This window comes from Nocardiopsis eucommiae (genome assembly GCF_965344335.1).
In the GTDB taxonomy this organism is placed as follows: domain Bacteria; phylum Actinomycetota; class Actinomycetes; order Streptosporangiales; family Streptosporangiaceae; genus Nocardiopsis; species Nocardiopsis eucommiae.
In genome coordinates, this window is the sequence record NZ_CBDRIY010000015.1 from 56,870 (window position 1) to 112,735 (window position 55,866).

At 68.7% G+C, this 55,866-nt stretch carries 62 protein-coding genes and 3 tRNA genes (2 of these 65 only partly in view); 4 read left to right on the forward strand and 61 right to left on the reverse strand.

The window, feature by feature from the left end; all coding sequences use genetic code 11:
- From rplQ to rplJ, 40 genes are all read right to left on the reverse strand, one after another.
- Positions 1-41, reverse strand: the start of a protein-coding gene (gene rplQ, locus ACRWK8_RS11895) for a 50S ribosomal protein L17 (protein WP_378738521.1). The gene continues 424 nt to the left of window position 1, outside the view; 41 of the gene's 465 nt are visible here — the first part of the coding sequence; it begins with the start codon at positions 39-41; its stop codon lies off the left edge, out of view.
- Between the two features lie 65 nt (positions 42-106).
- The gene (locus tag ACRWK8_RS11900) at positions 107-1,129 is read right to left on the reverse strand and encodes a DNA-directed RNA polymerase subunit alpha (protein WP_017542981.1); all 1,023 of its coding nucleotides are present in this window, start codon (positions 1,127-1,129) and stop codon (positions 107-109) included.
- A 181-nt stretch (positions 1,130-1,310) separates the two neighbouring features.
- On the reverse strand, positions 1,311-1,715 hold the full coding sequence (gene rpsK / locus ACRWK8_RS11905) for a 30S ribosomal protein S11 (RefSeq protein ID WP_017542982.1): 405 nt from the start codon (positions 1,713-1,715) through the stop codon (positions 1,311-1,313).
- A 69-nt stretch (positions 1,716-1,784) separates the two neighbouring features.
- Entirely contained in the window at positions 1,785-2,165 is a 381-nt protein-coding gene (gene rpsM / locus ACRWK8_RS11910; RefSeq protein WP_017542983.1) for a 30S ribosomal protein S13, read from the reverse strand.
- Positions 2,166-2,384: 219 nt separating this feature from the next.
- Entirely contained in the window at positions 2,385-2,498 is a 114-nt protein-coding gene (gene rpmJ / locus ACRWK8_RS11915) for a 50S ribosomal protein L36 (RefSeq protein ID WP_082206327.1), read from the reverse strand.
- 53 nt (positions 2,499-2,551) lie between these two features.
- The gene (infA, locus tag ACRWK8_RS11920) at positions 2,552-2,773 is read right to left on the reverse strand and encodes a translation initiation factor IF-1 (protein WP_017578623.1); all 222 of its coding nucleotides are present in this window, start codon (positions 2,771-2,773) and stop codon (positions 2,552-2,554) included.
- A 361-nt stretch (positions 2,774-3,134) separates the two neighbouring features.
- Positions 3,135-3,578: a DUF1707 SHOCT-like domain-containing protein gene (locus ACRWK8_RS11925; protein ID WP_378738525.1), complete on the reverse strand. Its 444-nt coding sequence runs from the start codon at positions 3,576-3,578 to the stop codon at positions 3,135-3,137.
- Between the two features lie 90 nt (positions 3,579-3,668).
- Positions 3,669-4,493 carry a type I methionyl aminopeptidase gene (gene map, locus ACRWK8_RS11930; RefSeq protein ID WP_378738527.1) on the reverse strand — a complete coding sequence of 275 codons (825 nt, stop codon included), beginning with the start codon at positions 4,491-4,493 and terminating at the stop codon, positions 3,669-3,671.
- Positions 4,493-5,152, reverse strand: coding sequence for an adenylate kinase (locus ACRWK8_RS11935; protein ID WP_378738529.1), 660 nt, complete (start codon positions 5,150-5,152; stop codon positions 4,493-4,495). Before ACRWK8_RS11935 ends, map begins: the two co-directional genes overlap by 1 nt.
- Positions 5,153-6,466 carry a preprotein translocase subunit SecY gene (gene secY, locus ACRWK8_RS11940; protein ID WP_378738531.1) on the reverse strand — a complete coding sequence of 438 codons (1,314 nt, stop codon included), beginning with the start codon at positions 6,464-6,466 and terminating at the stop codon, positions 5,153-5,155.
- Positions 6,467-6,746: 280 nt separating this feature from the next.
- Complete coding sequence (gene rplO / locus ACRWK8_RS11945) at positions 6,747-7,211, reverse strand: 50S ribosomal protein L15 (RefSeq protein WP_017542990.1); 465 nt, start codon at positions 7,209-7,211, stop codon at positions 6,747-6,749.
- Complete coding sequence (rpmD, locus tag ACRWK8_RS11950; protein ID WP_014912857.1) at positions 7,208-7,393, reverse strand: 50S ribosomal protein L30; 186 nt, start codon at positions 7,391-7,393, stop codon at positions 7,208-7,210. Before rpmD ends, rplO begins: the two co-directional genes overlap by 4 nt.
- Positions 7,394-7,395: 2 nt before the next feature.
- Positions 7,396-7,998, reverse strand: coding sequence for a 30S ribosomal protein S5 (rpsE, locus tag ACRWK8_RS11955; RefSeq protein ID WP_017542992.1), 603 nt, complete (start codon positions 7,996-7,998; stop codon positions 7,396-7,398).
- Between the two features lie 51 nt (positions 7,999-8,049).
- A complete protein-coding gene (rplR, locus tag ACRWK8_RS11960; RefSeq protein WP_017542993.1) occupies positions 8,050-8,430 on the reverse strand; it encodes a 50S ribosomal protein L18 in 381 nt (126 codons plus the stop codon).
- A 2-nt stretch (positions 8,431-8,432) separates the two neighbouring features.
- Positions 8,433-8,969: a 50S ribosomal protein L6 gene (gene rplF / locus ACRWK8_RS11965; RefSeq protein ID WP_378738534.1), complete on the reverse strand. Its 537-nt coding sequence runs from the start codon at positions 8,967-8,969 to the stop codon at positions 8,433-8,435.
- Between the two features lie 17 nt (positions 8,970-8,986).
- A complete protein-coding gene (gene rpsH, locus ACRWK8_RS11970; protein ID WP_026119486.1) occupies positions 8,987-9,385 on the reverse strand; it encodes a 30S ribosomal protein S8 in 399 nt (132 codons plus the stop codon).
- A 269-nt stretch (positions 9,386-9,654) separates the two neighbouring features.
- Positions 9,655-9,840 (reverse strand): type Z 30S ribosomal protein S14, encoded by a 186-nt coding sequence (locus ACRWK8_RS11975; RefSeq protein ID WP_378738537.1) that lies wholly within the window; start codon positions 9,838-9,840, stop codon positions 9,655-9,657.
- A 13-nt stretch (positions 9,841-9,853) separates the two neighbouring features.
- On the reverse strand, positions 9,854-10,429 hold the full coding sequence (rplE, locus tag ACRWK8_RS11980) for a 50S ribosomal protein L5 (protein WP_378738540.1): 576 nt from the start codon (positions 10,427-10,429) through the stop codon (positions 9,854-9,856).
- A complete protein-coding gene (gene rplX, locus ACRWK8_RS11985; RefSeq protein WP_378738542.1) occupies positions 10,429-10,734 on the reverse strand; it encodes a 50S ribosomal protein L24 in 306 nt (101 codons plus the stop codon). Before rplX ends, rplE begins: the two co-directional genes overlap by 1 nt.
- A 3-nt stretch (positions 10,735-10,737) precedes the next feature.
- Complete coding sequence (gene rplN / locus ACRWK8_RS11990) at positions 10,738-11,106, reverse strand: 50S ribosomal protein L14 (RefSeq protein ID WP_013156121.1); 369 nt, start codon at positions 11,104-11,106, stop codon at positions 10,738-10,740.
- A 104-nt stretch (positions 11,107-11,210) separates the two neighbouring features.
- A complete protein-coding gene (gene rpsQ / locus ACRWK8_RS11995) occupies positions 11,211-11,483 on the reverse strand; it encodes a 30S ribosomal protein S17 (RefSeq protein WP_017542998.1) in 273 nt (90 codons plus the stop codon).
- Entirely contained in the window at positions 11,480-11,734 is a 255-nt protein-coding gene (gene rpmC / locus ACRWK8_RS12000) for a 50S ribosomal protein L29 (protein WP_017542999.1), read from the reverse strand. The genes rpsQ and rpmC overlap by 4 nt, the downstream gene beginning before the upstream one ends.
- Entirely contained in the window at positions 11,734-12,150 is a 417-nt protein-coding gene (gene rplP / locus ACRWK8_RS12005; protein WP_378738545.1) for a 50S ribosomal protein L16, read from the reverse strand. Before rplP ends, rpmC begins: the two co-directional genes overlap by 1 nt.
- Positions 12,151-12,153: 3 nt before the next feature.
- Positions 12,154-12,942, reverse strand: coding sequence for a 30S ribosomal protein S3 (gene rpsC, locus ACRWK8_RS12010; protein WP_049569156.1), 789 nt, complete (start codon positions 12,940-12,942; stop codon positions 12,154-12,156).
- Positions 12,942-13,310, reverse strand: coding sequence for a 50S ribosomal protein L22 (gene rplV, locus ACRWK8_RS12015; protein WP_017543002.1), 369 nt, complete (start codon positions 13,308-13,310; stop codon positions 12,942-12,944). The genes rpsC and rplV overlap by 1 nt, the downstream gene beginning before the upstream one ends.
- A gap of 74 nt (positions 13,311-13,384) precedes the next feature.
- The gene (rpsS, locus tag ACRWK8_RS12020) at positions 13,385-13,663 is read right to left on the reverse strand and encodes a 30S ribosomal protein S19 (protein WP_017543003.1); all 279 of its coding nucleotides are present in this window, start codon (positions 13,661-13,663) and stop codon (positions 13,385-13,387) included.
- 12 nt (positions 13,664-13,675) lie between these two features.
- Complete coding sequence (gene rplB, locus ACRWK8_RS12025; RefSeq protein WP_017543004.1) at positions 13,676-14,515, reverse strand: 50S ribosomal protein L2; 840 nt, start codon at positions 14,513-14,515, stop codon at positions 13,676-13,678.
- 58 nt (positions 14,516-14,573) lie between these two features.
- Complete coding sequence (gene rplW / locus ACRWK8_RS12030; RefSeq protein ID WP_017588427.1) at positions 14,574-14,864, reverse strand: 50S ribosomal protein L23; 291 nt, start codon at positions 14,862-14,864, stop codon at positions 14,574-14,576.
- Positions 14,861-15,532 carry a 50S ribosomal protein L4 gene (gene rplD, locus ACRWK8_RS12035; protein WP_378738548.1) on the reverse strand — a complete coding sequence of 224 codons (672 nt, stop codon included), beginning with the start codon at positions 15,530-15,532 and terminating at the stop codon, positions 14,861-14,863. Before rplD ends, rplW begins: the two co-directional genes overlap by 4 nt.
- A gap of 3 nt (positions 15,533-15,535) precedes the next feature.
- On the reverse strand, positions 15,536-16,186 hold the full coding sequence (rplC, locus tag ACRWK8_RS12040) for a 50S ribosomal protein L3 (protein ID WP_357760506.1): 651 nt from the start codon (positions 16,184-16,186) through the stop codon (positions 15,536-15,538).
- 12 nt (positions 16,187-16,198) lie between these two features.
- Positions 16,199-16,507 carry a 30S ribosomal protein S10 gene (gene rpsJ, locus ACRWK8_RS12045; protein WP_013156110.1) on the reverse strand — a complete coding sequence of 103 codons (309 nt, stop codon included), beginning with the start codon at positions 16,505-16,507 and terminating at the stop codon, positions 16,199-16,201.
- 257 nt (positions 16,508-16,764) lie between these two features.
- A complete protein-coding gene (tuf, locus tag ACRWK8_RS12050; RefSeq protein WP_017543008.1) occupies positions 16,765-17,958 on the reverse strand; it encodes an elongation factor Tu in 1,194 nt (397 codons plus the stop codon).
- An 83-nt stretch (positions 17,959-18,041) separates the two neighbouring features.
- Positions 18,042-20,153, reverse strand: coding sequence for an elongation factor G (gene fusA / locus ACRWK8_RS12055; RefSeq protein WP_026128980.1), 2,112 nt, complete (start codon positions 20,151-20,153; stop codon positions 18,042-18,044).
- Between the two features lie 45 nt (positions 20,154-20,198).
- The gene (gene rpsG, locus ACRWK8_RS12060; protein WP_017543010.1) at positions 20,199-20,669 is read right to left on the reverse strand and encodes a 30S ribosomal protein S7; all 471 of its coding nucleotides are present in this window, start codon (positions 20,667-20,669) and stop codon (positions 20,199-20,201) included.
- A gap of 2 nt (positions 20,670-20,671) precedes the next feature.
- A complete protein-coding gene (gene rpsL, locus ACRWK8_RS12065) occupies positions 20,672-21,043 on the reverse strand; it encodes a 30S ribosomal protein S12 (protein ID WP_014912437.1) in 372 nt (123 codons plus the stop codon).
- Between the two features lie 459 nt (positions 21,044-21,502).
- Positions 21,503-24,484 carry a hypothetical protein gene (locus ACRWK8_RS12070; RefSeq protein WP_431870273.1) on the reverse strand — a complete coding sequence of 994 codons (2,982 nt, stop codon included), beginning with the start codon at positions 24,482-24,484 and terminating at the stop codon, positions 21,503-21,505.
- A gap of 148 nt (positions 24,485-24,632) precedes the next feature.
- Positions 24,633-28,511, reverse strand: coding sequence for a DNA-directed RNA polymerase subunit beta' (locus ACRWK8_RS12075; protein ID WP_378738555.1), 3,879 nt, complete (start codon positions 28,509-28,511; stop codon positions 24,633-24,635).
- Between the two features lie 34 nt (positions 28,512-28,545).
- Positions 28,546-32,013, reverse strand: coding sequence for a DNA-directed RNA polymerase subunit beta (gene rpoB, locus ACRWK8_RS12080; RefSeq protein ID WP_378738558.1), 3,468 nt, complete (start codon positions 32,011-32,013; stop codon positions 28,546-28,548).
- 825 nt (positions 32,014-32,838) lie between these two features.
- Positions 32,839-33,222 carry a 50S ribosomal protein L7/L12 gene (gene rplL, locus ACRWK8_RS12085; protein ID WP_017543016.1) on the reverse strand — a complete coding sequence of 128 codons (384 nt, stop codon included), beginning with the start codon at positions 33,220-33,222 and terminating at the stop codon, positions 32,839-32,841.
- Between the two features lie 97 nt (positions 33,223-33,319).
- Positions 33,320-33,847, reverse strand: coding sequence for a 50S ribosomal protein L10 (gene rplJ, locus ACRWK8_RS12090; RefSeq protein ID WP_017543017.1), 528 nt, complete (start codon positions 33,845-33,847; stop codon positions 33,320-33,322).
- A 374-nt stretch (positions 33,848-34,221) separates the two neighbouring features.
- On the opposite strand from rplJ, the gene ACRWK8_RS12095 reads away from it, so the two are divergent.
- Positions 34,222-34,977, forward strand: coding sequence for a hypothetical protein (locus tag ACRWK8_RS12095; protein WP_431870276.1), 756 nt, complete (start codon positions 34,222-34,224; stop codon positions 34,975-34,977).
- Between the two features lie 114 nt (positions 34,978-35,091).
- Positions 35,092-35,931 carry an SCO4651 family lipoprotein gene (locus tag ACRWK8_RS12100; RefSeq protein WP_378738563.1) on the forward strand — a complete coding sequence of 280 codons (840 nt, stop codon included), beginning with the start codon at positions 35,092-35,094 and terminating at the stop codon, positions 35,929-35,931.
- Positions 35,932-36,037: 106 nt separating this feature from the next.
- On the opposite strand, the gene rplA is transcribed toward ACRWK8_RS12100, so the two are convergent.
- From rplA to ACRWK8_RS12125, 5 genes are all read right to left on the reverse strand, one after another.
- Entirely contained in the window at positions 36,038-36,715 is a 678-nt protein-coding gene (gene rplA, locus ACRWK8_RS12105; RefSeq protein ID WP_017543020.1) for a 50S ribosomal protein L1, read from the reverse strand.
- 86 nt (positions 36,716-36,801) lie between these two features.
- Positions 36,802-37,230: a 50S ribosomal protein L11 gene (gene rplK / locus ACRWK8_RS12110; protein ID WP_357760475.1), complete on the reverse strand. Its 429-nt coding sequence runs from the start codon at positions 37,228-37,230 to the stop codon at positions 36,802-36,804.
- Positions 37,231-37,511: 281 nt separating this feature from the next.
- Complete coding sequence (gene nusG / locus ACRWK8_RS12115) at positions 37,512-38,321, reverse strand: transcription termination/antitermination protein NusG (protein WP_378738565.1); 810 nt, start codon at positions 38,319-38,321, stop codon at positions 37,512-37,514.
- Between the two features lie 215 nt (positions 38,322-38,536).
- Positions 38,537-38,791: a preprotein translocase subunit SecE gene (gene secE, locus ACRWK8_RS12120; protein WP_378738568.1), complete on the reverse strand. Its 255-nt coding sequence runs from the start codon at positions 38,789-38,791 to the stop codon at positions 38,537-38,539.
- A gap of 102 nt (positions 38,792-38,893) precedes the next feature.
- A tRNA-Trp gene (locus ACRWK8_RS12125) sits at positions 38,894-38,966 on the reverse strand.
- Between the two features lie 432 nt (positions 38,967-39,398).
- On the opposite strand from ACRWK8_RS12125, the gene ACRWK8_RS12130 reads away from it, so the two are divergent.
- Complete coding sequence (locus ACRWK8_RS12130; RefSeq protein ID WP_431870280.1) at positions 39,399-40,448, forward strand: adenosine deaminase; 1,050 nt, start codon at positions 39,399-39,401, stop codon at positions 40,446-40,448.
- A 31-nt stretch (positions 40,449-40,479) separates the two neighbouring features.
- Here ACRWK8_RS12130 and ACRWK8_RS12135 read toward each other — a convergent pair whose 3' ends face one another.
- Positions 40,480-41,073 (reverse strand): TMEM165/GDT1 family protein, encoded by a 594-nt coding sequence (locus ACRWK8_RS12135; protein ID WP_378738572.1) that lies wholly within the window; start codon positions 41,071-41,073, stop codon positions 40,480-40,482.
- Between the two features lie 384 nt (positions 41,074-41,457).
- Between ACRWK8_RS12135 and ACRWK8_RS12140 the strand changes: the two genes are divergently transcribed.
- On the forward strand, positions 41,458-41,766 hold the full coding sequence (locus ACRWK8_RS12140) for a hypothetical protein (protein WP_378738574.1): 309 nt from the start codon (positions 41,458-41,460) through the stop codon (positions 41,764-41,766).
- Positions 41,767-41,775: 9 nt separating this feature from the next.
- On the opposite strand, the gene ACRWK8_RS12145 is transcribed toward ACRWK8_RS12140, so the two are convergent.
- From ACRWK8_RS12145 to ACRWK8_RS12215, 15 genes are all read right to left on the reverse strand, one after another.
- Positions 41,776-42,837, reverse strand: coding sequence for a UDP-N-acetylmuramate dehydrogenase (locus ACRWK8_RS12145; RefSeq protein ID WP_378739058.1), 1,062 nt, complete (start codon positions 42,835-42,837; stop codon positions 41,776-41,778).
- A 69-nt stretch (positions 42,838-42,906) separates the two neighbouring features.
- Complete coding sequence (locus ACRWK8_RS12150) at positions 42,907-43,335, reverse strand: MaoC family dehydratase (RefSeq protein WP_378738576.1); 429 nt, start codon at positions 43,333-43,335, stop codon at positions 42,907-42,909.
- Between the two features lie 15 nt (positions 43,336-43,350).
- Complete coding sequence (locus ACRWK8_RS12155) at positions 43,351-43,794, reverse strand: MaoC family dehydratase N-terminal domain-containing protein (protein ID WP_378738578.1); 444 nt, start codon at positions 43,792-43,794, stop codon at positions 43,351-43,353.
- Between the two features lie 158 nt (positions 43,795-43,952).
- A complete protein-coding gene (gene rpmG, locus ACRWK8_RS12160) occupies positions 43,953-44,117 on the reverse strand; it encodes a 50S ribosomal protein L33 (protein ID WP_026117477.1) in 165 nt (54 codons plus the stop codon).
- 101 nt (positions 44,118-44,218) lie between these two features.
- A tRNA-Met gene (locus ACRWK8_RS12165) sits at positions 44,219-44,294 on the reverse strand.
- Positions 44,295-44,394: 100 nt separating this feature from the next.
- Positions 44,395-44,470, reverse strand: a tRNA-Thr gene (locus tag ACRWK8_RS12170).
- Between the two features lie 306 nt (positions 44,471-44,776).
- Complete coding sequence (locus ACRWK8_RS12175) at positions 44,777-46,882, reverse strand: AAA family ATPase (RefSeq protein ID WP_378738580.1); 2,106 nt, start codon at positions 46,880-46,882, stop codon at positions 44,777-44,779.
- 256 nt (positions 46,883-47,138) lie between these two features.
- Positions 47,139-51,821, reverse strand: a complete 4,683-nt coding sequence (locus ACRWK8_RS12180; protein ID WP_431870284.1) for an SbcC/MukB-like Walker B domain-containing protein — start codon at positions 51,819-51,821, stop codon at positions 47,139-47,141.
- Complete coding sequence (locus tag ACRWK8_RS12185; protein ID WP_378738584.1) at positions 51,775-53,151, reverse strand: TIGR02678 family protein; 1,377 nt, start codon at positions 53,149-53,151, stop codon at positions 51,775-51,777. Before ACRWK8_RS12185 ends, ACRWK8_RS12180 begins: the two co-directional genes overlap by 47 nt.
- Entirely contained in the window at positions 53,151-54,080 is a 930-nt protein-coding gene (locus ACRWK8_RS12190) for a DUF2397 family protein (protein WP_431870286.1), read from the reverse strand. Before ACRWK8_RS12190 ends, ACRWK8_RS12185 begins: the two co-directional genes overlap by 1 nt.
- A gap of 152 nt (positions 54,081-54,232) precedes the next feature.
- On the reverse strand, positions 54,233-54,763 hold the full coding sequence (locus ACRWK8_RS12195) for a hypothetical protein (RefSeq protein WP_378738588.1): 531 nt from the start codon (positions 54,761-54,763) through the stop codon (positions 54,233-54,235).
- A 135-nt stretch (positions 54,764-54,898) separates the two neighbouring features.
- Positions 54,899-55,207 carry a hypothetical protein gene (locus ACRWK8_RS12200; RefSeq protein WP_378738590.1) on the reverse strand — a complete coding sequence of 103 codons (309 nt, stop codon included), beginning with the start codon at positions 55,205-55,207 and terminating at the stop codon, positions 54,899-54,901.
- A 9-nt stretch (positions 55,208-55,216) separates the two neighbouring features.
- Entirely contained in the window at positions 55,217-55,462 is a 246-nt protein-coding gene (locus ACRWK8_RS12205) for a hypothetical protein (RefSeq protein ID WP_378738592.1), read from the reverse strand.
- 12 nt (positions 55,463-55,474) lie between these two features.
- On the reverse strand, positions 55,475-55,729 hold the full coding sequence (locus ACRWK8_RS12210) for a hypothetical protein (RefSeq protein ID WP_378738594.1): 255 nt from the start codon (positions 55,727-55,729) through the stop codon (positions 55,475-55,477).
- Between the two features lie 56 nt (positions 55,730-55,785).
- Positions 55,786-55,866 carry the 3' portion of a hypothetical protein gene (locus ACRWK8_RS12215; protein WP_378738596.1) on the reverse strand. The gene runs 165 nt beyond the window's last position, so only the last 81 of its 246 coding nucleotides appear in the window; its start codon lies off the right edge, out of view — the gene reads right to left on this strand; its stop codon occupies positions 55,786-55,788.

Genomic DNA, 55,866 nt, shown 5'->3' on the forward strand with positions numbered 1-55,866 from the left:
GGCCCGGAACCCAGACGGGCGCCCTTGGTAGGCGTGGGCATGGTGTCGTTCTCCTAGTGATGCGGTCCACGGCCGCACTCGGCCGGGGACCTTGGGGCGACGAAGGTTAGTACTGCTCCGTCTCGACGAAGGACTCACCCTCGTCGTCCTCGGAGCCGTAGGAGTCGGCCGCGGTGCTGGGGTCGAATCCGGGCGGGGAGTCCTTCAGGGACAGGCCCATGTCGATGAGCTTCTGCTTGACCTCATCGATGGACTTGGCACCGAAGTTACGGATGTCCAACAGGTCCTGCTCGGAGCGGGCAACCAGCTCACCAACGCTGTGGATGCCCTCACGCTTGAGGCAGTTGTAGGACCGGACCGTGAGGTTGAGGTCCTCGATCGGCAGCGCCAGGTCCGCCGCGAGCGCGGCGTCCGTGGGCGACGGGCCCATGTCGATGCCCTCGGCGTCGACGTTGAGCTCACGCGCCAGACCGAACAGCTCGACCAGGGTCTTGCCCGCGCTGGCCACGGCGTCACGGGGACGGATGGCCGGCTTGGTCTCGATGTCGACGATCAGGCGGTCGAAGTCGGTGCGCTGCTCGACTCGGGTGGCCTCGACCTTGTAGGTCACACGCAGCACCGGCGAGTAGATGGAGTCGATCGGGATCCGACCGATCTCCTGGCCCTGCTGCTTGTTCTGCGTCGCGGAGACGTAACCGCGGCCGCGCTCGACCGTCAGCTCCATCTCCAGCTTGCCCTTGCCGTTCAGCGTGGCGATGTGCAGGTCGGGGTTGTGCACCTCGACACCGGCCGGCGGAGCGATGTCCGCGGCGGTCACCACACCGGGGCCCTGCTTGCGCAGGTACATCAGCACCGGCTCGTCGTGCTCGGAGCTGACGACCAGACCCTTGAGGTTGAGGATCATCTCGGTGACGTCCTCCTTGACCCCGGGCACGGTGGTGAACTCGTGCTCGACGCCCTCGATGCGGATGCTGGTGACAGCAGCACCGGGGATGGAGGACAGCAGCGTGCGCCGGAGAGAGTTACCGATCGTGTAGCCGAAACCCGGCTCCAGCGGCTCGATGACAAACCTCGAACGCAGGTCCGAGACGACTTCCTCGGTGAGCGTGGGACGCTGTGCGATCAACATGGTCCGTGACTTCCCTTCCACATGGCCGACCGCTATTTGACGGCCACCGGACGGACACCACCGGAGTGGTGGTGTCCCCTGTTCGGATTCCTACCCGGTCCGCGCCGCCTCCGCACGGGAGACGGTCACGGACCACACCACGGGGTGCCCGCGCGGCAGGAGGCGCGGGCACCGGTGCCAATCAGACGCGGCGGCGCTTCGGCGGACGGCAGCCGTTGTGCGGAACCGGGGTGACGTCCTGGATGGAGCCGACCTCGAGACCGGTCGCCTGAAGCGAACGGATCGCGGTCTCCCGGCCGGAGCCCGGGCCCTTCACGAAGACGTCGACCTTGCGGACACCGTGCTCCTGGGCACGGCGGGCCGCGGCCTCGGCGGCCATCTGCGCGGCGTAGGGGGTGGACTTACGCGACCCCTTGAAGCCGACCTGACCCGAGCTGGCCCAGGCGATCACCGCACCGGTGGGGTCGGTGATGCTCACGATCGTGTTGTTGAACGTGCTCTTGATGTGAGCGTGCCCGTGGGCGATGTTCTTCTTTTCCTTGCGGCGCACCTTGCGCGCGGCACCCTGACGGCCCTTAGGCGGCATGAGCGAAACTCCCAGAGATCATCGGTCCGTGTGTATCTTCTCGGACGCGGTTGAAAGGTCCGAGGCGGACTACTTCTTGCCGGCCTTCTTCTTGCCGGCCACGGTCTTCTTCTTGCCCTTGCGGGTACGGGCGTTGGTCTGCGTGCGCTGACCGCGGACCGGAAGGCCACGACGGTGGCGAATGCCCTGGTAGCTGCCGATCTCCATCTTGCGACGGATGTCGGCCTGGACCTCGCGACGCAGGTCACCCTCGACCTGGTAGTTGGCGTCGATCCACTCGCGCAGCTTGACCAGGTCCTCTTCGGACAGCTGGTAGACGCGGGTGTTCCCGTCGACACCGGTGTTCTTCAGGGTTTCGAGGGCGCGGGTACGGCCAACCCCGAAGACGTAAGTGAGAGCGATCTCCACCCGCTTGTCGCGGGGGAGGTCAACGCCGGCAATACGTGCCATGTGGGCGAGACTCCATCCATGCATATGCGGAGGTCTGACCCGTTCCATCCTCTCGTCGCCCAATCGACGAGGCCCCGGCCTCCGACCGGGGGTTCTCCCCCGCGCGTCCTCGACGGCGGGAGATCGGAACAGGTTTTCGTTGTTTCACTGCCCGGCGGGGGGATCCTCCCCCTACCGGGTCCTCGCTGTGCGGAAGCCGCGGCGAGCGAACCGGGGGTACTAGCCCTGGCGCTGCTTGTGACGCGGGTCCGAGCAAATGACCATGATCCGACGGTTACGACGGATCACGCGGCACTTCGCGCAGATCTTCTTCACGCTCGGCTTGACCTTCATGGTGACTCCGAACTCATCACATCACCAGTCTTGGGCCGTCGGCCCCTGACGGGCTACTTGTAGCGGTAAACGATGCGCCCGCGCGTGAGGTCGTACGGGCTCAGCTCCACGACGACGCGGTCGTCGGGGAGAATACGGATGTAGTTCATCCGCATCTTGCCGCTGATGTGGGCAAGGACCGTGTGCTTGTTGTCGAGCTCTACCTTGAACATAGCGTTGGGTAGCGACTCGACAACGGAACCCTCGATCTCGATGGCGCCGTCTTTCTTCGCCATGTCCTCCACGCCTCGCTCATCAATTGGTTGATCATGACAACCCGACGCGACCCCAGTGGCCTCGCATGACGCGACAGCCCGGACGACCGGAGGATTCCTGGTCGCCAGAGCCTGAACACACTGGAAGCTCGGGCCAACTGCGAGAGAGCGTACGTCGAGTGGAATGACGTGGCACAAAGAAGGCAGACTGACCCAACAGCCCGCGTATGGGCAGTGACAGTCTATCCCCTTCGGGCAAGTACTCCTAACCGAAGGGCACAGAACCCTACACCGTACGCCCCACGGGGCGAACCGGCGCGCGGAGCGCCCTGTTCCCGCCACCGGGGGCCGCCCGGACGGTGCCCGGCGGATCCGGCGGTTCCTAGTCCTCGCCCTGCCCGCGCTGCGCGGCGAGCACCCCGAACGTCACGACGGACATCATGATCCCCCACGGGCCCAGGACCCACAGGAACCAGGGGTAGCTGGCCTCGGTGGTGAAGAACAGGATCAGCCAGATGAAGAAGCAGAGGAGGTTCACTCCACCGTAGAGGACCCACGGCACCATCAGGGCGGGGTCCCTCAGCCGCAGCGGCGGAGCCGCGGCGTCGGCCAGCGGAGCCCGGCCGACGTCGGCGAGATCGCGCTCGGGGAGGTCGCGGGTGACCAGGGCCAGTTCGTCCACGGTCCGGGACCGGTACACCTGGCTGAGGCGTTCGGTGAACTCCTCGTGGTCCAGACGCCCCTGGGCGAAGTGCTCCTGGAGGAGCCCCGCCACGCGGTCGCGTTCGGAGTCGGACGATCGCATCGAAGACACCGGGTCGGACATCGCGCGTACCTCGCCTCTCACCCGTGGGGGTGGTCGCCACCCCCGCCGCTCCGACTGATCGCCGGAGGGCGTCGGGGGGTGGGCCCGCCGTCACCAGGTCGGCTGGACGAGCCCCATCTGGGAGATTTTATCGCGGTTCGACTCACGCGCGGTCAGCACCATCGGGCCGTCCGCCGTGATCGCCACGGTGTGCTCGAAGTGGGCGGCGCGGCCACCGTCCCGGGTGACGACCGTCCAGCCGTCGTCCAGCTCCACCACGTCGTGCGAGCCGAGCGTGGTCATCGGCTCGATCGCCAGGCACATGCCCTCGACCAGCTTCTGACCACGGCCCTTCTTGCCGTAGTTGAGAACGTGCGGATCCATGTGCATCTCGGTGCCGATGCCGTGACCGCCGTACTCGCGCACGTTGCCGTAGCCGCCGTTGGCCGAGATGTGGCCGCCGATCGCGAAACCGATGTCGCCCAGGCGTTTGCCCGGCCGCATCTGCGCGATCCCCAGCCACATGGACTCCTCGCAGACCTCCATCATCGCGAGGTCCTCGGGCCGGGCCTCCCCGACAGCGATGGTCACCGCGGAGTCGCCGTGCCAGCCGTCGAGGATGGCGCCGCAGTCGACGGAGATGATGTCCCCGTCCGCCAGGACGCGCTCGGCGGTCGGGATGCCGTGCACGACCTCCTCGTTCACCGAGGCGCAGATCGAGCCCGGGAAGCCGTGGTAGCCCTTGAAGGACGGAACGGCCCCGGCGTCCCGGATGACCTTCTCGGCCACCGAGTCGAGTTCGAGGGTGGACACTCCGGGCCGCACCGCGGCCCGGAGGGTGTCCAGGGCGCGGGCCACGACCTGACCCGCCGCCCTCATCTTGGCGATCTGTTCCGGCGTCTTGATCTGCACGCCCGAGCCACCTCTGGGAGACATCAGACCGCCGACCGCTTCTCCTCGATGGCGGCCTTCGCGCGGGCCGTCACCTCCGCCACGGGGCCCGTGGCGGCGATGGTGGCCAGCAGGCCCTCACCGGTGTAGAACTCGACCAGCGGAGCCGTCTGCTCGCGGTAGACCTTCAGGCGGTGCCTGATGGTCTCCTCACGGTCGTCCTCACGCTGGTACAGCGCGGCACCCTCGTTGTCGCACGTGCCCTCGACCTTCGGGGCGTCGTACTCCACGTGGTACACGCGGCCGCACTCGGGGCAGGAACGACGACCCGAGAGGCGCTTGACGACCTCCTCCTCGTCGACCCGCAGCTCCAGGACGACGTCCAGCTGGGTCCCGAGGTCCGCGAGCATGCCCTGGAGCGTCTCGGCCTGGGGGACGTTGCGGGGGAACCCGTCCAGCAGGAAACCACCCGCCGCGTCGTCCTGGGCCAGCCGGTCCTTGACCATGGCGTTGGTGACCTCGTCGGGGACGAGGTCACCGCGGTCCATGAACTCCTTGGCCTTCTTGCCGAGTTCGGTACCACCGCTGACGTTGGCCCGGAAGATGTCACCGGTGGACACCTTCGGGATCGACAGCTCTTCCGCGAGGATCTGGGCCTGGGTGCCCTTGCCGGCCCCAGGCGGCCCCACCAATACTGCACGCATTTATCGCAGAAAACCTTCGTAGTTCCTCTGCTGGAGGTGACTCTCGATCTGCTTCACCGTGTCCAGCCCGACACCCACCATGATCAGGATGCTCGTCCCGCCGAAGGGGAAGTTCATGTCGGCACCGGTGGCGCCGAGAGCGACCATGGGCAGGAGAGCGATCACACCCAGGTACAGCGAACCGGGGGTCGTCAGACGAGTCAGGACGTAGTCCAGGTACTCGGCGGTCGGACGCCCCGGACGGATACCCGGGATGAACCCACCGTACTTCTTCATGTTGTCGGCGACTTCAGTGGGGTTGAACGTAATCGCCACGTAGAAGAACGCGAAGCCGACGATCATGACGAAGAAGGTCGCCATGTAGACGGGGTGGGTGCCCGTGAGGAAGTAGGTCTGGAAGAACTGCGCCACCGGGTGGGTGGAGTCCTGTCCGATCAGACCGACGACCAGCTGGGGGAGGTACAGCAGGGAGGAGGCGAAGATCACGGGGATGATGCCCGCCTGGTTGACCTTCAGGGGGATGTAGGTCGAGCTGCCGCCGTACATACGACGACCCACCATGCGCTTCGCGTACTGCACCGGGATACGGCGCTGCGCCTGCTCCATGAACACCACGGCGGTGATCAGGGCCAGACCGGCGAGGCAGATGATGATGAAGATCCAGACCGACCGCTCCTCGTAGAGGCCCATGATCGAGGAGGGGAACATCGCGATGACCTGGGTGAAGATCAGCAGCGACATACCGTTGCCGACACCGCGCTCGGTGATCAGCTCACCCATCCACATGATGATCGCGGTGCCCGCGGTCATCACGAAGACGATCGTCACCATGGTGAGGATGTCCTGGTTGGGCATGTAGACCGACGGGTCGATCGAGTTCTGGAAGAGGGCGCCGGTGCGGGCCATGGCCACGATGGAGGTGGCCTGGAGCACGGCGAGCATGAGGGTCAGATAGCGGGTGTACTGCGTGATCTTGCTCTGTCCGGCCTGGCCCTCCTTCTTGAGGGCCTCCAGACGCGGGATCACGACGGTGAGCAGGTTGATGATGATGCTCGCGGTGATGTACGGCATGACCCCGAGCGCGAACACCGCCAGCTGAAGCAGGGCGCCGCCACTGAACAGGTTCACCAATGCGTAGACACCGGACTGGTCCTGCGCGGTGATGAAGTCCATCTGCTCCCGGATCGCCGCCGAGTCGATGCCCGGAGCGGGAATCACCGAGCCCAGCCGGAAGATCGTCAGGATGAACAGTGTGAACAGCAGCTTATTGCGCAGGTCGGGCGTGCGGAATGCACGAACGAACGCACCTAGCACGTCTCCTCCTGCGCGGCTTCGGCGGCGGAACGGGTTCCAGACATCGCGGCCGATCCTGAATCGTCGTAGAACGTCAGCGCCGGGCCTGTCGCCCGGAGCTCGGAAGTACTCACATTACGTCAAGCGGGGAGCTCAAACAGATGGCACTGTAACAGTCATCACCTGACGCGAGGTGTCGTGAGTCATAACGATCAACACTCACAACACGTGAGGGCGCCCGCCAACAGGACCTTTCGGACCTGCCGGGCGGGCGCCCCCAGTACGCATCGTAGGGAAACCCCTACAGCTCGGTGACAGTGCCACCGGCGGCGGTGATCTTCTCCTTCGCGGAGCCGGAGAACGCGTTGGCGCTCACCTGCACGGCGACGGTGATCTCACCCGTACCCAGCACCTTGACGAGCTGGTTCTTGCGAACCGCGCCCTTGGCGACCAGGCCCTCGACGGTGACCTCGCCACCCTCGGGGTAGAGCTCGCTCAGCTTGTCCAGGTTGACGACCTGGTAGGTCGTCTTGAACCGGGCGTTGCTGAAGCCCTTGAGCTTCGGGATCCGGCGGATGAGGGGCATCTGCCCACCCTCGAAGCCGGGACGAACGGTGTTACGAGCCTTGGTGCCCTTGGTACCGCGACCAGCGGTCTTACCCTTGGAAGCCTCGCCGCGACCCTTGCGGATCTTGGCCTTGTTGCTACCCGGGGCGGGACGCAGGTGGTGCAGCTTGAGCAGCTCGTCGGGGTTGTAGTCGCTCATTCTGCGACCTCCTCGACAGTGACGAGGTGCGAGACGATCGTGATCTGCCCGCGAACCTCGGGGCGGTCCTCGCGCACGGTGGACTTACCGATCCGGCCCAGGCCCAGCGACTGGAGAGCAGCGTGCTGCTTCTCCTTGCCGCCGATCTTGGAGCGGGTCTGCGTGATCTTGATCTTGGCCATGATCAGGCTCCTGCCTTCGCCTCAGAGCGAGCGCGCAGCATGGCAGCCGGGGCCACATCCTCGATCGGCAGACCACGGCGGGCCGCGATCTCCTCGGGCTGGTTGAGACCCTTGAGCGCCGCCACCGTGGCGTGCACGATGTTCAGCGGGTTGGACGAACCGAGCGACTTGCTCAGGACGTCGTGGATGCCGGCGCACTCCAGGACGGCGCGCACGGGGCCACCGGCGATGACGCCGGTACCCGGGGCGGCCGGACGGAGCAGGACGACGCCAGCGGCTTCCTCGCCCTGGACCCGGTGCACGATGGTGCCCTGGATGCGGGGGACGCGGAAGAAGTTCCTCTTCGCGGCCTCCACGCCCTTGGCGATCGCGGCCGGAACTTCCTTGGCCTTGCCGTAACCGACGCCCACCATGCCGTTGCCGTCACCGACGACGACGAGAGCGGTGAAGGAGAAGCGACGGCCGCCCTTGACGACCTTCGCGACCCGGTTGATGGTCACGACCTTCTCGATGTAGGAGACACCCTTGTCTGCGGCGCCGCCGCGGCGATCGTCACGGCGATCACGCCGCTCGCCACCGGCGCCGCGCCGCGGTGCTGCAGCCATCAGTGATTCCTCTTCTCGTGCTTGTTCTTGGCCAGTACAGAGGTCATCGAACTAGAACTCCAGCCCGCCCTCGCGCGCCGCGTCGGCGAGCTTGGCGATACGACCGGCGTACCGGTTACCACCGCGGTCGAAGACGACCTGGGTGATACCGGCGTCCTTCGCGCGCTGCGCGACGAGCTCACCGACCTTGACGGACTTGTCGGACTTCGTGCCCTCGGCACCCCGCACGTCGGTCTCGACGCTGGAGGCGGCGACCAGGGTGTGACCCTTGGAGTCGTCGATCACCTGCGCGACGATGTGCTTGGAGGAGCGGAACACGGCCAGACGCGGACGCTCACTGGTGCCCACGACCTTCTTGCGGACCCGGAACTGCCGGCGCTTGCGGGAGGTGGTCGCCTTCGCGGTGCGCTTACGGCTCACGGTGATGCCCATGCCTACTTACCAGCCTTTCCGGCCTTGCGGCGGATGTGCTCACCCTTGTACCGCACGCCCTTGGCCTTGTACGGGTCAGGCTTGCGCAGACCACGGATGTTCGCGGCGACCTGGCCCACCAGCTGCTTGTCGATGCCCTCGACGTGGAGGATGGTCGGCTTCTCCACGCGGAAGGTGATGCCCTCGGGGGGCTCGATGACCACCGGGTGGCTGAAGCCCAGCGAGAACTCCAGGTTGGAGCCGCGGGCCTGGACGCGGTAACCCACGCCGTGGATCTCCAGCGTCTTGGCGTAGCCCTTGGAGACACCCTCGACGAGGTTGGCGATCAGCGCACGGGTCAGACCGTGCAGCGACCGGTTCTCCGGCTTGTCGTCAGGACGAGCGACCGTGACGATACCGTCCTCGAAGGAGACGGTGATCGGCTCGGCGATCGTGTGCTTGAGTTCGCCCTTCGGCCCCTTGACAGTGACGTCTTGCCCGTTAATCGTGACTTCGACGCCCTTGGGGACCGAGAGCGGCAGTCGACCGATTCGCGACATGCTTCAGTCTCTCCCTATTACCAGACGTAAGCGAGGACTTCGCCGCCCACGCCACGCTTCTTGGCCTGCTTGTCAGTCATCAGGCCACCGGACGTCGAAATGATCGCCACACCGAGGCCACCCAGCACGCGCGGAAGGTTCTCCTTCTTCGCGTACACCCGGAGACCGGGCTTGGACACCCGGCGGATTCCCGCGATGGAACGCTCACGGGTGGGGCCGTACTTCAGGTCGAGGACGAGGCTCTGGCCCACGGGGGCCTCCTCGGTCCGCCAGCCCTGAATGAAGCCCTCCTGCTGGAGGATCTCGGCGATGTGCGCCTTGATCTTGGAATACGGCATCGTCACGGTGTCGTGGTACGCCGAGTTCGCGTTACGCAGACGCGTCAGCATGTCTGCGATCGGGTCGGTCATCGTCATGGCCGACTGGCCCTTCCTCACCGCGGTTTCCGAGTGCGGGCTTTCCCAGAGCCTGCCTCTCGTCGGGGTTGCCCCCGGAGAGTGCACAAACGGACCTTCGGCGTGGTCGTGGGCACCGCGGTCCCTCCCGGGACTGCCGTGCCCTGTTGAATGGATGTAGCTGGTCCGTGCTCCGCCAGGAGGCGGCCACGGGCACTGCTTCGTACCACCGTCAGGTGGCGTTTCGGGGGGCCGACCGCGCTAGCGCGCAGGGTCGGCCCCACCGGAAACTACCAGCTCGACTTGGTGATACCGGGCAGCTCGCCCTTGTGGGCCATCTCGCGGAAGCAGATACGGCACAGGCCGAACTTCCGGAAGACGGCGCGGGGGCGGCCGCACCGCGAGCATCGAGTATACGCACGAACGCCGAACTTCGGCTTCCGCTGCGCCTTGGCGATCAGGGACTTCTTAGCCATCTGTGGTAACCCCTCAGGCTTCCTTGAACGGGAAACCGAGCCGCTTGAGCAGGCTGCGGCCGTGTTCGTCGGTGGTCGCCGTCGTGACAACCGTGATGTCCATCCCACGCTGGCGGTCGACCTTGTCCGGGTCGACCTCGTGGAACATGACCTGCTCGGTCAGACCGAAGGTGTAGTTGCCGTTCCCGTCGAACTGCTTCGGGGAAAGGCCACGGAAGTCCCTGATCCGGGGCAGGGCCAGCGAGAGCAGCCGGTCGAGGAACTCCCACATCCGGTCGCCGCGCAGCGTGACGCTGGCGCCGATCGGCTGACCCTCGCGCAGCTTGAACTGCGCGATGGAGTTCCGGGCACGGTTGATCTTCGGCTTCTGACCGGTGATCGCCGTAAGGTCGGCGATCGCGCCCTGGATCAGCTTCGCGTCACGAGCCGCCTCGCCCACGCCCATGTTGACCACGATCTTCGTGAGACCGGGGATCTGCATGACGTTGGCGATGTCGAACTCGTCCTTGAGGCCCGCAGCGATCTCGTTGCGGTACTTCTCCTTGAGCCGCGGCATCGGAGGGGCGGTGATGTCGTTGGTAACCGTCATCAGATGTCCTTACCGGTGCGGCGGGAGACCCGAACCTTGGTTCCGTCTTCCTCGAAGCGGTAGCCGACCCGAGTGGCCTTGCCGTCCTCCGCGAGCGAAACGTTGCTCACGTGGATGGGGGCCTCCTTCGTGACGACCTCGCCCTGCTGGCCGCCCGCCGGGTTGGCCTTCCTGTGCTTCTTGACCAGGTTGACGCCCTCGACGATGACACGGTCTTCCTTCGGCAGGGCCTTGACGACCTTGCCGGTGGCACCCTTGTCCTTGCCGGCGAGAACGATGACCTCGTCGCCAGATTTGATCTTCATCGCTTAGAGCACCTCCGGCGCCAGCGAAATGATGCGCATGTACTTCTTGTCACGCAGCTCACGGCCGACCGGGCCGAAGATGCGGGTGCCTCGCGGGTCCCCACCGTCCTTGATGAGCACGGCAGCGTTCTCATCGAAGCGGATGTAGGAGCCGTCGGGCCGGCGGCGCTCCTTGACGGTGCGCACGACAACGGCCTTGACGACGTCGCCCTTCTTGACTCCAGCGCCAGGCAGGGCGTCCTTCACCGTGGCGACGATCGTGTCGCCGATCCCGGCGTAGCGCCGACCCGAGCCACCGAGAACACGGATGGTAAGGATCTCCTTGGCACCCGTGTTGTCGGCGACCTTGAGTCGCGACTCCTGCTGAATCACGTCTGCTCCTGATGTGATGCGTGCGGTCCACTGCCGCACGGCTAGGTGGTCTCACCCCTCTGGTCGGCGGCCGGCAACGAGTGCCGGCCGCCAACAGGCTGGGGTTACTTAGCCTTCTCCAGGATCTCCACGACGCGCCAACGCTTCGTCGCGGAGAGCGGCCGGGTCTCCATCATGCGGACCCGGTCACCGACGCCAGCGGAGTTCGCCTCGTCGTGCGCCTTGTACTTGGTCGTCCGACGGATGACCTTGCCGTACAGGGCGTGCTTGACGCGGTCCTCGACCTCGACAACGACGGTCTTGTCCATCTTGTCGCTGACGACGTAGCCCTCGCGCACCTTGCGGTAGTTGCGCGTCGCGGTCTGGTTCTCACTCATTCGGCTGCTTCCTTCGTCTCCTCAGCCGACTCACCAGACAGCGGGACGATGCCCAGCTCGTGCTCGCGCAGGACCGTGTAGATCCTGGCGATCTCGCGCTTGACAGTGCGCAGACGGCTGTGGTTGTCGAGCTGGCCGGTGGCGGCCTGGAAGCGGAGGTTGAAGAGCTCTTCCTTGGCTTCCTTGAGCTTCGTGACCAGGTCCTCGACGGACTGGTCGCGCAGCTCGTGGGCAGTCACGGACTTCGCCACTACTCCCACACCTCCCGCTTAACAAACTTGCACTTCATCGGGAGCTTGTGCATCGCACGGCGCAGGGCCTCCTTGGCCACGGCCTCGGGCACGCCCGACAGCTCGAACATCACGCGCCCCGGCTTGACCGGCGCGACCCACCACTCGGGCGAACCCTTACCGGAGCCCATGCGGACCTCGGCGGGCTTCTTCGTCAGCGGACGGTCCGGGAAGATGTTGATCCACACCTTGCCGCCACGCTTGATGTGACGCGTCATGGCGATACGAGCGGACTCGATCTGACGGTTCGTCACGTAGGCCGACTCCAGGGCCTGGATACCGAACTCGCCGAAGGCGACCGTGGTACCACGCTGAGCCTTGCCACGAAGGTCCGGGTGGTGCTGCTTCCGGTACTTGACCTTACGAGGAATAAGCATCGGTTAGCTCCCCTCGGTCTTCGGGGCCTCGGCCGAAGCACCAGCCTTGGCGTCGGTGCCCGGGGCGCCAGCGGCACCGCCACGACGGCGGCGCTGCGGACGCTCACGGCGCTGACCGCCACCGGCGGTGCGCTGGGCGGCCTGGGCCGCCTCGCGCTCGGCGCGGGTCACAGGGGCGTCGCCCTTGTAGATCCACACCTTGACGCCGATGCGACCGAACGTCGTACGGGCCTCGAAGAAGCCGTAGTCGATGTCGGCGCGCAGCGTGTGCAGCGGGACGCGACCCTCGCGGTAGAACTCCGAGCGGGACATCTCAGCCCCACCCAGACGACCACCGCACTGGATACGAATACCCTTGGCGCCACTCTTCATGGCGCTCTGCATGGCCTTGCGCATCGCGCGGCGGAACGCCACGCGGCTGCTCAGCTGCTCAGCGACGCCCTGGGCGACGAGCTGCGCGTCGATCTCGGGGTTCTTGACCTCGAAGACGTTCAGCTGCACCTGCTTGCCGGTGAGCTTCTCCAGGTCCGTACGGATCCGGTCGGCCTCGACGCCGCGACGGCCGATGACGATGCCCGGCCGGGCGGTGTAGACGTCCACGCGGACACGGTCACGGGTGCGCTCGATCTCGACCTTGGAGATGCCCGCGCGCTCCATGCCACGGGTCAGCATCCGACGGATCGCGACGTCTTCCTTGACGTAGTCCTTGTAGGACTTGTCGGCGTACCAGCGGCTCTTGAAGTCGGTGGTGATGCCGAGGCGGAACCCGTGCGGGTTTACCTTCTGCCCCACTATCGGGTCCTTTCCTTGGTCTTGGACGAGGCGCCCGCGCCCTCAGCGACGACCACGGTGATGTGGCTCGTGCGCTTGGTGACCCGGAAAGCCCGGCCGAAGCCGCGGGGACGAATGCGCTTCAGGGTCGGACCCTCGTCCACCCAGACGCGCTCGACCACCAGGGACTCACGGTCCAGCTTGTCGTTGTGCTCAGCGTTGGCGATGGCGCTAGCCAGCACCTTGCCAACGGGCTCGCTCGCCGACTGGGGCGCGAACCGGAGCACCGCCTGTGCCTCGTCAGCGGGCAACCCGCGAATAAGGTCCGCCACCCGGCGAGCCTTTCGGGGCGTAACGCGGACGAACCGCGCCTGTGCCCTCGTTCCCATCGCTTTTCCCTCGCTCACGGAAATTCCTTCCCCACTCACCGTGGAGAAAATGGTTCTTACAACTGCTGCAACCGCTAGCGGCGGCTGCGGCGGTCGTCCTTGACGTGGCTACGGAAAGTACGCGTGGGAGCGAACTCACCGAGCTTGTGGCCGACCATCGACTCCGACACGAACACCGGAACGTGCTTGCGGCCGTCGTGGACGGCGATCGTGTGACCGATCATCTCCGGGACGATCATGGATCGCCGGGACCACGTCTTGATGACGTTCTTGGTCCCCTTCTCGTTCTGGACTTCCACCTTCTTGATGAGGTGGTCGTCGACGAAGGGACCCTTCTTAAGGCTACGTGGCATCAGACGTGCTCCTTACCGCTTCTTCTTACCGCTACGCCGACGCCGCACGATCAGCTTGTCGCTGGCCTTGTTCTTGGCCCTGGTCCGGCCTTCCTTCTTGCCCCAGGGGCTGACCGGGTGACGACCACCGGAGGTCTTGCCCTCACCACCACCGTGCGGGTGGTCGACCGGGTTCATGACCACACCACGGACGGTCGGGCGCTTGCCCTTCCACCGCGAGCGGCCGGCCTTGCCCCAGTTGATGTTGGACTGCTCGGCGTTGCCGACCTGACCAACCGTGGCGCGGCAGGAGATCTCGACCATGCGCATCTCACCGGAGGGCATACGCAGCGTGGCGTAACGGCCCTCCTTGGCGAGGAGCTGGATCTGCGACCCCGCGGAACGACCCAGCTTGGCACCGCCACCGGGCTTCAGCTCGACCGCGTGCACGAACGTACCCGTGGGGATGTTGCGCAGCGGGAGGCAGTTGCCCGGCTTGATGTCGGACTGGGGGCCGTTCTCGATCTTGTCGCCCTGCTTGAGGCCGGCGGGCGCCAGAATGTAGCGCTTCTCACCGTCCACGTAGTGGAGCAGAGCGATGCGAGCGGTGCGGTTGGGGTCGTACTCGATGTGAGCGACCTTGGCCGGCACGCCGTCCTTGTCGTGACGACGGAAGTCGATCACGCGGTAGGCGCGCTTGTGGCCACCACCCTGGTGACGAGCGGTGATCCGGCCGTGGCCGTTACGACCGCCCTTGGAGTGAAGCGGACGGACCAGGGACTTCTCCGGCTCCGAACGCGTGATCTCGACGAAGTCGCTCACGCTGGAGCCGCGACGACCCGGCGTCGTCGGCTTGTACTTACGAATGCCCATCTTCTTCGCGCATTCCTTTACGTGTTGCTTGACATGTAGCGGTCAGACCCGGGAGAGGTCAGACACCGAAGATGTCGATCCGCTGGCCGTCGGCCACGCTGACGATCGCGCGCTTGGTGTCGGGACGCTTCCCGAAGCCGAAACGGGTGCGCTTGCGCTTACCCTTCCGGTTGATCGTGTTCACGCTCGTGACCTTCACTTCGAAGATCTTCTCGATCGCGATCTTGATCTGGGTCTTGTTGGCGTCCGGGCGAACGATGAACGTGTACTTGTTCTCGTCCATGAGCCCGTAGCTCTTCTCGGAGATCACCGGCTCGACGATGATGTCCCGGTGGTCGGCGATCCTCACTGGTCGTCCTCCTCGGACTCAGCGGCCTTCGAGGTACCGGCCGCGTGGGCCAGGAACTCGGCGTAGCCCGCCTCGGTGAAGACCACGTCGTCCGAGTAGAGGACGTCGTAGGTGTTCACCTGGTCCGCGTCGAGGATGTGGACCTCTTCGAGGTTGCGCAGGGCGCGCCGGTTGTGCTCGTCCTCGCGGGCCAGGACGACGAGGACCTTGTCGGACTCGGTGACCTGACGCAGCGACTTCAGAGCGGTCTGCGTGAACTTGTTCTCCGCGTCCTCAGCGACGAAGGTGCTGATGACGTGGATACGGCCGTGGTTGGCCCGGTCCGAGAGGGCGCCACGCAGGGCGGCGGCCTTCATCTTCTTCGGGGTCCGCTGGCTGTAGTCACGCGGCTGGGGACCGTGAACGGTGCCACCACCGGTGTACTGCGGGGCGCGGATCGAGCCCTGGCGGGCGCGACCGGTTCCCTTCTGGCGGTAGGGCTTCTTGCCACCGCCGCGGACCTCGCCGCGGGTCTTGGTGGCGTGCGTGCCCTGCCGGCCGGCGGCCAGCTGGCCGTTCACGACCTGGTGGATCAGCGGGATGCTGACCTGCTGGGCGAAGACGGACTCGGGAAGCTCGACGCTGCCCTTGGAGCCGCCCTCGGGGTTCTTGACCTCGATCTGGGCCATGACTTACTTGTCCCCCTTCACAGCGGTGCGGACGAGCACCAGACCGCCGTTGGGACCGGGGACAGCACCCTTGACCAGGATGAGGCCCTTCTCCGCGTCCACAGAGTGAACGGTCAGGTTCTGGACGGTCTTGCGCACGTTGCCCATGCGCCCGGCCATCCGCATGCCCTTGAAAACGCGGCCGGGCGTGGCGCAGCCGCCGATGGAGCCGGGAGAGCGGTGCTTGCGCTGGGTGCCGTGCGAGGCGGAGAGACCACGGAAACCGTGGCGCTTCATCACACCGGCGAAACCCTTGCCCTTGCTCTTGCCCGTGACGTCGACCTTCTGGCCGCTCTCGAACGCGGCGGCGTCGACTTCCTGGCCGAGCGTGTACTCGGAGGCGTCGGTGGTGCGCACCTCGACGTAGTGACGGCGCGGGGTCAGGTCGTTCGCGCGCAGGTAGTCGCCCAGGGGCTTGTTGACCTTGCGCGGGTTGATCTGCCCGTAGCCGAGCTGGATGGCGGAGTAGCCATCGGTGTCAGGGGTCCGGATGCGGCTCACGACGCACGGACCGGCCTTCAGGACGGTCACGGGCACCATCTTGCCCGCGTCGTCGAAGACCTGGGTCATGCCGAGCTTTTCGCCCAGAACTCCCTTGATCTGCTTGGTGGCCATGTCTGTGCGTCCTTAAAGCTTGATCTCGATGTCAACGCCAGCCGGGAGGTCGAGTCGCATGAGCGAGTCCACCGTCTTCGGCGTGGGGTCGATGATGTCGATCAGCCGCTTGTGGGTGCGCATCTCGAAGTGCTCGCGCGAGTCCTTGTACTTGTGCGGCGATCGGATGACGCAGTAAACGTTCTTCTCCGTCGGCAGCGGCACCGGGCCCGCGACCTGTGCGCCAGTTCGCGTCACAGTCTCAACGATCTTGCGCGCCGAGCTGTCGATGACCTCGTGGTCATAGGCCTTTAGCCGAATGCGGATCTTCTGTCCCGCCATGTGGCCTGTTCGTCCTTCGCTTCAGTGTCCGTAACGGTGAGCTGTCCGGTCACAGACGCCCAGGCCCGTCGGCGAATCCGCCGGCGTGTTGGCCGTGAGCCCCTATTCCCTTGAGAAACCGCAACAGGGCTTGCCCCTGCGGTGCGTCACCGTCACAGAGCCCGATGACGTCTTGTCAGTGTGGTGGGCGGGCCGCCGTGAAGCGGCCCACCCACCACGTCGGGGCGGCTCCGGAAGGGGCCACCCCAACGTGTGTGCTACTTGAGGATCTTCGTGACGCGACCCGCGCCCACGGTCCGGCCACCCTCACGGATGGCGAACTTGAGGCCCTCTTCCATCGCGACCGGCTGGATCAGGTTGACGGTCATCTCGGTGTTGTCACCGGGCATGACCATCTCCGTGCCCTCCGGCAGCGTCACGACGCCGGTGACGTCGGTGGTGCGGAAGTAGAACTGCGGGCGGTAGTTGTTGAAGAACGGCGTGTGGCGGCCACCCTCGTCCTTGGACAGGATGACGACCTGGCCCTCGAACTCGGTGTGCGGGGTGGTCGTGCCGGGCTTGATCACGACCTGGCCGCGCTCGACGTCCTCGCGCTTGATGCCGCGCAGGAGCAGACCGACGTTGTCGCCAGCCTGACCGTTGTCGAGCAGCTTGCGGAACATCTCAACACCGGTGACGGTGGTGGTCTGCTTCTCTTCCTTGATGCCGACGATGTCAACGGTCTCGTTGACGTTGACGACGCCGCGCTCGATACGACCGGTGACGACGGTGCCGCGACCGGTGATCGAGAAGACGTCCTCGATCGGCATGAGGAAGGGCTTCTCGGTGTCACGCTCGGGCTCGGGAATGAAGCTGTCCACGGTGCCCATGAGCTCCAGGACGGCCTTGCCCCACTCCGCGTCGCCCTCGAGGGCCTTGAGAGCCGAGACCTTGGTGACGGGGATGTCGTCGCCGGGGAACTCGTACTCGCTGAGGAGCTCACGCACCTCGAGCTCGACGAGCTCGAAGATCTCCTCGTCGTCCACCATGTCGGCCTTGTTCAGGGCGACGACGATGGCGGGGACGCCGACCTGGCGGGCCAGGAGCACGTGCTCCTTGGTCTGCGGCATCGGGCCGTCGGTGGCGGCCACGACCAGGATCGCGCCGTCCATCTGCGCGGCACCCGTGATCATGTTCTTCACGTAGTCAGCGTGACCGGGGCAGTCGACGTGGGCGTAGTGACGCGCCTCGGTCTGGTACTCGACGTGAGCGACGGAGATGGTGATGCCGCGCTCGCGCTCCTCAGGAGCGTTGTCGATGTCCTCGAACGGGGTGAACGGGTTCAGCGCCGGGTACGCGTCGTGCAGCACCTTGGTGATGGCCGCGGTCAGCGTGGTCTTGCCGTGGTCGATGTGACCGATGGTGCCGATGTTGACGTGCGGCTTGGTCCGCTCGAACTTTTCCTTCGCCACTGGAAGTCTCCTAGACGTACAGATCTATCTGACTGTGGTCCAACCCCGCGGATGCGGGGTACAGCCGGGTTGCTTGCTCGCGACTATTCGCCGCGAACCTTCGCCACGATTTCCGTGGCGACAGCGGACGGAACCTCCGCGTAGGAGTCGAACACCATCGAGTAGTTGGCTCGACCCTGGGTACGGCTGCGCAGGTCACCCACGTAGCCGAACATTTCCGAAAGGGGCACCTGGGCCTTGACGAGACGGACACCGGAACGCTCGTCCATGGACTGAATCTGTCCACGGCGGGAGTTCAGGTCACCGATCACGTCACCCATGTACTCCTCAGGGGTGGTGACCTCGACGGCCATGACCGGCTCGAGAAGAGTCGGCTTCGCCAGGCGGACGGCCTCCTTGAAGGCCATCGAACCGGCGGTCTTGAACGCCATCTCGGACGAGTCGACGTCGTGGTACTGACCGTCCGTCAGGCTCACCTTGATGCCGACGAGCGGGTAGTGCGCGAGCACGCCCAGCTCAGCGGCCTCCTGGCAGCCGGCGTCGACCGAGGGGATGTACTCCCGCGGGATGCGGCCACCGGTGACGGCGTTGACGAACTCGTACCCGGACGCGTCGCCGTCCTCGGACGTGAGCGGCTCAAGGTCGATCTTGACCTTGGCGAACTGGCCCGACCCACCGGTCTGCTTCTTGTGGGTGTAGACGTGGCCTTCGACCTTCTTGCGAATGGTCTCACGGTAGGCCACCTGGGGCTTACCGATGTTCGCCTCGACCTTGAACTCGTCGCGCATGCGGTTGACCAGCACCTCGAGGTGCAGCTCGCCCATGCCGGAGATCACGGTCTGACCGGTCTGCTCGTCCGAGGCCACCTGGAAGGAGGGGTCCTCGTCCGCCAGACGCTGGATCGCGATGCCCAGCTTCTCCTGGTCGCTCTTGGTCTTCGGCTCGATGGCCACCTCGATGACCGGAGCCGGGAAGGTCATGGACTCCAGGACGATCGGAGCACCCTGCTCGCAGAGCGTCTCGCCGGTCGTGGTGTCCTTCAGACCCATGACCGCGACGATGTCGCCCGCACCAGCGGCGGGGATCTCCTCGCGCTTGTTGGAGTGCATCCGGTAGACCTTGCCGATGCGCTCCTTGCGGCCCTTGAGGCTGTTCAGCACCTGGGTGCCGGCCTCGAGGACGCCGGAGTAGATCCGCACGTAGGACAGCTTGCCCAGGTGGGGGTCGCTGACGATCTTGAAGACCAGGGCCGAGAACGGCTCCTCCACGCTCGGCTTGCGCTCGAGCTTGGTCTGCTCGGTCTCGTCCTTGGGGTCGTGACCGTCGATGGCCTCGACGTCCAGGGGCGAGGGGAGGTAGTCGACGACCGCGTCGAGCAGGGGCTGGACGCCCTTGTTCTTGAAGGCGGTACCGCAGACGACCGGGATGGCCGTACCGGCGATGGTGGCGCGACGGATCGCGGGCACCAGCTGCTCGACGGTGGGCTCCTGGCCCTCGAGGTACATCTCCATGATCTCGTCGTCGGCCTCGGCCAACGTCTCGAGGAAGAAGTCGCGCGCCTCACGAGCCGCGTCCGCGTGGGACTCGGGGATCTCGATGGTGTCGTACATCTCGCCGAGCGCGGCCTCGTCGTTCCAGACGTAGGCCTTCATGCGGACGAGGTCGATGACGCCCTTGAAGTCGCTCTCGGCACCGATCGGCAGCTGGATCGGCATGGCGTTCGCGCCGAGGCGCTCACGGAACATGTCGACACAGCGCTGGAACTCGGCGCCGATCTTGTCCATCTTGTTGACGAAGCAGATACGCGGCACGTTGTACCGGTCGGCCTGACGCCAGACCTGCTCCGACTGGGGCTCGACGCCTTCCTTGGCGTCGAACACCGCGACGGCGCCGTCAAGGACACGCAGCGACCGCTCGACCTCGACCGTGAAGTCGACGTGGCCGGGCGTGTCGATGATGTTGATCGTGGTGTCGTTCCAACTGGTGGTGATCGCAGCCGAGGTAATGGTGATACCCCGCTCCTGCTCTTCCTTCATCCAGTCCATCGTCGAGGCGCCGTCGTGCGTCTCGCCGAGCTTGTGGTTGACACCCGTGTAGTAGAGGATCCGCTCGGTCGTCGTGGTCTTGCCCGCGTCGATGTGGGCCATGATGCCGATGTTGCGGACCTTGGCCAGGTCAAGCAAAGTCTTAGCCATGTGGCTCGTCTTCCCTAGGTCTCAAGGAATCGATTCGCCGCGGGGTTACCAGCGGTAGTGGGCGAAGGCCTTGTTCGACTCGGCCATCTTGTGCGTGTCCTCACGCTTCTTGACCGCCGCGCCCAGACCGTTGCTGGCGTCCACCAGCTCGTTCATCAGACGCTCGGTCATGGTCTTCTCACGACGCTGACGCGAGTAGGAGACCAGCCAGCGCAGGGCCAGCGTGGTGGACCGGGAGGCGCGAACCTCGACCGGCACCTGGTAGGTCGCGCCACCGACACGGCGGCTGCGGACCTCCAGCGCGGGCTTGACGTTGTCCAGGGCTCGCTTGAGAACGACGAGCGGGTCCTGACCGGACTTCTCCCGAGCACCTTCCAGGGCGTCGTAAACGACGGCCTGGGCGATGGAGCGCTTGCCGTCGAGGAGCACCTTGTTGATCAGTGCGGTGACGAGCGGCGAGCCGTAGACCGGGTCGGTGATGAGCTGGCGCTTCGGCGCCGGGCCCTTGCGCGGCATGCTTACTTCTCCTTCTTGGCGCCGTAGTGGCTACGGGCCTGCTTGCGGCCTCGGACACCCTGGGTGTCGAGCGAACCGCGGACAATTCGGTAGCGAACGCCCGGCAGGTCCTTCACACGACCGCCACGAACCAGCACGATGCTGTGCTCCTGGAGGTTGTGACCAATGCCGGGGATGTAGGCCGTGACCTCGATGCCGCTGCTCAGCTTGACGCGAGCGACCTTACGCAGAGCGGAGTTCGGCTTCTTCGGCGTAGTGGTGTAGACACGCGTGCACACACCACGACGCTGCGGACTCCCCTTCAGCGCCGGGGTCTTGTTCTTTGCGACCTTGTCCTGTCGGCCCTTGCGGACCAGCTGCTGGATGGTGGGCACCGCGTCTCCGTCTTCCTCGTGACCTACGCCGGTTCTCGTAGCCGATATCGCTATTGACCTGCTGAATTCCCCGAACCTCCCCGACCCCCGTGGTCGGGCGTGTCGCCCTCGTTCCCACGCATGGCGAACGGATGCACACCCGGTCGGAGACCGATTCACAGGAGGGGGTTCACCTGCGCCGCGCGCCCCGTGTCCGTCCTCTGGAGGACTGGGGCGCCGCACACGCACGTGTGACCCGTCGACTCACGGGCACAATCACACAGGCTACCGCTAACCGAACATGCGGTCAAAACGGTGTGCGACATGGCGAGACAAGCGGAACCGGATCTCGCGTAGCCGTGGGTCTCGACCAGTCTACGTGCTTCCCGACGCGCTTCGCCCCGGGTTTCCCAACGAAGGGCCGACAAAGAGAGCGGCCGTTCCCGGAGGACCCATTGTCCCCCGGAAACGGCCGGGATTCTACAGAACGAAGAAGATCGCCAGGGAGATCACCGTCACCAGGATGCCGATGACCGCGAAGACCGTACCCGTGGTGATCAGGCCCAGTCCGTCGAGGGTGCCCCGCGACTCGCGGATCGCCCTCTTCGCCCTGGGTCCGGTGACGAACAACGCGAGGATCGCGGTGATCACACCGACGACCGGCAGCAACGAGGCCACACCCAGCCACAGGGTGACGTTGGCCCCGGGTTCGGTGTCGGCCAGGAAGTCGATGCTGTCGTAGCCCGGGTAGTCCCCGTCGTCCCTGGCCTCGTCGAAGCCAGGGAAGTCCTCCGCGATCCGGTCGCGACGGCGCTTCGCCTGCTTGGGCCGCTCCGGCATCCCGTAGTCGGCCGGGGTGAAGTCGTCCTCGTAGTCCGTCTCCGCCCGGTCGTCCCGGTCAAGCCGGTCGTCCCGCTCGTCCTCGTACTCCCCCTGCCGAGCCGCGTCGGACTCGGAGTCGAAGGAGGGCGGCGTGAACATCTGGGTGGCGCCCTCGCCACCGCGCCAGGAGTCGTCGCCCTCCTCGGGCGTCTCGTCCCACCGCTGGTCCTCCGGGCCGTCCCAGGGACGGTCGTCCTCGTCGTCCAGGGGGTCCTTGGACCTGGCGCGAGACTGCATGTCCGCGATGGCGGCCAGGGGGTCCTCGGAACCGGGGACGGCGGCGGACAGCGTGCCGGTGTCCGGATCGGCCGGCGCGTCCTCACTCCCCCAGTCCGCGTACGCGGGCTCCGGGGGCGACTCGCGGCGGCGGCGTTCGGCGTCGCGGACGACGTCGGGCAGACGCGGGTCGTTGCGGTCGAAGGCCCAGGTGTTACCGGTCCCGCCCTGTTCGGGCGCGGGAGAGAGCTCGTCACGGTACCGGTCGGCGGGCTCCTCCGCGGGACGCGGGGACAGCTCGTCGTCGTACCGGTCGGCGGGCTCCTCCCCGAGACGCGGGGACAGCTCGTCGTCGTACCGGTCACCGCCGTACGAGGGGGCCTGGTGGTCGGACCACGGCCGTTCGGTCTGCTCCGCCCACGGCTCGGTGGTGCCCGAACCCTTCCAGGTGTCCCCGGTGTCCCCGGTGTCCTCGGCGGGGCTCCAGCTGTCCAGGCCGCCGTTGCCGCGCCACTCGCCCGGCTGTTCCCGTCCGGACCCGGACTTCCAGAGTTCCTCGCCGGGGCCCGACGCGGACCACGGGGTGTCCGGGTCCAGCGGGTCGCGCGCGTCCGCGGTGAAGCCAGGGTCATCCGAGGAACCGGAGTCCCGCGAACCCCAGGAATCGGGGTTACCGGGAGACCCCGCTGAACGGGGGCCCTCGGGGTCCCACGGTTCGCCCCCCAGGTCGGAGCCGCGCTGGTCCGACGCGGGAGCGGAGTCATCCGAGTAGCCGGAGCTCCATGGGTCATCGTTCGCCGAAGCCGACGCCTGCGGCGTCAACGGGTCCCGGCCGAGCCCGGAGTCCGGGCCGCCCGGAGCCTCCGGGTCCCACGGCTGGCGGCCGGGATCGGGGAACGAGTCCGGACCGGAGGCCGACGCGTACGGCGTCCGGGAGTCCGGAGCACCACCCAGGGCGGCGTCGGGTTCCCACGGCTGGTGGCCCGGAGCGGAGTACTCCTGCGAGCGGAGCGGATCGGACGTGAGCGCGGAGTCATCCGAGGACCAGGGGTCCGGCGTGGTTCCCGGCACCTGGGAGTCCTCGGAAGCCGGGTACCCGGAGTTCCACGGCTCCTGACCGGAACCGGAGAACTCCTGCGAGCCACGCGCGTCCGAGGCGAAGGGAGCGGGATCGTCCGAGGACCAGAGGCTCCCCGCACCACCGGGCAGACGAGACTCCCCGGAGGCCGCCGGGTCCCACGGCTGACCGCCGGAATCGACGAGGGGGTCCAGGCCGGAGGCGGCGGAGGCAGAGGAGTCGTCCCCCTGGGGAGACCACGGAGCGGCCTCGGCGGAACCCCCGGAACCCCACGCGTCGCCGGAGGCCGACGGCCGCGGCGACCGCGAGTCAGGACCGCCCAGAGCAGACCCCTCCGGTTCCCATGGCTCTCGACCCGAAGCCGGGAACGGGTCCGGACCGGAGGCCGACGCGTGCGGCGTCCGGGAGTCCGGCGCACCGGCCTCGGGGTCCCACGGCTCCTGACCGGAGCCGGAGAACGCGTCACGTGAGCCGTGCGCGTCCGGTGAGAAGGCGGGGGTGTCGTCCGGGGACCAGAGCTCCCCCGTACCACCGGGCGGACGAGCGTCCCCCGAAGCGGCCGGGTCCCACGGCTCACGACCGGAGTCGGAGGAACCCTCGGAAGCCCACGAGTCACCGGAGGCCGACGCGAGCGGCGACCGCTCGTCAGTCCCCTCCGGAGCCCACGGCTCCTGGCCGGGGCGGAAGGACGGGTCGGGCTCGGAAGCACTCTGAGGGGACCACGGGGCGGGGTCGGACGGCCCCTCGGAGTCCCACGCGCCGGAGGACGACGCCTGCGGGCGCAGCGGGTCCCGGTCGGAACCCGCGTCGCTCCGAGCGGCCCAGGAGTCCCGGAAGGGGCCCTGGGCGGTGGGCTGGACCGACCCGTGCACGGGCTCCTCCGGAGGCAGCGGGACCTCGGCACTGGCCGCGATGCCCGGGTAGCCGCCGACGGCGGGAGCCTCGGGCTCCCGCGCGGCCAACGGGTCCTCCCCCGGGAAGCGCGTCACGGGCTCGTAGGCCGACGTGCCCGCGCCCGGGTACGAGATACCCGGTGCCGACGGCGGCCCGCCCAGGGCGTCCGGGTAGGGCTCCACCATGGCCGGACGCGAGGCGCTCAGCCCCGCGTAGCCGCCGCTGTCAGGGAAGACGGCGCCGTCCTCCCCCGGGTTCGACGCCGCGTCCTCCTCCAGGGGGTCCTGGTACTCCGACTGTGTGCGGTAGCGGTTCTCGCTGGGCTTGAACCAGGAGTCCCCGTCCGCGTCGGACGCTCGGTTGCCCGGCGTCCCGCCCCCGTTATCAGTCACTTGCCTGCTCTCCCGACAGCGCCGTAGCGCCCTCTCCCCGTCCGCACCGCAGTGTACGAACCGACAACGACGAAACGGCGGCGGGGCCACCCCCGGTGATGGGGGTGGCTGACCACCGCCGTCAGCTCAACCAACGTCCAGATCGGACTTACCGGTTGTACGGACCGAAGTCGTACTCCTCCAGGGGAACGGCCTCGCCCGAACCCTGCCCGAAGGTGTACTCACTGGGCTCCTCGTAACCGGAGACCGAGTACATCGAGGCCTTGGCCTCCTCGGTCGGCTCGACCCGGATGTTGCGGTACTGCGGAATACCGGTACCGGCCGGGATGAGCTTACCGATGATGACGTTCTCCTTGAGGCCCAGCAGCGGGTCACTCTTACCGTGGATCGCGTTCTCGGTCAGCACGCGGGTGGTCTCCTGGAAGGAGGCCGCCGACAGCCAGGACTCCGTGGCCAGCGAGGCCTTGGTGATACCCAGCAGCACCGGACGTCCGGCGGCCGGCTGGCCGCCCTCGGACACGACGCGTCGGTTGATCCGCTCGAACTTCGGCCGCTCGACCATCTCACCGGGCAGGAGCTCGGTGTCACCGGACTCCAGGATGTTCACCCGCTTGAGCATCTGGCGGACGATGATCTCGATGTGCTTGTCGTGGATCGACACACCCTGCGACTTGTACACCTCCTGGACCTCCGACACGAGGTGCTGCTGCACCGCGCGCGGGCCCTGGATGCGCAGGACCTCGTGCGGGTTGATCGCACCCTGGATGAGCTGCTGGCCGACCTTGACGTGGTCGCCGTCGCTCACCAGGAGCTGCGCACGCATCGGGACCGGGTAGGCGATCTCGTCCGTGCCGTCGTCCGGAATGACGACGATCTTGCGGCTCTTCTCGGTGTCGTCGACCCTGATCCGGCCCTCCATCTCGGAGATCGGGGCCACACCCTTGGGGATGCGGGCCTCGAAGAGCTCCTGGACACGGGGCAGACCGTGGGTGATGTCCTGACCGGCGGAACCACCCATGTGGAAGGTACGCATGGTCAGCTGGGTACCGGGCTCACCGATGGACTGGGCCGCGATGATGCCGATCGCCTCACCGACGTCCACCGGCTTGCCGGTCGCCATGGAGCGGCCGTAGCAGGTGGTGCAGACGCCGATCTTCGCCTCGCAGGTCAGCGACGAGCGGATGCGCACGCGGGTGACCCCGGCGGCGACCAGCTTGTCGATGTTCTGCTCGGAGGTGTCGGACAGCGCCGGGAGGACGAGCTTGCCCTCCGGGTCCAGCGTGTCCTCCGCGATGGTCCGACCGAAACCGGTGTTCTCGACGTTGTGCTTGCGCACGACGACACCGGCGGCGTTCTTCTCACCGATCTCGTGCCAGAGCGAACGGTCCGTGCCGCAGTCGATCTCGCGGACGATGACGTCCTGCGCGACGTCCACCAGACGACGGGTCAGGTAACCCGAGTCGGCGGTACGCAGGGCGGTGTCGGCCAGACCCTTGCGCTGACCGTGCGTGGAGATGAAGTACTCCAGCACGGACAGGCCCTCACGGTAGGAGGACTTGATCGGACGCGGGATGGTCTCACCCTTGGTGTTGGAGACCAGACCACGGATACCGGCGATCTGACGCACCTGCATCGGGTTACCACGCGCACCGGACTGGACCATCATCCACACCGGGTTGTCGGCGGGGAAGTTGTCCTCCATGTCCTTCGCGACCTCGGCCGTGGCCTGGGTCCACACCTCGGTGAGCTCCTGACGGCGCTCGTCGTCGGTGATCAGACCGCGGTCGTACTCGCGCTGGATCTTGTCGGCCTTGCGGTCGTAGCCGCCGAGGATCTCCGCCTTGCGCGGAGGCGCGACGACGTCCTCGATGCCGATGGTCAGGCCGGACCGGGTGGCCCAGCGGTAACCGGCGTCCTTCAGGGCGTCCAGGGTCGTGGCGACCTGGACCTTGGGGTAGTTCTCGGCGAGGTCGTTGACCAGGACCGAGACCTGCTTCTTGCCCACCTGGAAGTTGACGTACGGGTAGTCCACCGGGGTGGCCTCGTTGAAGAGGTACCGGCCCAGGGTGGTCTCCAGGACGTAGACGTCGCCCTGCTCCCAGCCCTCCGGCGGCGTCCAGTCCTTGGGCGCGGGAGCGCCGTCGGCGATACGCAGCCGGATCTTGGCCTGGAGGTCCAGGTCGCCCAGGTCGTAGGCCATGATGGCCTCGGCCGGGGAACGGAAGGCACGACCCTCGCCCGCGGCACCCGCGCGCTCCGTCGTCAGGTAGTACAGGCCGATGATCATGTCCTGGGTGGGCATGGTCACGGGCTTGCCGTCGGACGGCTTGAGGATGTTGTTGGTGGCGAGCATCAGCAGCCGCGCCTCGGCCTGGGCCTCGGCGGACAGCGGCAGGTGCACGGCCATCTGGTCACCGTCGAAGTCCGCGTTGAACGCGGTGCACACGAGCGGGTGGATCTGGATGGCCTTGCCCTCGACCAGCTGCGGCTCGAAGGCCTGGATGCCCAGGCGGTGCAGCGTCGGAGCACGGTTCAGCAGCACCGGGTGCTCGGTGATGACCTCTTCGAGGACGTCCCACACCACGGGGCGGGACCGCTCCACCATGCGCTTGGCGCTCTTGATGTTCTGCGCGTGGTTCAGGTCCACCAGGCGCTTCATCACGAACGGCTTGAAGAGCTCCAGGGCCATCTGCTTGGGCAGACCGCACTGGTGCAGCTTCAGCTGCGGGCCGACGACGATGACCGAACGGCCGGAGTAGTCGACGCGCTTGCCGAGCAGGTTCTGACGGAAACGGCCCTGCTTGCCCTTGAGCATGTCGGACAGCGACTTGAGCGGACGGTTACCGGGACCGGTGACCGGGCGTCCACGGCGGCCGTTGTCGAACAGCGCGTCGACGGCCTCCTGGAGCATCCGCTTCTCGTTGTTGACGATGATCTCGGGCGCGCCCAGGTCCAGAAGCCGCTTGAGGCGGTTGTTCCGGTTGATGACGCGGCGGTACAGGTCGTTGAGGTCGGAGGTCGCGAAGCGGCCACCGTCCAGCTGCACCATCGGACGCAGGTCCGGCGGGATGACCGGGATGCAGTCCAGCACCATGCCCATGGGGCTGTTGGTGGTGTTGAGGAACGCCGAGACGACCTTGAGCCGCTTCAGGGCGCGGGCCTTCTTCTGGCCCTTGCCGGTGCGGATGGTCTCCCGGAGCTTCTCCGCCTCCTCGTCCAGCTCGAAGTTGGACAGGCGGTCCTGGATGGCCTGGGCGCCCATGCCGCCACGGAAGTACTTCCCGAAGCGGTCACGCATCTCGCGGTAGAGCATCTCGTCGCCCTCGAGGTCCTGGACCTTGAGGTTCTTGAAACGGCTCCACACCTCGTCGAGGCGGTCGATCTCGCGCTGGGCGCGGTCGCGCAGCTGGCGCATCTCACGCTCGGCGCCCTCGCGCACCTTGCGGCGCGCGTCGCCCTTGGCACCCTGCTCCTCGAGCTCGGCCAGGTCGGCCTCGAGCTTACGGTGACGCTCCTCGATGGTCGAGTCGCGACGCTGCTCCAGGTGCTGCTTCTCGACCGAGATCCGTGCTTCCAGCGACTGGAGGTCGCGCTCACGGGCCTCGGTGTCCACCCACGTGACCATGTAGGCGGCGAAGTAGATGATCTTCTCGAGATCCTTCGGCGCCAGGTCCAGCAGGTAGCCCAGGCGGGAGGGCACGCCCTTGAAGTACCAGATGTGCGTGACGGGAGCGGCCAGCTCGATGTGGCCCATCCGCTCACGGCGCACCTTGGCGCGGGTCACCTCGACGCCGCAGCGCTCACAGATGATGCCCTTGAAGCGGACGCGCTTGTACTTGCCGCAGTAGCACTCCCAGTCCCGGGTCGGACCGAAGATCTTCTCGCAGAAGAGTCCGTCCTTCTCGGGCTTGAGGGTGCGGTAGTTGATGGTTTCGGGCTTCTTGACCTCGCCGTGCGACCACTGGCGAATGTCATCAGCGGTGGCGAGGCCAATCCGCAGCTCGTCGAAGAAGTTGACGTCGAGCACTTAATTCGTCCCCTGCTCTCGAAATCCGCGGAAGTTAGACCTCTTCGACACTGCTCGGCTCTCGCCTGCCCAGGTCGATTCCCAGTTCTTCCGCCGCGCGGAAGACGTCCTCGTCACTGTCCCGCATCTCGATGGACATACCGTCACTGGACAGCACCTCCACGTTCAGACAGAGCGACTGCATCTCCTTGATGAGCACCTTGAAGGACTCAGGGATGCCCGGCTCGGGGATGTTCTCGCCCTTGACGATGGCCTCGTAGACCTTGACGCGACCCACCACGTCGTCGGACTTGATGGTGAGCAGCTCCTGGAGCGCGTAGGCGGCGCCGTACGCCTCCAGCGCCCACACCTCCATCTCGCCGAACCGCTGGCCGCCGAACTGCGCCTTACCACCCAGCGGCTGCTGCGTGATCATGGAGTACGGGCCGGTGGAGCGGGCGTGGATCTTGTCGTCCACGAGGTGGTGGAGCTTCAGGATGTACTTGTAGCCGACGGAGATGGGCTCCGCGAAGGGCTCACCGGTACGGCCGTCGAACAGGCGCGCCTTGCCGTCCTCGTTGATGAGGCGGTTGCCGTCCTTGTTCGGGCGGACCGACTGGATGAGGCCGCTGAGCTCGTCGCCGTGCAGGCCGTCGAAGACCGGCGTGGCCACGCGCGAGTTGGGGGCGACCTCGGCCGCTCCGATCGCGTGCAGCGACTTCTGCCACTCCTCCTCGACCCCCTCGACCAACCAGCCGTTCTTGGCCAGCCAGCCCAGGTGGACCTCCAGTACCTGGCCGACGTTCATTCGGCCGGGGACGCCCAGCGGGTTGAGGATGATGTCGACGGGCGTGCCGTCCTCCAGGAAGGGCATGTCCTCCTGGGGCAGGATCTTCGAGATGACGCCCTTGTTGCCGTGACGTCCGGCGAGCTTGTCGCCGTCGGTGATCTTGCGCTTCTGGGCCACGTAGACGCGGACCATCTCGTTGACGCCGGGGGCGAGCTCGTCGCCCTCGTCGCGGCTGAACACCCGGACGCCGATGACCTTGCCGGTCTCGCCGTGCGGCACCTTCAGGGAGGTGTCGCGGACCTCGCGGGCCTTCTCGCCGAAGATGGCGCGCAGCAGGCGCTCCTCCGGGGTCAGCTCGGTCTCGCCCTTGGGCGTGACCTTGCCGACGAGGATGTCGCCGTCGACGACCTCGGCGCCGATGCGGATGATGCCCCGGTCGTCGAGGTCGGCCAGGACCTCCTCGCTGACGTTGGGGATCTCGCGGGTGATCTCCTCCGGGCCGAGCTTGGTGTCACGGGCGTCGACCTCGTGCTCCTCGATGTGGATCGAGGAGAGGACGTCGTCCTGCACCAGACGCTGGCTGAGGATGATCGCGTCCTCGTAGTTGTGGCCCTCCCAGGACATGTACGCCACGAGGAGGTTCTTGCCCAGCGACATCTCGCCCTGGTCCGTGGAGGGACCGTCCGCGAGGACCTGCTTGACCTCGATGCGCTGACCCTCGTGCACGATGGGGCGCTGGTTGAAGCAGGTGCCCTGGTTGGAGCGCTGGAACTTGCCCATGCGGTACGTCTTGCGCGTGCCGTCGTCGGCCATCACGGTGACGTAGTCGGCGGTGACGTCCTCGACGACACCCGCCTTCTCCGCGATGATGACCTCACCGGCGTCGGTGGCGGCACGGTACTCCATGCCGGTGCCGACGAAGGGCGACTCGGCGCGGAGCAGCGGCACGGCCTGGCGCTGCATGTTGGAGCCCATGAGCGCGCGGTTGGCGTCGTCGTGCTCCAGGAACGGGATCATGGCGGTGGCGACCGACACCATCTGGCGCGGCGACACGTCCATGTAGTCGACCTCGTCGGTGCTGACCTGCTCGAACTCCCCGCCCTTACGACGGACGAGCACGCCGGCCTCGGCGAAGCTGCCGTCCGCGTTCATCGGGGTGTTCGCCTGCGCGATGACGTAGAGGTCCTCTTCGTCAGCGGTAAGGTAGTCGACCTGGTCGGAGACCTTGCCGTCGATGATCTTCCGGTACGGGGTCTCCACGAAACCGAAGGAGTTCACCCGGCCGTAGGCGGCGAGCGAGCCGATCAGACCGATGTTCGGACCCTCGGGGGTCTCGATCGGGCACATGCGGCCGTAGTGGGACGGGTGGACGTCCCGGACCTCGAAGCCCGCGCGCTCACGGGACAGACCGCCCGGACCCAGCGCCGAGAGGCGGCGCTTGTGGGTCAGACCCGCGAGGGGGTTGGTCTGGTCCATGAACTGGGACAGCTGCGAGGTGCCGAAGAACTCCTTGATGGAGGCCACGACGGGACGGATGTTGATCAGGGTCTGAGGCGTGATCGCCTCGACGTCCTGGGTGGTCATCCGCTCGCGGACGACGCGCTCCATGCGGGCCAGGCCCAGGCGGACCTGGTTCTGGATGAGCTCGCCGACGGTGCGCAGACGACGGTTGCCGAAGTGGTCGATGTCGTCGGTCTCGACCGGGCGGAGGCCGAGGACGGTCTCCTTCTCGACCTCACCGGCGTGCAGGCGCACGAGGTAGTCGATGGTCGCGACGATGTCCTCTTCGGTGAGGGTGCCCTGCGTGAAGTCGGTGTCGAGACCGAGCTTCTTGTTGATCTTGTACCGGCCGACCTTGGCGAGGTCGTAGCGCTTGGGGTTGAAGTACAGGTTCTCCAGCAGCGCCTGGGCCGACTCCTTCGTGGGCGGCTCTCCCGGACGCAGCTTGCGGTAGATGTCCAGCAGCGCGTCGTCGGTACCGGCGGTCGGGTCCTTCTCCAGGGTGTTGCGGATCGACTCGTACTGGCCGAAACGCTCCAGGATCTGGTCGGTGGTCCAGCCCAGCGCCTTGAGCAGGACGGTGACGCCCTGCTTGCGCTTGCGGTCGATACGGACGCCGACGAAGTCGCGCTTGTCGACCTCGAACTCCAGCCAGGCACCGCGGGACGGGATGACCTTGCAGCCGAAGAGGTCCTTGTCCGAGGTCTTGTCGACGGACTTGTCGAAGTACACACCCGGGGAGCGGACGAGCTGGGACACGACGACGCGCTCGGTGCCGTTGATGATGAAGGTGCCCTTGACGGTCATGAGCGGGAAGTCGCCCATGAACACCGTCTGGCTCTTGATCTCACCGGTGTCGTTGTTGATGAACTCCGCCGTGACGAACATCGGGGCGGAGTACGTCATGTCCTTGTCCTTGCACTCCTCCTCGGAGTACTTGGGCGGCTCGAACCGATGGTCACGGAACGAAAGGGACATCGTGCCCGAGAAGTCCTCGATCGGGCTGATCTCCTCGAAGATCTCTTCGAGACCGGACTGCTCCGGAACGTCCTTGCGGCCGGCGTTGCGGGCCGTCTCGACCCGGGTCTTCCACGTGTCGTTGCCCAGCAGCCAGTCGAACGACTCGGTCTGCAGGGCCAGAAGGTTCGGAACCTCGAGGGGTTCCTGGATACGGGCGAAAGAAACGCGGTGCGGACCAAGGGCGTTAGCGGAGGCGTTGCGCGAGGCTGCCAACAGGGGTCCTTCCGAAGGCTTGTGGCGGTTGAAGCGCGCACGCCAGACGATCCGTCACGAGAGGGACCGCCGCAACGCGGTTGAGACGGTCACATCGAGCGGGTGACGGGCCTTCCGGAATCCAGAAGAATGGGATGGCGGAAGCCGTACACCGACACAGGGATCACCAAAGGGCAGCGCAAAAGAGCAGTGTAGCCGAACACCACACCGCTGTCCACTCACGGTCCACAGCACCACTCACGACACCGGCAGGATCACCCCTGGAGGGCGATCCGTCAAGCCCGGCATGCCTACACGAGCACCCTCGTAAGGGACCGGCGGTCCCGGGTCGTACCCGGTCGACGGCGGTACCGCCACCACGCACATCCCCGGGGGAAGGCCCTGGACCATCAGGGTGAAACAGCGCGCCTGCCCTGGCCCCACGGGGGATGTGAGCCAACGGACACCCGGAAGGATTCCCCCGCCCCAGGCGGGTAAACACTCTCTCCGGAGCCCTTCAAGATTCCCGGGACGGGAGATTATCGCGTCCCGAGGACAGTTCGCACACGGGGACACGGGGATCCCGCACGCGAACCGCCCCAGCTTCGCACATCACCCAGCTCACGACGGTTCAGACACGGCGTCGTTCACGACATACGGGACGTTGGTCGGCCGTCGGCGGGGGACCTTCGGCCTCCCGACTCGGACCGGAACCTCCCGGTTCCCGACGACCGAATCACGACGCACCACCGGGGCGGCCCCGGGCACGAGAAAGCGGCCGCCCCTCCCCTGGGGGAGGAACGGCCGCTTCACGCAGACCAGCGGGCGACTGGCGCCCGCGGAGGACTACTTGAGGGTGACGGTGGCGCCAGCGCCCTCAAGGGCGGCCTTGGCCTTCTCCGCGGCCTCCTTGTTGACGCCCTCGAGGAGAGCCTTCGGGGCGTTGTCGACGAGGTCCTTGGCCTCCTTGAGACCCAGGCTCGTGAGGCCACGGACCTCCTTGATGACCTGGATCTTCTTGTCGCCAGCGCCCTCGAGGATGACGTCGAACTCGTCCTTCTCCTCCTCGGCGGCCGGGGCGGCACCGGCGGGGCCGGCGGCGACGACGGCGGCCGGGGCGGCGGCGGTGACGTCGAACTTCTCCTCGAACAGCTTCACGAAGTCGGAGAGCTCGAGGAGGGTCATGCCCTCGAACGCGGTAAGCAGGTCCTCGTTGCTGAGCTTCGCCATGATGCGATCTCTCTTTCTCTAACGACACGCGCGCCCAATGGCGCATCGTGCGAGCCAGTGGCCGGGCGCCGTGAGCACCCGCCGTGGTTCATGGGGTTTAAGCGGCTTCCTCGGAACGCTTGTCCGCCAGGGCCTGCGCGAGACGCACAGTCTTGGAGGGAAGCGCCTGGAAGACGGCGGCGGCCTGGCCCTGCTTGGCCTTGAGCGCGCCGGCCAGCTTCGAGAGGAGAACCTCTCGGGACTCCAGATCGGCCAGCTTGGTGACGTCCTCGGCGCTCATCGACTTGCCGTCGATGATGCCGCCCTTGATCACCAGAGGCGTGTTCGTCTTCGCGAAGTCACGCAGACCCTTCGCGGCCTCGACGACGTCCCCGTGGACGAAGGCGATGGCGGACGGGCCCTCGAGCAGATCGGTGATCTGCTCGTCGACGCCGGCCTCCTTGACCGCGATCTTGGTCAGCGTGTTCTTGACGATGCGAAAACGCGCAGTCTGGCCGAGGCTGTTACGCAGTTCAGTGATCTGCGCGACAGTGAGCCCCCGGTATTCGGTCAGCACGGCGCCGTTCGACTCACGGAACTCGTCCGTGAGTTCGGCGACCGCGGCTGCCTTGTCCGGCCTCGCCATGGGACTCCTTCCAACAGTGAACGCTGGTTGATTCCCAAGGGCTCCATGATCGGCGTCAGCACGAGAAAAAGCCCCGAGCGCGAGGCGCACGGGGCACGACCGCGTTCTCAGTACGTGGCTGGCACGTCCCGGAACGGGAAAGCTCTGGTGACACCTGCGCGGGCGCCCATCAATGGGTCCTTGGGTCACCCGAGCGGGTGACGACCAGCGGTCTTCGGCAAGTACCAATACTAGCCGCCGATCGGAGTGCTCGGGCCTCCGCCCGGAGTCCGATCGGGTGATCACGGACACGTGCCGTGCTCCCGCCCGCCCGTGGAGGGCGGAATGACACGATGGGGCCCCGAGCCCCCCGCTCCGAAGGAGTCCCCTCCACCGTGGAATCCCCCCGTTCCGCCCTGGCCCTGGCCGGTGCCCTGTCCCTTCTCCTGTCCGGGTGCACGCTCTTCCCCTCCGCCGACCGGCCCTGGTACGAGGAGGCCGACACGCAGGCACTGCTCGACTCCCTGGCCGACGCCACCGCGCTGGCCGACGACTACACGCTCGACGTGGGGTTCGGGCCGCGCTCCGAGGAGGACGCCCGGACACTGCTCACCTACGAGGTGTCGAGCTCCCCCGCCGCCGTGCGGGCCACACTGAGGACCCCGGAGGGCCCCGAACTGGTGGTGGTCCACCCGGAGGGAGGGCAGGCCCTGCTGCACGACTCCCAGGACCTGCTGGGCGCCCCCACCGAGTGGGTCCGGGGCGACGCCCTGCTCCCCTCGCCCTCCCCCGCCGAGGTGCTCGATCTCGGCTCCCTGGCCGATCTGGTCGGGCTGCTGTCCGGGATGGAGGGCGCCGAGCCCGGCCCCGCCGAGGACGTCGGGAACACCGGGACGCTCCCCCTCCACGGGGTCCTGCCCGCGCTGGCGGACGGCGCCGGGCCCGGAGAGCGGGCCGCCCTCGCGCCCCTGCTCGGCGACGACGTGTCCGGGCACCTGGACGTGTCCGTCTGGGTGGACGCCGAGGGCTTCCCGGTCCGGATGGAGTCCTCCGGCCCCGTCTCGTCGCTGTGGCTGGAGTTCTCCGAGCGGGGCGGGACCAGCTTCCACGTTCCCAACGGCGACGAGGTCAGCGAGCCCGTCCGGGACTGACTCGGCCCCCTCGGGAACCGTTTGCCAGAAATGTCCGTCTGACATGCGAACATGATGACTTACTTGGGCGTCCCCGCTCTCTGACGCGCCCTCTTAGAGAAAGCACACGTACGCGTGAACACCCGCACTCCGGCCCTCATCGCCGCCGGCTCCCTCTCCCTGGTCCTCGCCCTCACCGCCTGCGGTAACGAGGAGCCCGCGGCCGACGGCGACACCACCGAGGCCTCCCCCGCCGGCGCCTCCCTGGACGACCTGCTGGGCAACCTGGGCTCCAGCACCCAGGAGCTCACCAACTACACCCTCGACATGGAGGTCGTCACCGTCGACCCGACGGCCGAGGGCGACGTCACCGTCACCTTCAACTACCAGGTGACGGACGACCCCGCGGCGGTGCTGGCCACCGTGGACATGCCCTTCCTGGGCGAGACCATGTACGAGCTGATGTCCGGTCAGCTCCCCGAGGGCGTCACCGCCGAGGACCTGAGCGCGTCCACCGTTCTCCTCCTGGAGGGCGGCGACACCCTGATGGCCGACCCCCACGGCCTCTACGGCTCCGGCACCCCGTGGCTGCGCGGAGACGTCGAGGAGAACGCGGACCCGACCGAGAGCTTCGACGTCGAGGCGCTCCCGGATCTCGCCGGTGCCTTCTCCGAGCTGGAGGACGTCACCGAGGTCGGCACCGAGGAGATCGACGGCGTCGAGACCACCGTGGTGGAGGGCTCGATGTCCACCGGCGACATCTCCGAGATGACGGCCGAGGAGCGCGGCGCCGTGGAGCAGTTGTTCGGCGGTGGCCTGGAGAGCACCCTGAACACCAAGCTCTGGCTGGACGCCGACGGCTTCCCGATGCGCATCGAGTTCTCCGACGACGAGTCCGACGTCTGGATGGAGTTCTCCGCGCTGGGCTCGACCTCCTTCGAGATCCCCGCCGAGGAAGAGATCGGCACCCTGTAGCACCCCCGGGCACGGAAACGGCCCCCGCACTCCCTGAGGAGTGCGGGGGCCGTTCTCGTGTCACGAGCCTCGGGCCAAAGCGAAGCGGAGGCCCAAGAAGACACAGCTAGGCGTCGAGCGGGATGCTCGGACCCATCGTCGTGGTGACCACGGCCTTCTTGATGTAGCGGCCCTTGGCGGCGGACGGCTTGAGGCGGTTGACCTCGTCGATCGCGGCCTGGTAGTTCTCCAGCAGCTTGGGCTCGTCGAACGAGACCTTGCCGATGATGAAGTGCAGGTTCCCGTGGCGGTCCACGCGGAACTCGATCTTGCCGCCCTTGATCTCGGTCACGGCCTTGGCCACGTCCGGGGTGACGGTACCCGTCTTCGGGTTGGGCATGAGGCCACGCGGACCGAGCACGCGGCCCAGGCGGCCGACCTTGCCCATGAGGTCCGGGGTGGCCACGACGGAGTCGAAGTCCAGGAAGCCGTTCTGGACCTTCTCGACCAGGTCGTCGTCACCGACGATGTCGGCGCCCGCGGCACGGGCCTGCTCGGCACGCTCACCGGTCGCGAAGACCAGGACCCGAGCGGTCTTGCCGGTGCCGTTCGGCAGGTTCACGGTGCCGCGGACCATCTGGTCGGCCTTGCGCGGGTCGACGCCCAGACGCAGGGCGACCTCGACGGTCGCGTCGAACTTGACGTTGGTGGTCTCCTTGGCCAGCTTCAGAGCCTCGGCGGGGCTGTAGAGCCGGTCGCGGTCCACCAGGTTGTTGGCTTTGCGGTGGTTCTTGCTGCGCTTCACGCTGTTCTCCTACGGGAACGTGTGGTCCTAGGGCCAGCGCTGGCCCTGCCACGGTGGTTCTTGCCGTCGAGCAACCCCGAGGGGAGCTACTTGACCTCGATGCCCATCGAGCGGGCGGTACCGGCGACGATCTTGGACGCGGCCTCGATGTCGTCGGTGTTGAGGTCGGGCAGCTTGGTCTGCGCGATCTCACGGACCTGGTCGGCGGTGATCGAACCGGCGGTGCTGCGACCCGGGTCGGTGGCGGCCTTGTCCAGCCCGGCGGCCTTCAGGATCAGCCGAGGCGCCGGGGGCGTCTTGGTGACGAAGGTGAAGGAACGGTCCTCGTAGATGGAGATCTCGACGGGGATGACGTTGCCGCGCTGGGCTTCCGTAGCAGCGTTGTACTGCTTGCAGAAGTCCATGATGTTGACGCCGTGCGGACCGAGAGCGGTACCGACGGGCGGCGCCGGGGTCGCCTGACCGGCGGGGAGCTGCACCTTGACGAGTGCGGCAAGTTTCTTCTTCGGAGGCATATCGGGTCCTTTGCCTGATCTGCGTTGTGTGCCGATCCCTGCCTCCCCCACGGCGCCACGGGCCACGGGGACCTCGGTGGAGCCGCTGCCGAAGGAGGCTGTCCGTGCCAGGGGCACGGGGTCACGGCCCGTCGGGACCGGACGGACCGGAGCGCGTTCCGCCCGGGTTCGCACCCGGGCGGTACAGCGCGACAGTGGGTCCGTCCCGCGAGGGACGGACCCACCAAGTCTACGTCGCCCGGACAGTGGTCCGGGCGGGTTGTGGGAAAGGCCCCACGGGGTCAGATCTTGGCGACCTGGTTGAACGAGAGCTCGACCGGGGTCTCGCGGCCGAAGATCGACACCAGCACCTTGAGCTTCTGGGTGTCGGCGTTGATCTCGCTGACGGTGGCGGGCAGGGTCGCGAACGGGCCCTCCATGACGGTGACGGACTCGCCGACCTCGTACGCCACGTCGGAGCGGGACTCGGAGCCGCCGCCGGTGGACCGGGACTGCTGCGCCTGCTCCGGCTCCTCCTCCGGCTCGGGCGCCAGGAGCTTGGCCACCTCGGTGAGGCTCAGCGGGGCGGGCTTGTTGGACAGGCCCACGAATCCGGTGACACCGGGGGTGTTGCGGATGGCCGACCAGGACTCGTCGGTCAGGTCCATGCGGACGAGGACGTAGCCGGGCAGGACCTTCTCGGTGACCTGCTGGCGCTTGCCGCTCTTGACCTCGGTGACCTCGTGCTCGGGCACCTCGACCTGGAAGATGTACTCCTCCATGTTGAGGGACTGGGTGCGGCTCTCGACGTTGGCCTTGACCCGCTTCTCGTAGCCCGCGTAGGTGTGCACGACGTACCAGTCGCCGGGCAGGAGGACGAGCTCGTTGCGGAACTCCTCGACGGGGTCGAGACGGGGCAGCTCGGGCTCCGCGTCGGCCTCTTCGGCGTCCTCGGTGCTCTCGTCGGCCTCTTCGGTCTGCTCCGGGCTGTCGGCGTCGGTCGGCTCGACCGCTTCCTCGGACAGTTCGCCCGCCAGGCCGGTCTCTTCCGCCGACGACTGATCCGGCTCCTCTTCGGGGAAGTCGTCAGAGGTCAGTGGGGACTCGGACACGGCTGCTCTTTCTCTCGTCGGATTCGCTAGTGCGCACGACGCACACCGAAAACGGGCCGTGCGTCGAACCCAGTCCTGCCAGCTTACGGTCTCTCCGGGCGAAGCGGGACCAACGCGCGGACGAGCGTGACCGGACGAGGGCCGGTCGGGAGGAACCGGGTGAAGGTGGGCACGGCCACCGTCGAGGACGCCCCGGAGGGCGCACGGGGTGGGAGCTAGGCTCCGGCCGGACGGCCGAAGGTGCCGTAGAGCCAGGTCACGGCCTCACCGAAGGCGAAGTCGGCCAGAGAGACGTAGGCGAGGACGATCACGACGAACACCATGACGACGATGGTGTAGGTGACCAGTTCCTTGCGCGTGGGCCAGCGGACCTTGCGGAGTTCTCCGACGACCTGCTTGGTGAACGTCACCGGACCGGTACGACGCTTCGGCTCCTTGTCGGGCTTCGCGTCGGCGTCAGTCTGAGTCACCTGGGGTCCTTAGGGTCGCGGGTTGCTTCGTATCCCCGTAGTTCCGTCGCCCCCGCGGCCGGGGTGACGACGGATGCGACACCCCGACCACACGCGGACTTGCAGGGCAGGAGGGACTCGAACCCCCAACCGCCGGTTTTGGAGACCGGTGCTCTGCCAATTGAGCCACTGCCCTTAGCGGAAACTGCGTTCCCCACCATAGCCGGTCCGGAGTGCTGTCGCACACCCTTGTGGATGTGACGCCCGCACGCGACCGGCCGACGCGGTGAGTGTACGCCCTCACCACCGCCGGGGACAAACCGGTTCCGCCTCCGCGCCGGAGCCGCGAAAGCGCACGTGACAGGACGGGGACGAGACTGAGCGACCCCGGGTCCCCGCGCGTATCGGCCCCGTCTCCGAGTCCGCCACCTGGTGACCACCGGCGGCAGGCGGGCCATCCACGAGGCCCTCGCCGCCAGCCCGGGCCCGGGCGACGCGGACCTGGCGGAGGGTGGTAGCCGTGTCCAGAAGCCGCTGCCCGAGGCGGAGCAGCCCCGCCGCGCGTCGACCGTTGTGGTGTTGGCCATTCCTGGCACGCCCGGTGCCCTTCATACGGCAGGCTTGGTTCATGGAGACACCGACCACCGCCCGCCGGCTGGACCGGCTGCCCAAGGCCCACCTGCACCTGCACTTCACCGGCTCGATGCGCCACGGCACGCTGGTGGAACTGGCCGAGGAGCGCGGGGTGCACCTGCCCCAGGCGCTGGTGAAGGAGTGGCCGCCCAAGCTCAGGGCCACCGACGAACGCGGATGGTTCCGCTTCCAGCGCCTCTACGACATCGCCCGGTCGGTGCTGCGCAGACCCGAGGACATCCACCGTCTCCTGCTGGAGGCCGCGGAGGACGAGCGGGACGCGGGTTCGGGCTGGTTGGAGATCCAGGTCGACCCCAGCGGGTACGCGTCGCTCTTCGACGGCCTCACCGCGACCCTGGAGCTGATCCTGGACGCCGCCCGGGTGGCGGAGCGCGAGACCGGGGTGGCGATCGGTCTGATGGTGGCCGCCAACCGGACCCGCCACCCGCTCGACGCCCGGGCCCTGGCCCGCCTGGCCGCCCAGTACTCGGGGCGGGGCGTGGTCTCGTTCGGGCTGAACAACGACGAGCGGCGCGGACGCGCCCGTGAGTTCGAGGCGGCCTTCCGGATCGCCAAGCGCGCGGGGCTGCTCTCCACGCCCCACGGCGGGGAACTCAACGGCCCGCGCAGCGTCCTGGAGTGCCTGGACGAGCTGGACGCCGACCGGATCGGCCACGGGGTACGCGCCGTGGAGGACCCCTACCTCCTGGAGCGCATCGCGACCCAGGAGGTGACCCTGGAGGTCTGCCCGACCTCCAACGTGGGCCTCGGGGTGTTCGAGGAGCTGGAGCGCGTCCCGCTGCGCAGGCTGTACCAGGCGGGGGCCCCGATCGCCCTGGGCACCGACGACCCCCTGCTGTTCGGCCCGCGTCTGGTGGAGCAGTACCGGATCGCGCGGGAGGTGTTCGGGTTCACCGACACCGAGCTTGCCGACCTGGCGCGGATGTCCATCCGGGGCGCCGGGGCGCCCGACTCCCTGAAGAAGCAGATGCTCTCCGGGGTGGACGACTGGCTGGCCGCCGAGCCGGAGCCCCTGGAGGGGTGAACGGGCGGGGGGCGACCCCCGCCCGGCGCGCTCAGGCCAGGAGCATCCACGCGCCCTGGCCGAGCATCGCCGCTCCCGCGACGAAGAACAGCACGGCGGCACCGATCTGGATGGCCCGCTCGGGGAGCTTCTTGCCGAGGACCGCGCCGATCGCGATGGCGATGGCGTCGGCGGCGACCATGCCGACGGTGGAGCCGATCCACACGGGGAGCCAGTGGTACTGGGTGCCCACGGTGATGGTGGCGAGCATGGTCTTGTCACCGAGCTCGGCCACGAGGAAGACCACGAACACGGTCATGAAGCCGGAGCGGATGCGGCGGGAGGCGGCGCGTGCCTCGTCCTTGTCGGACATCTCGTCGCCGCGCAGGGTCCACAGTCCGAAGACGAGGAAGGCGAGCCCGGCCACGAGGGTGAGCCAGTCGGTGGGGATGGCCGCGCCGAGGACCTCGGCGATGAACACGCTGCCCAGGTGCACCACGGCGGTGGCGACGGTGATGCCGAGGATCACCGTGAGGGCGCGGTAACGGGTCGCCAGGGACATCGCGACCAACTGGGTCTTGTCGCCCATTTCGGCGATGAAGATGGCGCCCGCGCTCACGCCGAGTCCGACCAGAAAAGCTGACATGGTTCTCCCGCTGTCCGTGATGGGCAGAAGGAGGCGGAGAACGCCCCTTCAACCCGGTCGTTTCCTACCGGGTCAAAGGTCTCGTCCGCCCGTTGCGCTGGGCTCACGCGGCCGGGACGGTGGCGTCCAGTGTGTCGACCGCGCGCATTGGGGACTACTCCCCTTCGACGCTCACGACGTTACCAGAACCATTGTTGATTGCAATTTATTGATCTGTCGAATTCATTTATCAGGTGGGCCTGATAAAGGTGTTTGCTGCGCCTAACTTATTTCTTGGTCAGATCGTCACGGGCCGTACCGCCCCGCTGACGCTGGGAGTCCTGGCAACCGGCGAACCGCCTCACGCGTCCCTCCGGTCACATTCCCCAACACGAGGAGCTCCCCGTGCACCGCAAGACACCCCTGGTCCTGAGCGCGCTCATGACACCGCTGCTCCTGGCCGGATGCGCGGCGGAGGCCTACGACCAGGACGCGCACCGCGACATGGTCGAGTCCTACGGCGCCCGGACCAACGACATGGACTCCGTCACCCGGGTGACCAGGGCGGCCTGCGACGCGGAGAGCGCGTCGGCCTGGACCGACGCCTACCTGGACCAGGGCAGCGACCCCGGTCTCCTCGTCATCGGCGTCGACCAGATGTGCCCCGACCGCCTCGGGGAGTTCGAGGAGGCCCTGGAGCCCCACGGATGGTGACCGCCGGGCTCAGAGGCTGACGCCGAGCATCACCGGCTCGTTGACCAGGCGCACCCCGAAGGCCGCCTCGACCCCGGCCCGCACCTCGCGGGCCAGGTCCAGGAGGTCCGCGGTGGTGGCGCCGCCGGGGTTGGTGAGGGCCAGGGTGTGCTTGCCCGAGATCCGCGCGGGGCCGTCGCCGTAGCCCTTGGTGAACCCCGCCCGGTCGATCAGCCAGGCGGCGGAGAGCTTCACGTTGCCCGCGCCGTCGGGGTGCCCCGGGACCTCGGTGTCGGCGCCCAGGCGCGCGAGGGCCCGCTCGCGGAAGGCCGCGTACTCCTCGGCCGACAGGACGGGGTTGGTGAAGAACGACCCCGCGCTGCGGGTGTCGGGGTCGGCGGGGTCCAGGACCATGCCCTTGCCCCGGCGCAGCCCGAGGACGACCTCGCGGGCCCGGGCCAGCGGCACCCGCTCCCCCGCGTCCACGCCCATGGTGCGGGCCACCTCGGCGTACCGGACGGGGCGGCTCAGCGGCCCCCTGCGCAGCTCGAAGACGACCTCGCACACCACGTACCGGTCGTGGCCCTTGAAGGCGCTGTCGCGGTAGGTGAAGCCGCAGTCGGCGTTGGAGAGCGTGACCAGTTCCCCGGTGGTGCGGTCCAGGACCAGCACCTCACGGACGGTCTGGCTGACGTCCTGGCCGTACGCGCCCACGTTCTGGATGGGGGTGGAGCCCACCCGGCCGGGGATGCCGGAGAGGAACTCGACACCGTTGAGCCCCTCGGCGACGGTCCGCTCCACCAGCGGGTCCCACTCCACGCCCGCGTCCGCCCTCAGCAGGACGATCTCCTCGCCGGTCTCCGGGTCGGTACCGGCCTCGGTCGTGGTGACGCCCTGGGAGGCGACCAGAACCACCGTGCCGGGGAACCCGTCGTCGGCGACGACCAGGTTGCTGCCGCCGCCGAGCACGAGGACGCGCTCACCCGTGCGGTCGGCCTCGGTGACGAGGGCGACGAGCTCGTCGGTGGAACCGGCGGTCCGGAAGACCTTGGCGGGGCCGCCCAGGCCGAGGGTGGTGTGGTCAGCGAGCATCGTGGACACGGGGCATACCTCTTGGAGAGAACGAACGCGGGTGCGGATGGATCGGTCGCGGCCGGGCGGCTACGGGGCCAGGCGGACCACGGCGGAGGCCTTGGCCAGGACCTTCGCGCCGCCGGAGCGGGCGGTGAGCAGAACGGTGACGGTGCCGTCGTCGTTCTTGGCCTTCACCTTGCCGCTGACGGTGATCTCGGCGCCCTGGTCGTCGTCCGGGACCACCACGGGCGCGGAGAAGCGCACCGAGTAGTCGACCACGCTGCCGGGGTCCCCGGTCCAGTCGGTGACGACCCGGCCGGCCTCGGCCATGGTGAACATGCCGTGCGCGATCACGTCGGGCAGACCGACCGACTTGGCGAACCGCTCGTTCCAGTGGATCGGGTTGAAGTCACCCGAGGCCCCCGCGTAGCGGACCAGGTCCAGGCGGCGGACCGGGAAGGTCCGCTCGGGGATCTGGGTGCCGACCTCGACGTCCGCGTGCTTGATCCTGTTCACTGTCTTCCCCGCTTCCTAGGAACCCCGGACGACGAGCATCATGCCCGCCGTCACCACGTGCTCGCCGTCGGCCGCATGGGCCACCGTCTCCATGGTGATGAGCTCGTTGCCGCCCAGCGACTTGATGTCGGTGATGCGGGTGACCGTGCTCAGGACGTCGCCCGCCTGGAGCGGTCGGGTGTAACGGAAGCCCTGGTCGCCGTGGACGACCCGGGAGAAGTCCACCCCGAGGTCCGGGTCGGCCAGGGCCAGCGCGGACCCGGCCATGCCGAGGATCACGGGGAAGGTGGGCGGGGCGATGACGTCGGCGTACCCGAGGGCCTTGGCGGAGGCCGTGTCGAGGTAGACGGGGTTGAGGTCGTTGATCGACTCGGCGAACTCGCGGATCTTGCCGCGCGTCACCTCGTAGGCCTCGGGGGCGGGGTACTCCCGGCCGAGGTAGTCAGGGTTGATCGCCACGCTCTGTCTCTCCTGTGCGGTGTGCGTTCGCGGAGCGGCCGGGGCGCTGCCCGCCGCCCGTGTCAGCAATAACAAAAGCCCGGTGAGCGAAGTGCTCACCGGGCTGGAGTCTACGAGAAGCCGACCGCTCCCTGCCGGGGACGACGGACCTGGAGAACCTAGCGGGTCTCGCGGTGGTCGTTGTGCTTGCGGCAGTTCGGGCAGAACTTCTTGATCGTCAGACGGTCGGGGGTGTTCCGACGGTTCTTGCGCGTGATGTAGTTCCGGTGATTGCACTCCTGGCAGGCCAGGGTGATCTTCGGCCTCACGTCTGTGGCAGCCACTTCGGAGTGCCTTTCTCGCTGGAGACATTACCTGGGCGCAGTTGAACACTGCTGGAGACCCACGACGACCCCTGAGTACTGGGCCTCAGGGGTCAGCGGGTTGGTAGCGGGGGCCGGACTTGAACCGACGACACAGCGATTATGAGCCGCTTGCTCTACCGACTGAGCTACCCCGCCCCGATCAGGACTTAAGGACATCCCAAAGGATGTCCCTCTGTCAAGGCCGGTGAAGTTCCACCGGCCACCCACCTGAGTGGACCGGAACCTCGTCAAGTGGTGGAGCCCCTTTACGGAATCGAACCGTAGACCTTCTCCTTACCATGGAGACGCTCTGCCGACTGAGCTAAAGGGGCGCGCTGTGGGACTTTCTCTCGTCCGCCCCGGGGGTGTTGCCCCCTTGCGCTGAACATGACTATACAGGGATCCGGGGGTGGTCTGCCAAATCGAGCGCCGGGCGCCCGGCGAGGGGCTGGTCGGGGCGCGCCCCGACCCCCTCCGCGACGCTCCTCCACATACACGGGAACCCCTGGTCGACGAGGGTGTTCCGCCCTTCGGGGAGCCCTCCGCGCCACCGCGTCGAGGCGCGGGAAAGCCCGTGGATGTGACGCCGTGCACCCGGCCCCGAGCACGAGGAGCCGGGCACGAGGAGCCGGGCCGTGTCAGCCGTTCCCCTCGGCCAGCCAGACGTTGGACATCGCGTCACGGTTGATCGTCCGGATGTCGGCCGGCAGACCCAGCCTGCGCAGGGCGTCGGACAGCCGGGTGTCGTGCGTGAACACGATGAGCTGCCGGTGCCGCCCCACCTCGGCCAGGACCGCGGCCAGCCCCTCCACCGTCTCGGTGTCCATCGCCTGGACCGGGTCGTCCAGCAGCAGGAATCCGAACGGGTTGCCTTCCACCAGCGCGCGGGGCAGGCAGATGGACAGGGCGAGGGCCTGGAACTCACCCTGGCTGAGCAGCCCGGGCGCGCTGGTCTGGTCGTCCACGCCGTCCACGGAGACGTCCACCTCGACCCTCCGACGGGCGCCCCGGCCGATCAGCCGCATGCCCTGGAGGTCGATGTGGCGTTCCTGGCGCAACCGGAACCAGACCTGCTCCGCCTGGGAGATCACCGGCCCCAGCCGTTCCGCGCGCACGCCGCGCGCGTACTCGGCCAGCCAGTTCAGGGCCGTCTCCGCCGCCCCCAGGGTCTCGCTCGCCGCCACCGCGTCCTGGGCGTCGTCCAGCCAGCCCGAGAGCCGTTCCGCGAGGTCGGCCCAGCCCTCGGTGGGGTCCTCCAGCCGTTCGGAGGCGTCCCGGCGGGCGCTGACCGCCGCGGCGCGGAGCCTGCGGCCCACGGTCTCGATGTGCTCGGCCAGTTCCCCGAGGTCCTCGATGTCGGAGCCGGACTCCCAGAGCGCCCACACCTGACCCAGTTCGCTCTCCGGCGGCAGCCAGGACGGCACCGGGGAGAGCAGGAAGCGGGCCTGGTCACGCGCGGCGGAGGCGCGGTCGTACGCGGCCGAGGCGGTGGCGGCCTGGGGCCGGAGCGCGCGGAGCTGCGCGTTGGCGCGGCGCACCCAGTCGGCGCCGAGCGCCCCGGTCGCGGAGCACGTGGGGCAGGTGGTCTCGGTGGGGTGGCGCTTGTGGTGTTCCAGCGCCTGTTCGAGGAGCTGGACCACGCCGTGCGCGTGGTCGCCCTTGCTCCCGGCCGCCATGGCCAGCTCCATGGCCGCGCCGCGCAGTTCGTTGACGACGTCAGCGATGAGGGTGCGCTCGGGGACCGCCAGGCGGCGCAGACGGCGCAGGACCACGTGCAGCGCGGGGTCGCTGGGGCCGTCGTCGGAGGCGACCCGGCGCAGCGCCTCCAGGTCCATGGAGGGCGCGGAGAGCACGCTGACGGCCTGGACCGCCCGGGGGTCGTTGGAGGCGCCCAGGACGTCCAGGAGGGGCCGCAGTTCGCGGGAGGGCCGGTCGCGGCGCCGGGCCAGGCCGTCGCAGACCTTGGCCAGGCGGCGCTCGGCCTCCGCGAGCCCGGTGAGCCCGAGCAGCGCGGTGAGGGTGTCGTACAGCTCCGCCGCGCGACCGGTGACCGTACGGCCGAGCTCGTCGTAGGACAGGAACGGCCGGTAACGGACGAGGTTCTCGCCCCAGTCGAGGGTGCGCAGCGGGGAGACGTCACCGTTGGGGTGCACGACCTCGCCGCGCGCGGAGCGGACGCTCTCCCCCGTCCAGCGGCGGCTGATCCGGGTGGGACCGGGGTCACCGGCGATGTGGATGTCCACGGTCGCCTCGGTGCGCTCGTCGTAGTGAAGGTTGCGCCAGCCGTCGCGCCAGCCGGTGGGCATGGCGTCCCAGCGCGGGTTGCGTCCGGTGAGGGCGGCCTCGGCGGCTTCCGCGAAGCTCGACTTGCCGGAGCCGTTGCGGCCTACGATGACGGTGAGGCCGGGGCTCGGGGAGAAGGTGAGGTCGGCTGGTCGGCCGATGCCGCGGAACCCCTGCACGCGGATGCCGGTGAGGTAGGCCCGGCGCACGCGCCCGGGCGGGGGCTCCGGGGATCCCCCGGGGACGATCCCGGGGATGTGCTCACCCCTCAGGAGCGCCTCCAGCGCCTCCTCACCCCACAGGGCGGCGCCGACCCAGGTACGGACCGCCTCGGGCAGCCCCGAACGCGCCAGGGCGTCGAGGAGTGCCTTGGTGGTGGGGTCCTCGGTCTGGGGTGCGGCCGCGTGGCCGTCCCGTCCTGTGCGTGTGTCCGCCTCGGGTCCCCGAGTCACCTTCGCCACCCCGCTCCGTTCTCGAACCTGCACCAGCAGAGTAGGACAGGACGGGAGGAAGCGCGCTGGTGATACGCGCGCCGGACCGCACCCGGGACCCGTCCGTACCCTTTCGCGCCTCCGCTTCGCCTCGGAGGGTGTTCGGGACCGCAAGCCCCCCTGCGACGAGGGTGACTCAGGCCACTGTCGCACGGTCGCCGGGCGGGCGTCGGCGTGTTCGGGGAAACCGTCCCACGGGGCCGCCGACGGCGCCGGGGCGGCCGGGTCACACGCCGACCAGCCTCCTCCGGCTGCCGTCCCAGGTGAAGTGCAGGGTGGCGATACCCGGGACGTTCGGGTCCCGCAGGCACTCGTAGATGTTCAGGCTGGGGACGCTCGCGAAGCAGCCCCAGACGCGTTCGGACGTGAGCACGAAGTCCAGGTCGAGCTCGACCAGCAGGCCGAGCAGGCGTCCGTGGGTGGGTTCGTCCACCTTGGCGAAGGCGTCGTCCAGCAGGATCAGGCGCGGCGCCCAGGGCGCGCGGGCGGCCAGGGCGTCGAACTGGGCGGCGGCCGCCGCGAACAGCACGAGGTAGGCGACCACGCGCTGCTCTCCCTGGCTGAGAGCGGTGCGGTGGCCCAGACGGCGCTCGTCCCCGGCGGAGTCGGTGACGTAGACGGTGAAGACGAACCAGGACCGGTAGTCGAGCGCGGCGCGCAGCTGGGCGCCGCCGGTGGCGGTCGGGTCCAGTCGGCGGATCGCCTCGATGCAGCGGCGCAGGGCGTCCCGCAGGCGGGTGGTCTGGACCCGGGTGCGCTCCTCGGCGGGGGTCGCCAGCAGTGGGACGACCGCCTCGACGTCCGCCCCGGCGTCGGGCGCGAGGCTCCAGTCGAGGCGCACGCCGAGCCCGGCGGAGGTGGTGACGTCCTTGAGGACGTCGTTCATGGTCGCGATGAGCGCGCGGGCCTCGTCGATCTGGCGGGAGAGGTGGCCGGCGAGCTCACCCAGGAGGTGACGCTCGAAGGCCTCCTCCTCGGCCACGGCCACGGTCTCCTCGGCGCGCACGAGGGCCTCCGCGACGCGTTCGGCGTAGGAGGTGACGTCGTGGGCGCCGTCCTCGTCGTGGACCGTGAGGCGTTTCACACCGCGCGGTTCGCTGAGCTCCGTGCGGGTCTGGGCCCAGCCCACCGAGGTCAGGAGTCGGTGCAGCTCCTCACGGCTGCCGAGGATGGCGCTGTCGTCGACCTCGTCGACGCCGTCCTGGTCGGACAGGCCGTCCTCCAGCTGCGAGGTGAAGGACGCCAGGAGGGCCAGGCGCTCGTCCGGTCCGGTGGTCTCGGCCTCGGGGCCGCCGTGGACGGCGGCCAGGTAGCGGGCGAGGGGGGCGTCGCTCCCGGCGCAGTCCTCCAGCCCGGCGGCGCGGAGCAGCACGGCGTCGGGGACGGTGTCCTCGGTACCGGTGACGGCCGGGCTGTCGGGGTCGCCGACGGTGGTGACGGAGGAGACCAGGGCCTCCCCCGCCGCCAGGGCCCGGCGGACCTGTTCGGCGCGTTCGGTGGTCGCGACGTCGAGCCGGACCTCGGCGCTGACACGTTCGTCGCGGGCGCGCTGGGCGTCGCGTTCGAGTTCGGGGAGGCGCTCGGCCGCCTCCTTGGCACGTGCCTGGACCTGGGCGCGGGCGGCGTCGATCTGTTCCGGGGCCACGCCCCGGGCGCGGTCACCGAGCTCGAACTGGCGGCGCACGGTGATCATGTCGTCGATCGCGGCGGCGCGGGCGTCCTCGGCCAGGACCCGGGCCGCGCGGGTGCGGGACCATGCGCCGACGTGGCGTTCGTGGTCGGCCAGTTCCCAGGCGAGGACGTCGAGGTCGCGCAGGGCCGAGGCGATCAGGACCCGGAGGTGGTCCAGGGCGCGCAGGGCGCTGTCGAGTTCGGCGCGGACGGTGGGCAGGCGATGCTCCCGGGCGGCCTCGGCGAGCCGGGTGCGGATGTCGAGGAGCTCACCCCGGGTGGACTCGGCGGCGGCCTGGGCGGTCTCGTGGGCGCGGCGGGCGGCCGCCACGTCGGTCCGCGCGACGTCGAGGGTGGCCCAGGCACGGATGAGCGGAGCGGCCTCGGGCAGGTCGCGCGAGACCCCGAGCAGTTCGGTGTAGGAGTGCTCCACGGCCCAGCGGCGTTCCCCCGCCTCGGCCAGGAGGGCCTCCGCGATGGCCATGCGGCGGTCGGTGTTGGCCGACTGGCGGTCGCGGGCCCGCTTGCGGGCGGCCTCACCGATGAACTCGGGTTCGCTCTTGTGGTGGGCTCCGGAGGCCACTCCCAGCCGCCAGCCGCCGGAGAGCGACATGGAGCTGACGGTGGTCACGGCGCTGTCGCGGCGGTGCTTGGGCTCGGTCTCCTCAGCGCTGCCCGGCGTCTCGGAGTGCAGGGCGATGGACGACAGCAGGGCGCGGAGGTTGTCGCCGTGCGCGCCCCGTTCCGGGGCCGCGACGGGGACGAGGACGTCCAGGAGGGTGCGGCCCTTGGCCGGGCGGGCCGGGGTGACCATGAGGTCGCGGGTGGTGGGGTCGTAGAGCGTGCCGTCCGCGCGGATCCACCCGGAGAGGAGGCCGCTGGCCTCCAGTGCGGCCTCCAGTCCGGCCTGTTCGCGCGGGGTGAGGCCGTCGGCGAAGTCCACGGCCAGGTGGAAGGGGACGCCGTCGCCGTCCGGGCGCGGGTAGGTGGCCCAGGCGGGGCGGTCGGGCGCGCTGTCGGCGTTCCTGGCGCGGCGGGCGGCGAGGTCGGCCAGTTCGTCGGAGAGCTGGCCCTCCTCGTTGACGGCGACGTCGCGGCGGGCCCGCAGTTCTTCGAGGAGCGGGTCCACGGCGGTGTGCGCGAGGCGGGAGACGGCCGCCGGTACCTGGGGGTCCAGCACGCGCAGGGTGTCGGTGATGGGCAGTTCGACGCTGCCCTCCAGCTCGTGGATGGCCTCACCGAGCGCGTGGGCGTGGCTGGAGTCGCGCAGCCGGGCCGCCCAGGCGCGGACGCCGTCGGCGTAGGCGGTGCTCTCGGCGCGCAGGGCGGCGATGGCCTCCTGCTCGCGGGTGTGGGTGTGCTCCAGGACCGCCTCGGCGCTCTCCGCCTCGCTGGTGAGGGCGACCAGGCGGCGGTCGGTGGCGGCCTCGGCGGTGGTGAGGCCGGTCAGCCTCGTGGCGAGGTCGGCGCGGTCGGCGGCGGCGTCCGCGCTGGAGGTGAGCCGGTCGTGCAGACGGCCGAGGTGGTCGCGCAGGTCCGCGAGGTCGACACCCTCCACCGGGGCGCGCTCGACGGACTGTTCCAGCCCCTGGAGGTCGACCCGGGTGGCGCTCTCCCTGGGGGCGTGCACGGTGGTGCGGGCGTCGGGGACCTGGCCGAGCCCCTGGGTGGCGAGTCCGGAGGCGGTTGCGGCGCGCGCGGCTTCGAGGTGGGTCTGGCGCAGGACCTCCAGGGCCCGCTCGATGGCCGTGGTGTCCTCGCCCAGCCGCTCCACCGCGTGGGTCTCGGTGGTGGCGGCGTGCTCGGCGGCGGCCCAGGCGGCCTCGGCGGCGCGGATGTAGGCGCCGACGGCGGCGTCGTAGGCGCGGCGCTCGTTGGTGGTGGCGGTGGCGGCGGCGCCCTGGGCGGTGGCGAGGGTGCCGTCGTCGGCGTCGGCCGTGTCCCGGGTGCGGCGGGCCTGGTCGCGTTCCTCCGCGACCCGGCCCTCAGCGGTGATGAGGTCGTCCAGCTCGGCGCGCAGGCGGTCGGTCTCCTCGGTGCGGCGGGTGCACGCGTCGAGCTGTTCACGCACCTCCGAGGAGCGGGCGCGCAGGGTGTGCAGGAGGTAGCCGTGGTAGTCGCTGAGGAACGCGGCGACCCCGGCTCCGGCCTCGGTGAGCCCGTCCTTGTCGCTGCGGGCCTGTTCGAGGTCGGCGATGTTGCGGGCGACCTCGTCCAGGACGGACTCGTCCATGGGCGGCAGCGCCTCGGACAGCACGCCGACCAGTTCTCCGGCCTCCAGGCGGTCACCGATGGTGGGGCGGCGCAGACGGTAGAGCAGGTGGATGAGGTTGCGGTAGCGGACGGAGTCGTCGATCCCGAAGAGGTCGCGCATGACGCGGGCCCGGTAGGGAACGGCGCTGGTGAAGCAGTTGTCGGCGCCGATCTCCGAGCGCAGGCGGTCCACGGGCTTGGGACGGCCGTCCGTCACGAGGTCGAGGTCGTGGCCGACCCTGCGGTCGGTCACGAAGAACACGCAGCGCGGGTCGGCGTCCCCGACCGCCATGACGGCCGCGCCGAGGGTGAGGTGCCGGGGCGGGGCTCCGGGGGCGTCCTCGCCGTCGGTCTCCGCCGGGGTCCGGGCCGGGTCGGTGCCGTCGGCCGCCGTGGTCGCGTCGTCCTCCGGGGTCGCCGGGGGGTCGGCGGCCGGGGCGAGGGCCGCGAGCAGCGCCGACGCGGTGGTGGGAGGGGCGGGGGTGAGGGCGCGCGCGGAGGTGGCGGAGTCCAGGCCGCGGTCGCCGCGCGCGGTGGTGAACTCGACCCACAGGTAGCCCAGGCGCGTGGCCGGCCCGGAGCCGGTGTCGGCGGGCGCGGTGCCGTCGTCCGGTTCCCCGTCCCCCTCCTCCTCAGGCTCGGCGGGCCCCCCGAGCAGGTCGGGGCCGGTGTCCTCCTCGACCGGACCGCGCGTGGAGCGGGGGTCGTCGGCCATCAGCCAGCGCAGGCTGGTGCGGTTGGTGCCGGTGGTGTCCAGGCGCCGGACGTCGCCGTCCAGCAGGAAGGGGAGCAGCATCTCCAGGGCCTTGGACTTGCCGGCGCCGTTGCGGCCGCGCAGCAGCAGCCGCCCCTCCGCGAAGTCCAGGACGTGGTCGTCGTACTGCCACACGTTTCTGATGCCCGCGCGTTCCAGGCGGTAGCGGGGGGAGTCGGCAGGATCAGCCGGAGCCGTCCCGGGGGCCTCGATCGTCTCCTGTGTCACCACTGGTCGCGCTCACCTTCTCGTTCGCCACCGCTTGCAGCACGGACGTCACCCGGTCGAGGTCGCCTCGGGGGCCGGTCTGGGGATCGGGTGCGTCCTCACCGGAACCACGCGGTCGCGCGGGGAGTGTCCGGCTGTCTTCGTCATTGTCCTGGATCAGCGGGACGCGCTCGTCCACGTCGGCGCCGAACCGGGCCCCGGCGGCCGTGAGCGCCCACGCACCGGGGCCTCCCGTGAGCAGCCCGAGACCGGTCAGGAGCTCCAGCACGAGGGCGGCCAACCGGTCCGGATCGGGGATCTCGGGTCCCGCGGCGCGCGCCCACTCGGCGCGGATCGGGGCGTCCTCGCCGCCGAGGGTCTCCAGCGCGCCCAGAAGTTCCAGGTCGGGGACGGGGACGGAGGTGGCGGGACGGCCGGGGTGCAGGCGGCCGGAGAGGTGGCGGACCAGGCTCAGCGCCGTGCGGCCCACGGGGTCGTCCGAGGGGAACCGCCCGGTCGCCTCGGCATCGTCCGGCATGACGAGCGCCACACCCTCGGCGCGGATCTCGGTGTCGCAGCCGAGCAGGTTGCCCAGAGCGGCGGCGGCCCGCCACTGGTGGGCGGCGAGACGGTCGCGCTGGCGGTCGGGAAGGTGTTCGCGGTAGACCACGGCGGTCTCGGCCAGGAGGCGCCGCAGGGCGATCTCGCCCGCCTGGTCCCCCTCCGGGTCCGGGTCCGCCGCGTCGGCCAGGAAGGAGTCCGGGTCGTCACCGGCCCTGGGGAGGTGCGCGGTGACGGCGCGCAGGGCGCCGGTGTGCGGGATGAGCCCGACGTCGTTCGCCGGGTCCGCCTGGTGGGCGCGGACGGTCCCGGAGGCCTCGCCGAGCGCTCCGAGGGCGACCAGGTGGTGCAGGGCCGCGCAGAAGGCGCGGCGTTCGCCGAGGCCCCTGGTGGGATCCGCGTCGATCCCGGCCTCGCGGGCGGCGGCGCGGACCCGGGAGGTGAGGGAGCGCGCGGTGGTGGGTCCGGTCTGCTCGACCAGGACCGCCAGCGCCAGCGCCAGGTAGGTGTGGGTCCGGGGGGTGAAGCGGGCGCCGGTGGACCTCGTGGCCGGGCGGACCACCTCGTCCACCAGACCGCGCTTGACCAGGCGGGCGTGTTCGTCGGCCACGGTCAGCCGGTAGCCGAGGACTCGCTGGAAGCGCTGGACGAGCCACTCGGCGTGCGAGCGCACGAGGGAGAACTCGGCCGGGTGGGTGCTCCGGGTGAGCAGGGGGCGGGCCATGAGGGCGCGGGCGGCGGCCTGCCGCTCACCGAGGAGGGCGGCGTCCTCGGTGTGTGCGCTGGTCTCCATCACTCCCACCTTCCGGTCGCGATGTCGATGGGGCCGGTGGTCTCCACGTCGGGATCGCGGTCGTCCGCGGGGTCGCGGTGGTCCTCCAGGCGGTCGTGCAGGACGTCCACGGGCTCGCGCGGGTCGTTCACGGGGTCGTGCAGGACGTCCGCGGGCTCGCGGTGGGCCTGCACGGGCTGCCCGAGGACGTCCCCAGGGTCGCCAAGGACGTCCACCGGCTCGCGCGGGTCGTCGTGGGCCGGGGGCTCGGGGACCGCCAGGCTGTGCTGGCGATCACCGGTCCGCGGCACGGCATGCTGGTCATAGGACGTGACGCACAGGCTCAGGCCCTCCAGCGTCAGGTCTCCGCCCTCGCCCCGGATGGTGAGCTCCGCCCCGGGCGAGGCGTTGACGTGCAGGCGCAGTCCGAACTCCAGGTCCCCGGCCGAGGTGGGGCGGCGGGCGGCGTCACCGGAGCCGAGCGCGGCGGTGAGGAGCTCCATGAGGACCTCCATACCGGCGCCGGACAGGTCCAGGCGGGCACGGTCGGTGGTGGGTTCGGTGAGCAGCGAGCGGATCTGCTCGGCGCCCGCTCGGCGCCAGTGCGCCGAGGACTCGGCCGCGTCCCGCAGGCGGGCCTGCTGGGCGCGGTGGTCGCGCACGGGTTCGGGAGGGCGGGTCCCGGGATGCTCGGTGACGGTGCTGCGGTCGGCCTCGGCGTGCCACCAGCTGGTGGTGGCCGCGACGGTGTCGTCGACCCGCCCCTCCAGGTGACGGGCGGGGTGCAGGGCGAAGGCCGCTGTGGCCAGCGCCTCGGCGCGGTCCGGTTCGGCGGCCTCGAACCACGTCGCCAGGCGCAGCAGAGCGGCGCGGCCGTGCCGTGGCACCGGCCGTTCACCGGTGCCCTGTCCGTCGTCCGCGCGGTCGTCCGCCCACTGGTTGAGTCCCACAACTCAGCAGACTAGAGACCTCCGGGGCTCGCCACGCCCGGTTCGGCCACCCCGGACCCCGGAGAAACGCCTTCCGCGCCCGACCTGACCAGCCCGTTCGAGAGTTTTCTCGACTTTGCGAGGATTCGTGGAAGCGGGCGCGGAGTCGAAGCTCACGTCGGTTGGTCCCCGGGGCCCTCCGGAAGGGTGAGGCGTCCGTCGTCCGCGTCGGCCAGGGCGTCCCGTTGTGCCTGGGGCATGTCGTCGTCGTACTCGGTGATCGAGTAGGTGGAGAAGAACCACAGCCCGTTGACCTCCACCGGGTCCCCGAGTTCCACCTCCACGTCGTAGGGGTCGTCCTGGCAGCCCTGGTCCATGCACCAGGTGCCCAGGACCTCGCCCTCGCCCCGGGCTCGGGTGTCGCCCCACTCGTCCCACTCCATGTCGGTGAAGGTCGTGGACGCCGTGGCGACGTAGACCTCCGGGCGCTGGTCCTCGAAGCCCTCCTCGTCGCCGTGCAGGTTGAGGACCTGGATCTCGCCCTGCGCGACGGGTCCGTCGCCGGGCGCCGGTGAGTCCGTGCCGGGGGCGTCGTCCTGCGCCGTCGGGCGGTCCTCGGGGGGCTCCTCCGACTGCCCGCAGGCCGTCAGCAGTGCCAGGACCGTCCCGACCACCAGGGCACGAGCCAGGGGTGTGGGCTTCAACCGACCTCCTCAGTTGGGTTCGCGACCATCCTCGTCGCGGAAGGCGGCGAGGCCCCCCGGCACACGCCGGGGGGCCTCGGACCCGCTCTGTTCCGTCACCGGAGCCCGGAGGCTCCGTCGACCACGCTCAGGTGATCAGTAGCCGTAGCCGTTGTCGTCCTCGTGGCCACGGTCGTGCTCGCCCTCGTCAGCGCTGTCGTGGCTGACGTTGGTGCTCGCCGGACCGTTGACGCAGTCGCCCGTGGTCTGCGGCGACAGGATCGGCACATTGGCGCCGACCAGGCCGACAGCCAGCTCGGTGTTGCACAGCTGAATCGGAACCAACTGGAGGTTCTGATTGAACTGCTGGTCGCCACCGTGCGAGGCCGAGGCCGGGGCGGCCGCGAGCATCGCGCCGAGCGCGACACCGGCGATCGCCGTGGCGGCGGTGAACCTACGCAGCATGGACGGCTCCTAGTCGATGTTGGTGCTGATCGGGCCGTTGACGCAGTCGCCCGTGGTCTGCGGCGACAGGATCGGCACGTTGACGCCGGCCAGGAGACCGACGGCCAGCTCGGTGTTGCAGAGCTGAACCGGAACCAGCTGCAGGTTCTGGTTGTACTGCTGGTCGCCACCGTGGGAGGCGGACGCGGGAGCGGCCGCGAGGATGGCGCCGAGAGCGACACCGGCGATGGCTGTGGCAGCGGTGAACTTACGCATTGTGGGGTTCTCCTAGTCGATGTTGGTGCTGATCGGGCCGTTGACGCAGTCGCCGGTGGTCTGCGGCGACAGGACCGGGACGTTCACAGCGACCAGACCGACGGCGGCGCTGGTGTTGCACAGCTGGACCGGGATGGCCTGGAGGTTCTGGTTGTACTGCTGGTCGCCACCGTGGGAACCGTGGGAGGCGGAGGCCGGGGTGGCGGCCAGAACGGCAGAGAAAGCAGCACCAGCGACGAGGCCGGCAACGCCGAGCTTACGCAGCATTGAATTACCCTTCAGAAAAGTTTGAGATATGCTCTCGGTCGAACCGATTGCCGGAACTAGCTGATGTTGGTGCCGATGGGCCCGTTCACGCAGTCGCCCGTGGTCTGCGGCGACAGGATCGGGATGGTCACGGCGAC

Coding starts and splice junctions, on each gene's coding strand:
- rpsK (WP_017542982.1), bottom strand. CDS start 1,715: ATGCCGCCTAAGGGCCGTCAGGGTGCCGCGCGCAAGGTGCGCCGCAAG.
- rpsJ (WP_013156110.1), bottom strand. CDS start 16,507: ATGGCGGGACAGAAGATCCGCATTCGGCTAAAGGCCTATGACCACGAG.
- rplD (WP_378738548.1), bottom strand. CDS start 15,532: ATGGCCCAGATCGAGGTCAAGAACCCCGAGGGCGGCTCCAAGGGCAGC.
- rplX (WP_378738542.1), bottom strand. CDS start 10,734: ATGAAGATCAAATCTGGCGACGAGGTCATCGTTCTCGCCGGCAAGGAC.
- ACRWK8_RS12130 (WP_431870280.1), top strand. CDS start 39,399: ATGGAGACACCGACCACCGCCCGCCGGCTGGACCGGCTGCCCAAGGCC.
- rplR (WP_017542993.1), bottom strand. CDS start 8,430: ATGGGCATCACCGTGAGCCGTAAGCGCACCGCGAAGGCGACCACCTCC.
- map (WP_378738527.1), bottom strand. CDS start 4,493: ATGTCTCCCAGAGGTGGCTCGGGCGTGCAGATCAAGACGCCGGAACAG.
- rplF (WP_378738534.1), bottom strand. CDS start 8,969: ATGTCGCGAATCGGTCGACTGCCGCTCTCGGTCCCCAAGGGCGTCGAA.
- ACRWK8_RS12135 (WP_378738572.1), bottom strand. CDS start 41,073: ATGTCAGCTTTTCTGGTCGGACTCGGCGTGAGCGCGGGCGCCATCTTC.
- rpmD (WP_014912857.1), bottom strand. CDS start 7,393: ATGGCCAAGATCAAGATCACGCAGACCCGCTCCAAGATCGGCGGCAAG.
- rplJ (WP_017543017.1), bottom strand. CDS start 33,847: ATGGCGAGGCCGGACAAGGCAGCCGCGGTCGCCGAACTCACGGACGAG.
- rpsQ (WP_017542998.1), bottom strand. CDS start 11,483: ATGAGTGAGAACCAGACCGCGACGCGCAACTACCGCAAGGTGCGCGAG.
- rpsS (WP_017543003.1), bottom strand. CDS start 13,663: ATGCCACGTAGCCTTAAGAAGGGTCCCTTCGTCGACGACCACCTCATC.
- rpsE (WP_017542992.1), bottom strand. CDS start 7,998: ATGGCTGCAGCACCGCGGCGCGGCGCCGGTGGCGAGCGGCGTGATCGC.
- ACRWK8_RS11975 (WP_378738537.1), bottom strand. CDS start 9,840: ATGGCTAAGAAGTCCCTGATCGCCAAGGCGCAGCGGAAGCCGAAGTTC.
- rpsH (WP_026119486.1), bottom strand. CDS start 9,385: ATGACGATGACCGACCCGATCGCAGACATGCTGACGCGTCTGCGTAAC.
- rplC (WP_357760506.1), bottom strand. CDS start 16,186: ATGGCCACCAAGCAGATCAAGGGAGTTCTGGGCGAAAAGCTCGGCATG.
- ACRWK8_RS11935 (WP_378738529.1), bottom strand. CDS start 5,152: ATGCGTGCAGTATTGGTGGGGCCGCCTGGGGCCGGCAAGGGCACCCAG.
- rplK (WP_357760475.1), bottom strand. CDS start 37,230: ATGCCTCCGAAGAAGAAACTTGCCGCACTCGTCAAGGTGCAGCTCCCC.
- infA (WP_017578623.1), bottom strand. CDS start 2,773: ATGGCGAAGAAAGACGGCGCCATCGAGATCGAGGGTTCCGTTGTCGAG.
- ACRWK8_RS12210 (WP_378738594.1), bottom strand. CDS start 55,729: ATGCTGCGTAAGCTCGGCGTTGCCGGCCTCGTCGCTGGTGCTGCTTTC.
- rplE (WP_378738540.1), bottom strand. CDS start 10,429: ATGACGGTTACCAACGACATCACCGCCCCTCCGATGCCGCGGCTCAAG.
- rplP (WP_378738545.1), bottom strand. CDS start 12,150: ATGCTTATTCCTCGTAAGGTCAAGTACCGGAAGCAGCACCACCCGGAC.
- rplB (WP_017543004.1), bottom strand. CDS start 14,515: ATGGGCATTCGTAAGTACAAGCCGACGACGCCGGGTCGTCGCGGCTCC.
- ACRWK8_RS11900 (WP_017542981.1), bottom strand. CDS start 1,129: ATGTTGATCGCACAGCGTCCCACGCTCACCGAGGAAGTCGTCTCGGAC.
- ACRWK8_RS12205 (WP_378738592.1), bottom strand. CDS start 55,462: ATGCGTAAGTTCACCGCTGCCACAGCCATCGCCGGTGTCGCTCTCGGC.
- ACRWK8_RS12145 (WP_378739058.1), bottom strand. CDS start 42,837: ATGCTCGCTGACCACACCACCCTCGGCCTGGGCGGCCCCGCCAAGGTC.
- rpsM (WP_017542983.1), bottom strand. CDS start 2,165: ATGGCACGTATTGCCGGCGTTGACCTCCCCCGCGACAAGCGGGTGGAG.
- fusA (WP_026128980.1), bottom strand. CDS start 20,153: ATGGCTAAGACTTTGCTTGACCTGGCCAAGGTCCGCAACATCGGCATC.
- rplV (WP_017543002.1), bottom strand. CDS start 13,310: ATGGGAACGAGGGCACAGGCGCGGTTCGTCCGCGTTACGCCCCGAAAG.
- rpsG (WP_017543010.1), bottom strand. CDS start 20,669: ATGCCGCGCAAGGGCCCGGCGCCGAAGCGCCAGCTCATCACCGACCCG.
- ACRWK8_RS12185 (WP_378738584.1), bottom strand. CDS start 53,151: ATGGAGACCAGCGCACACACCGAGGACGCCGCCCTCCTCGGTGAGCGG.
- ACRWK8_RS12200 (WP_378738590.1), bottom strand. CDS start 55,207: ATGCTGCGTAGGTTCACCGCCGCCACGGCGATCGCCGGTGTCGCGCTC.
- rpmJ (WP_082206327.1), bottom strand. CDS start 2,498: ATGAAGGTCAAGCCGAGCGTGAAGAAGATCTGCGCGAAGTGCCGCGTG.
- ACRWK8_RS11925 (WP_378738525.1), bottom strand. CDS start 3,578: ATGTCCGACCCGGTGTCTTCGATGCGATCGTCCGACTCCGAACGCGAC.
- rplL (WP_017543016.1), bottom strand. CDS start 33,222: ATGGCGAAGCTCAGCAACGAGGACCTGCTTACCGCGTTCGAGGGCATG.
- rplO (WP_017542990.1), bottom strand. CDS start 7,211: ATGAGCGACTACAACCCCGACGAGCTGCTCAAGCTGCACCACCTGCGT.